Genomic DNA, 57671 nt, shown 5'->3' on the forward strand with positions numbered 1-57671 from the left:
TAGAACCGAAATTAACTCGACTCAATTTACATTGGCACAATTCGAACTGTAAAAAGTGGCACAGTTTGAACTGAAATTACTGGCACTATAGCTCCGAAATCAGTGGCACAAATCAAACCGAATTATCCAACAATCGAACAGCTTAAAAATAAAGAAAAGCAAGTTCTAAACAAACAATCCTTATTCAAAGTATATGGAGGAGGAGGAGCAAAAAGACCAATTTTTGATCTTCCTGGTCCTTCACCTGTATAATAAAAGAAAGATGTATTCTTTAATTAAAAAAGCCATTATACGACGTATAATGGCTTTTATCAGTTTTAAGGTTTTGATTATTATTTTTACATAAAACCATTTCCAAAACGATAACTTAATACAATTCCATGTGTATTATTTATGGGCGTACTTTTTAACGTCTGATTATAATTATATAATACTCTTAAATGATTAGAAACATAGAATCCAGCAAGAAAATTCATTGAAGAATTCGTTCTATATCCTGCTCCAACTTCAATTTTGTTTTTATAATTAACCTTAGTATTAAAATCTGCCTGAGTTGGTGCTCCAGAAACATACTTAATGAGTACACTAGGATTTATCATAACTTCTTCAAAACGGGTTGCAAAAAAACGATATCCGGCATAAGCATAATAGGGACTTTCTATATTTACATTATCTTCTGAGGATAATGAGTCTCCCAATAAATTAGGTGCTGAAACCCCCACGTAAATACGTTCTCTATTGTACAGTATCCCTATCCCTAAAGTGGGTATAATCGTATTAATGTTATTTGCAAAGTTTGGATCATTCTGAATACCTAGTTCTAACAGGTTTTCATCATAGATCATTACTCCTCCTGTTATTCCAAAAGATAATACGTTGGGATTATAAGACCACCATCTAGCACGATTATAATTATGATCAAAAAACAATTTATAAGAATATGCCCCAAAAAGGCTTGTAGCAGTCGTGACTCCAACCTGATCACTATACACACCAGCTCCAAGTCCAACATTTTCTGAACCTAATGGGGAGTTAAATGTTAATCCAATATTTCTTGGACTTCCTTCTATTTGATTTAAGTATCCCCTATTGGTAATTGTAACATCTGCATCTGGATAAAACCCTGCATGTGCTGGATTTATGATCACAGTATTGTAGTTATAGTTTGCAAAAACCGGAGTTTGTTGCCCAAATATTGGACATAAAATCCCTTTTGATAGCATTACAGCTATCAACATTATTATATATTTTGTTTTCATGAATTAACGTTTTAAAACAAGGAATCCTGTTTCTTTTTTCAAATTATGAGCTCCTTCTATTTTTATATCAAAGAAATATGTCCCTTCTGGTAATTTATCCCCTCCTAAACTTCTCTTTCGGTTTGCAATTCCCCTAAAAACTCTTGAAGTATTATTATAACCATCAACTTCAAAAACTAAATCTCCCCATCTATTATATATCAATACTTTGTTATTGGGGTAATTATCGATACCATTAATCTCCCAATATTCATTGATACCATCATCATCAGGAGAAAATCCATATCTTGTTTGGTCCTCTTCTAATGGAGTTACAAATACGGTAACCATATCCTCTGCGGTACACCCATCACTACCAGTAAAAAGCAAAGTATATGTTGTAGTTTCTGTTGGATTAGCTATTGGGTCTGTGATATTTGTGTTACTCAGCCCTCTGGAAGGTGACCAAATCAACGTACCAGGATTTGAAACCATAGCATTTAATTGTATTTCTTGTCCTTCAACGATTTCCTGATCTTCTCCTGCTTCTATAGTACATATTGCAAGGTCATTATCTGTAATAACAACATCTTGGGTTGTAATCGTTCCAAGAGTAATACCTGATGATGGGGTACTAATCGTTAGTGTTGCCGTTTCTGTACCTTCTACAGCAGTATCATCTTCAATAGTAAAAGTTACTGTACCTGTAGTCATACCATCAGCAATAGTAATCGTAGTACCACTTAAAGTAAAATCTGTGCCTGTAATTCCTGTTCCGGTAACATCAAGATCAATAGTTTGATCACCTACTACAGCTACCGTAGAAGTAGCTGTTACCGTGATTACAGTACCCACATCTTCTGTACCCGTATTGGATGAAACCGAAAGGTTTACTGTAGGAATAGGTGCTGAATCATTATCAGTGATAGTAATATCCTGCGTTGTAATTGTTCCAAGGGTAATGCCTGATGAAGGATTGCTAATCGTTAATGTTGCCGTTTCTGTACCTTCTACAAGAGCATCATCTTCAATAGTAAAAGTTACTGTACCTGTAGTCATACCATCAAGAATAGTAATCGTAGTACCACTTAAGGTAAAATCTGTGGCTGTAATTCCGGTTCCCGTAGTAGCAAGATCAATAGTTTGATCACCCACTACAGCTGTCGAAGAAGTAGCTGTAACCGTAATTACTGTACCTGCAGCTTCTGTACCTGTATTTGGTGAAACCGAAAGATTTACTGAAGGGATATCATTATCTGTAATAACAACATCCTGGGTGGTAGTCCCTCCAAGAGTAATACCTGATGATGGGGTACTAATCGTTAGTGTTGCCGTTTCTGTACCTTCTACAACAGCATCATCTTCAATAGTAAAAGTTACTGTACCTGTAGTCATACCATTAGCAATAGTAATCCTAGTACCACTTAAAGTAAAATCTGTGGCTGTAATTCCGGTTCCTGTAGTAGCAAGATCAATAGTTTGATCACCCACTACAGCTGTCGAAGAAGTAGCTGTTACCGTGATTACAGTACCCGCATCTTCTGTACCTGTATTGGATGAAACCGAAAGATTTACTGTAGGAATAGGTGCTGAATCATTATCTGTGATATCAACATCCTGAGTGGTAGTCCCTCCAAGAGTAATACCTGATGAAGGATTGCTAATCGTGAGTGTGGCCGTTTCTGTGCTTTCTACAAGAGCATCATCCTCAATAGTAAAAGTTACTATACCTGTAGTCATACCATCAAGAATAGTAATCGTAGTATTACTTAAAGTAAAATCTGTGCCTGTAATTCCTGTTCCGGTAACAGCAAGATCAATAGTTTGATCACCCACTACAGCAGACGAAGAAGTAGCTGTTACCGTGATTACAGTACCCGCATCTTCTGTACCCGTATTGGATGAAATCGAAAGGTTTACTGTAGGAATAGGTACTGAATCATTATCTGTGATATCAACATCCTGGGTGGTAGTCCCTCCAAGAGTAATCCCTGAGGATGGATCACTAATCGTGAGTGTGGCCGTTTCTGTGCCTTCTACAGCAGTATCATCTTCAATAGTAAAAGTTACTGTACCTGTAGTCATACCATCAAGAATAGTAATCGTAGTATTACTTAAAGTAAAATCTGTGCCTGTAATTCCAGTTCCTGCCACAGCAAGATCAATAGTTTGATCACCCACTACAGCAGACGAAGAAGTAGCTGTTACCGTGATTACAGTACCCGCATCTTCTGTACCTGTATCTGATGAAACTGAAAGGTCTACTGTAGGCGTAGGTGTTCTAACTTCAAAAGTACATTGATCCTCTTTCCCACTATTATCAGTTACCGTAATGGTAACCGTAGTATTTGCTGTAAATCTAGTTCCTGCTTCTGGGCTTTGTGTAATCTCAAGATTGGTATCACAATCATCTGTAGCTCTAACAGAACTTGTATAATCAGGTAAGTTCGATCCAGAACTTAAAGTTTGATCACTTAGACAGTCGGTAATCTCTGGCGCATCGATATCTGGGATATCCTGACCAAAAATCACATATGCAAAACCTGGATCTGTATTCACTACGAAGTTAAAACTACTGCCTCTATATTGTCCAATAATAATATCATCAATACCATCATCATTAACATCTCCCGCATGTGATGCGGATCCATTAAAATTACTATTTCGTAAATTTATCCTTAATCTATTATCTGTTACTCCGGAACCTGTCGGAATTATATCTTCCTAAGTTTCTTTTCCATAGATAACGTAATAAGAACTAGAACGTCCAAAAATTAAATCATCATAACCATCGTTATTAAAATCACCGGCGTAATTAAGATTGGATACATTGCTAGAAAATGAAAAACCATTGGTTCCATCTAGGTTTACCAAATCAAATATTGATGGAAAGGCATTTCTCCCAAATAAAACATATCGTCCTCCAAAAGTAACATCATTAAATCCATCGTTATTGATATCCCCTGCTTTACTGACCTCTAGAGACAAGGATTCTAAAGAATGTTCGACTGCAAAACCATTGATGCCATCTAATTCATCAACATTAAGAGTCGCTGGAAAACTAGAACCTCTTGGTCTTCCAAAAACTACAAACTTTCGCGCTTTATTTCCTCCAATGGTTATATCATCTATAGCATCTCCATTTATATCCCCCAAACCAGCTACATAATAACCTATTTTACCTGAAGTCCCAACATCTCCAACAATAGTAAAGCCATTACTACCATCAATTTCATTAACTCTAATAATTGCTGGAAAACCCGAACTATTACCATATAAAATATGACATTTTCCAGTTAAACTACTTCCACTGCCTGATCCTTCTGACAGGGCAATATCATCAATCCCATCATTATTGATATCACCAACTGTATCAAGAGCATATCCAGGTCTTTCAAAAGGATCAGCTCCTATTACTGTAAATCCATTAGAACCATTAAGTGTGGAAAGATTAAATTCTAAAGGAAAACCAGTAGCCCTTCCAAAAATTATATAGTTATATCCAAGTTCTGATCCTAAACTAGTTTTTCGAAAAGGATCACTAACCATAATATCATTAATACCATCGTTATTGATATCTCCTGCACTGCTCGCCGCAAAAGCTGTATTAGGCTGGCTACTATAGGCTGTATCATCTCTAATAATAAATCCATTTGAACCATTAAGCATTTTTAAATTTATATTTGGTGGAAAACCCGAAGCTGTTCCAAAAACAACATATCCACCTCCTATAATATCTATAAAATCTGTACCATAAGGGCCTGCAAAAGAAAGGTCTTCACCTCTTGCTGCTACTATAAAATCATCTATCCCATCTCCGTTAACGTCTCCTAAAGAATTTACATCGGTTCCTGTTCTACTTAGTGCTTTCTCTCCATATAAAATAAGACCATTTGTTCCATTTAAATCATTTACAGAAAAACTTGTAGTATTACAATCTATTTCAGCAGTTGTAGTTTTTAAGCTTACTAAAAATGTACAAGTCTCCATATTACCAGATCTATCAGTTACCGTGATAGTGACATTTGTATCTGAAATGAAAGGTGTTCCTTCGGGAGGATTTTGACTATAAGTCATGTCTGTATTATAAGTACAGTTATCACTCACAGATGGTAAAAAATGAATATAATTAGGCAACACAGCATTTGCATATAGTTCTTGATTGGAAGGGCAACTAATTGTAGGAAGTTCTGAATCATCAAGATCAAAAGTTTCACCATAAAAAACATAAGCTTTTCCATTATTTCTAAATGAAGTTGCCGATCTAATTGCGCCCACAATAAAATCGTTTATTCCATCTGCATTGAAATCCCCGATAGAACTAACTGATTGTCCAAAACGTTGCCTACTAAACCTTTCATCTTCAAAAACCTGATAACCCACATTACCAAAGACCTCCCCAGCATTAATTATATCAGGATTGGAAGAAGAACCAAAAATAACATATGCACCTCCTTGATTACCTGCTCCTCCTCCTGTTGCTGAAACTATTATATCACTTATTCCATCATCATTTATGTCATGCAATCCATCTACTGCATATCCTAAATTATTAAATCCCGAATTTCTTATATAATCAGGTCTTTGGATTCCTCTAATAGTCATACTATTTGCCCCATTCAGATCCGAAGAGTTAAAAGTAGAAGGAAAAGAACCTCTTCCATAAATAACGTAAGCCTCTCCAATATCTCTAATAGTGTTAACATCTTTTCTTGGAGCCCCTACAATAAAATCATTTATTCCATCATTATTAAAATCTTCTGCAGCACCTACAGAAAAACCTAATGCTGTATTAGCCTCTTCACCAAGAATTGAAAAACCATTGCTTCCATCTAATGACAACAAATTTAGAGACGCTGAAAAACCAATACTATTGCCATAAATAACACAAACTCGTCCCGTAGATAGGTTACTCCCCTCATCATATCCCGGAAACCCCAAAATAATATCATCAATTCCATCGTTATCAATATCTCCGGCATCGCTTACTTTTGATTGACTCCCTGAATCATTCTGAGGAAAACCATTTATTACAAAGCCATTATTACCGTCCAGTGCAGATACGTCTATATTAGTAATTGTTGAACTCCCAAAAATCACATAAGTCCTTCCATTATTTCTAAAACCAGAACCATCATATAGCGGAGCGTTTATGGTAACATCGTCCACCCCATCATCATTAACATCTCCAGCAAAACTAACTGATTCACCAAAATTATCACTACCTTCTCCGCTAATAATAATGCCGTTTCCAGCATTAATATCTGAAATTGTATATAATGAAGAAAAAACCGTATTAGTTCCAAAAATCACTATGGTATTCCCCACATTAGGAAAAGAACTACTTCCAATAATAATATCATCAACCCCATCATCATTAAAATCCCCTGCTGTACTTACTGACGTTCCTAATCTATCATTTTGATTTGTTCCTCTTATTATAAAACCATTTGTCCCATTTAATGATGTAATGTCAAAAGAAGTTGAAGATACTCCTGACCCTCCAAATATAACATATGCTTCTCCTACATCCTCTATGCTTCCAGAATCTACAAATGGAGCTCCAATAATAATATCTGAAATTCCATCTCCATTAACATCTCCAGCATCTTTAACGGAATACCCCAAATCATCTTGTTCATTCTCTCCTTCTACGACAAAACTATTTGTTTCATCTATTCCTGATATTGGAACCTCTGGGCATCCTTGTCCAAAAGATATGGACGCATTAAAAATTAGTATTAAACCGACTAAATTAAGTTTCAATTTTGTTGTAAACACGTTTTTACTAGTATTTCCCATAACCAATTTTGGTGTTTTTAGTTTTACACAACAAAATTATTTATGATCCAATACATACCAATCACCATAAATGGGGTTTTACCATAATATACACCCCCCTGTTTTCAGGGGTTTTTTAATTTCAAAACAAAACACCTCTTCAATTCTTACATTAATTACTACTTTCTTTTATAGATCATACTCAAAATCATTTAATACTTAAAAAAACAATTTATTTAGAATAAAACTATTCATGATTATCAGTATTAGTAGAATTTAAAATTAGATACCTATTCAACATACCCCCCTGTTTTCAGGGTATTGTTTTTCACTAGAAAAGGTGTTTTCCTCACCATGCTTCTATCTCATCTTTGTACTGTGATTTTTTAGTCTCTATATCACATCTTGATATATACAGATAATAGATATAGAGGCATTTTAAAAAACATATAAAGTAAAAAACAAGTACTAACCCTTAAAAACTAAAATTATGACTTGGGGAATCACTTTAATTCTATTGAGTATTATAGCAGTACCATCATTATTGCTATCTAAAAAACCAAATGCAAAAGAGCTATTAGAAAAAATCGAACCTTATCAAGGCTGGATCGGACTTGTATTCTGTTTCTGGGGAGTGTGGGGAATTATCTCTGCAGTTCTTAACCTGGGATGGCTTACAACATATCCTATCTGGTGGATAACGCTATTAGCTGGAAACATTATCGAAGCTATTTTAGGATTCATGTTAGGTTTTGGTCTAATCAATAAACTCTTTTTATCCAAAAACGAGGCAGCTAAAGAAAAAGCTAATCAGCTTAGAGAAAAATTAGCTCCAAAACAAGGTAAACTAGGAATCTTAGGAATCATAGTTGGTTGTTGGATGATCGTTGCTTCTTTCTTATTCTTTATATAATTGAAAGTAACCAAAATTAAAATTCTAGAATAACAAGTATCTAAACCTATAAAGTAATACATCATGATCATATTCGGAACAGGTTCTTCTACAATACAACCTAAACAATTAGAAGGAGGAAGTTGCCCGCATTGTAATACACAAAATAATATGTGGATACAAGGGTATAAAAAATACTTCCACGTATTTTGGATACCATTCTTTCCTATCGGAAAAAAAGTATACACCGTCTGTGGTCATTGTAAAGGTGCTTTTGAAAAAAGAGAAATTCAAAACCAAGAGTTGATAACAAGTTTTACTGATTTCAAAAATAACCACATCAAAACTCCTTGGTATCACTTTATAGGCTTGATCATTTTTGCAGCAGCCGTTATGCTAATTGCCATACTACCTCTACTGGGTAAATAAAAATAAGTGTATCAAAATCTTTTTATCATGAAAAAACTCGTTTTTATACTACTATTAGCTATTACACCAAGTATAGCACAAGAAAATGGTAAAACATTAACCGTAGTTGGAGAAGCTAATAAGCAAGTAGAAGTTAGCAGTTATTTTCTCACTATTTCATTAAAACAAATCGTTGCAGATGGGTACCAGCAGCTAGAACCCAAAAGTTTGGCAGAGGTACAACAAATGTATAGTGACAAATTAAAAGCTATAGGTGTTGATTTTAGCAAATACAGCAAAAATATTCTTTATCAATTGTATGCATCTTACTCAGAAGTAAATGATGTTGCATACTACAATTACACCTCAACTTCTGAAGAAGAGATAATGAAAATTATCAAACAGAAAATGAACGGTTTAACTGTAGTACAAGTACAAGCAGATGCAAAGGAAAAAACAAATAAAGAATGGGCTAACTTAACCCTTACTGCTGTAGAAGATGCTAAAACAAAGGCGCAAAAAGCAGCCGAAGGACTTGGTAAAAAATTAGGTGAAATCACAAAGGTTGTGAATTCTGACACCAAAGCACAATACATAAACATGTACAAACCAGACGAAATTCAAAAACATCTTGTAACGGTAACCTTTACTATAGAGTAAAAAACTTTTAAACACATTTAATAAATCATAAAAACCAAAAAATGAAAACAAAAATTCTAATTGTAGCAGCAATACTAGCTTTTGGAAGCACTTTTAACGCTAATGCACAAAAACTAAAGAAATTTGGTAGTTCTATTGAAAAAAAGATTGGTCCTAAAACTATAAAAGTACCATATACAGATGTCGTATCCTATATGGGATATGCTGCTCCTGGAAATGAAGATGAAGTAAAAGACGGAAAGAAATTTTATTACATCTATGTTTGGATACCTGCTGTTGCTCCAGAACTAGGAGTAAGAATGATGTCTCCTGTTGGTAAAACCAAAATCAAAAAGGCTACAAAATCTGCAGCATATACAGAAAATGCTGGTTCTAGTGATTATTTTGATACTTACATTACTCTAGAACGTTCTGATATTATAAGTAAAGATAACATTAGCGAAGAGGCTGCAAAAGCTGCTAACTGGGTAACCCTGGAACGTAATGACGATAGTGGTGAAATGCCTAAGCAACCAAGCGGAAGAGGATACAACTCATTATTAAGATATAAAAGTGAAGTAAGCGATCCTCTTAAAGCATTAACTGTTGGATTATACCGTATTGGTTTTACAACCTATAAGACTGGTGAAGTAAAAGGTACATTCTTAGCTGAAGTTGCAGCTCCGATAAAACTTCCTGGAGTAGTTATGGCAAAGACTATTGCAGACTTAAAAAAAGGGTTATAATATAAAATTGGAATATTAATCCCAATGGTTATTCCTATATTTTTTAATACAAAAATATGGGGATAACCACTTTTGTCAAATTCTTTTTTTTCTAAAACCCACGATTCGAAATGCAAGAAAACGATAACGAAAAACCAAAAAAAGAAAAAAATCTTTTGGATGATATTCTAGCCAATGCAATCTCTTCTACCAAAAAATATGAAGAAACAAATGCTGGTCTGGAAACTAAGAAATGTAAAGGTTGCGGAGCAGCCAGGCCTGATGATACAGATCTTCAGTATTGTGATTTCTGCGGAGGTCAATTCTATTAAAATACAACTAACAACTCCTTACAACTATGTCTTTCATTGAAACACAAAATAGATGGGATGGTTTTCTCAAAAAAATTAAAGAACGATTTCAAGAAGTACTAGAAAAAACCGAAGCTGCATTACCTGTATTATTCGAAGCTACAGATTTTGAGACCACTACTTTTAGTAATGCCTGGCAAGGAATTTATTCTCAAGCTAGTGATTTGATTTATAAAATAGATGATACCTGGGATGAAAAAGTTGAAGAAGCTTTTGAAAATGCAGGTGTCGATTTTGGTTCAGATCAATTTAATAAAGAAAGAGACAAAGGGTTCAACACCAGATTTGATTTGGAACAAAAACTAAAATCATACGAAGTTAAAATTTTTGCAGATGCAGCAAAAAAATTAGTTCAGGAAGTAAAAGATACATTATCCAAAGATTTTTGTTGTACACAATGTCAGGCAAAACTTCCTGTAAAAGATAATTTTTTCAGATCCTATTACAGTACATGCGAGTATTGTCAGACTGTAAACACTTTTGAACCTGGAACCAAAGCTAGAAATATAGAACATTTTGCTGTTCATGCTTTAGGTGAAGAAGCTGCACTAGAACATTATCTACACCACGAGGAGCTTAAGTTTCAAAATTATCTTAAAAGTAAAGAGATCTACAAAAAAGAAGAATTAGATGCTATATATCAAAAATATGTAGAGACTTATCTTAAAAAAAGAATTGAAATTATCCCAGATTATAAAGATCGCTACGAAAAAGATTTTAAAGCTAAAACAGCATTTTTAACTAACTATTAGTAATTCTAAAAAGGAACAGCTATGTCAAATTCATTTAGTAATCAATTACGTTCGGTAATCGAATGGCAAGATCCAAAACCTGAAACTCTTTTTGAAAAATGGACAGAAGACGGAGATGAAATAAAAAACGCATCAAAGTTGATTGTAGGTCCAGGGCAAGGGTGTCTTTTTGTATACGAAGGAAAAGTGGAAGGCTTTTTTGAAGAAGAGGGCCTATATGACCTTAAAACAGGAAATATTCCTTTTTGGACAACGATCAAAAACATTATGTACAAGTTTGAATCTGCTCATAAAGTAGGTATCTTCTTTTACAGAAAGGCTGAAATGCAAAATATACGTTGGGGAACTCCTTCTCCAATTACATATAAAGATCCTGTTTATAATTTTCCTGTGGGACTTGGCGCCTTTGGAAATTTCTCTTTTAAAATCACAAAACCTGTTGATTTTTTTAGAAATGTGATTGCTGGTGATGATTATTATCCTGTAAAGGCCATACAAAAAGTTATCTTATCCAGAATTACTCAGCCAATAAGTGATTTTCTTGCCAATGCTTCTTTTAGTTATACAGAAATTGATAAACATCGTAATGAAATTGCATCATTTTCTAAGAATTCATGCACTCAGATTTTTGACGAGCTTGGATTTGAATTGCTTGATTTTAGAATAGAAGGCACCAGTTTTGACGAAGAAACCAAAACGAGAATAGGAAGAATTGCAGATATGAGTGCAGAAGCTCAAGCAATGAAAGAGCTAGGCGTTAGTTATCAAGATTATCAACAACTTGAAGCCTTAAAAAATATGGCAAAAAATGAAGGAGGAGGTAACATTGGTATGCAAATGGGAGCTGGATTAGGAATGGGGCAAATGTTAGGGAACATGATGAATAATCAGAATAACCAAAACCAAGGGGGGCAGCAGGCTTCGCAACAACAATCTCCACAACAACAAAACACTCCTCCACAAAATGATGATCCAATGCAAAAATTAGAAAAATTAAAAAAAATGTTTGATGCTGGATTTATCGATGAGCAGGAGTACAAACAAAAAAAACAAGAAATATTATCTCAATTTTAATACAAAATCAATCTTAAAAATTAAAGACTATGAGCACTATAAATGAATTATATCAAAATGTTTCAGGAAAAAACAAAGATGAATATAGAGACTATTTATTAGTACTAGATCGCATGGATTGGCATAGTTATGATTATACTACATGGCCATGTGCAGATCTTTCTTTTCAGGACCTTGATACTAACGAGAACTATGATGTCTGGCCATTTAAACCAAATTTAAACGAGCCTCATTGGGTTGACCTTAATAATCAATTTCCTTCTGGCATAAGAAGGTACGGATATGTAAATAAATTTGTAATGCCTGAGCAAGTTCGTGAACTTTCTCATGATGATGCTACAGATATACTAAACGATATTAAAGACCTCAAAGACAATAATGCAGAAGAGTTTAATGATCAAATCAATGAATATGGATTCTCTGATGAAAAACATTTTTTATGGGGAATAGCTTTATTAGATGATGCAGAAGAGAAAGCATATGATGCTGCAGATGATTTCTTAAAAGAACAAAAAGCTAAATTAGATGCTCAAATGGATGCTCATGTAGAAGCGGCAGAAGCAGGTGGTTTATTAGATCCCATTTCGGGAATTGATATGGAAACCTGGGCTGCTGCTAATGCGAAGATTGCAGGAGGTATGGATCTAGAAGAAGTACTAAAAGTAGTTGGAACCGAAAAACCAATCTGGGATGAAGTCTCTGCAGAGTGGACGGCAAGAATGTCCCAAGATACTACATTTGCAATATCAAAGGTGTATGGTGATGCATTTATGAATTCAAATATTGGAAAATTTGCAAGTGAAGAAACTAATCAAGGTTCAGCATCAAGCAGCTCTAATGGTAGTGGTGGTTTAAATGAAGTAATGGAAGATTTTGAGCTATATATCAAAATTATGTGTCATCAAAACATGGGAGCTACACAAGGAAAAGATGCTGCTTCAATTTTACAAGAATATGGGCTTACAGTTACCGATTGGAGTTCTGTAGGGGCGCACTGGTCTCCAAAAATGGCTACAGATACACGTATGGCACTCCAAATGGGTGAACTTATGGAGAAATACAATGCAGAATTTGCATCGGCAAAAGCAGGTGATGATATAGATTTCTAAAATCAATTTAAAAGATGACCCGGGGTTTGTTGAATCCCCATAACACTACACTACGAATACTGTGAAACCGGGTCATCTTGTTCTATACATCAAAAACAAATTACAAACACACATTAAACTTTTGAGAAACATCGATGCAAATCACTGAAAATCAAAATCTTAAATTGATTAAAAATATAATATTTCATTATGAGTATCATTCTCGTTAGAAAAGTTCATATTTGCGTAAATAATTATTTCAATATATTTAACAAAATATTAAATAGAAATAATGCGTGTGTCTAACCAACTAATCATTAATAACTATAACTAAATCAATTATTATGAAAACAAAAATCTTAATTCTACTAGCCATCTTTGCTTTGGGAACATCTGTCGAAACTCAAGCTCAAAAACTTGGTAAATTTGGTGGTTTAACTGAAAAAAAAATAGGTCCTAAAACTATAAAAGTACCATATACTGATATTGTATCTTACATGGGATATGCAGCTCCTGGTAACGAAGATGAAGTAAAAGATGGGAAGAAATTTTATTATATCTATGTATGGATACCTGCTGTAGCACCAGAACTAGGAGTAAGAATGATGTCTCCTGTAGGTAAAACTAAAGTAAAGGGAGCTACTTCATCTGCTGCGTATACAGAAAATGCTGGATCTAAAGATTTCTTTGATACATATATTACATTAGAGCGTTCTGATATTATTAGTAAAGATAATATTACAGAAGAAGGTGCAAAAAATGCAAATTGGACTATCTTAGAACGTAATGATGATAGTAGTGAAATGCCAAAACAACCTAGTGGAAGTAAATACAACTCACTATTAAGATATAAAAGTGAAGTAAGTGATCCTCTTAAAGCATTAACTGTTGGGTTATACCGTATTGGTTTTACTACATACAAAACTGGTGAAGTAAAAGGTACATTTTTAGCACAAGTTGCAGCTCCAATAAAATTACCTGGAGTAGTAATGGCTAAAACTATTGAAGATTTAAAAAAAGGACTATAATAAGTTCTAAATAACAGACACACGATAAATACAATCTCCCTATGTTTTCTATAAAAGAAAATATAGGGAGATTTGTTTTGTAATAATATTTACAAAGGTAACCTGGCTTTCATCTTTTCGACAATATTAAATGCTGCAGGACATATAGCCACATTCTTTAGTGTTAAATTGGATATTTGCTGAAATTTTTTACGATCTGTATGAGGATATTCACGGCAAGCTTTTGGCCTTACTTCATAAATACTACAATAATTATCTGCTCCAAGAAAAGTACAAGGCGTTCCTTGTAAAATCAAATCTCCATCCTCATCTATTTGCAAGTATTGTTCTTCAAATTGCCTGGGTTTCATCTTTAAGAATTTTGCAATTCGTTCTACATCTTTATCTGTAAACAATGGCCCGGTAGTTTTACAACAATTTCCGCAAGATAAACAGTCGGTAACACTAAACTCTTCGTCGTGCAAATCCTGCATGATATGATCCAACTTTTTGGGCGGTTTTTTTTTAAGTTTAGCAAAGAACTTTTTATTCTCGTTATGTTTATCTTTGGCCAGTCGTGGTAATTGATCTATAAATTCTTGCATACTGCAAAAATAAGATTTTTAAGTACTAATCATAACCACCAAAATTATAAACCCAAAAAGGATGAATACAGATGTCTTTGGAAAAGCTATCAAAGATTTTTATAATAAGGAATATACAGAAGATATTGTCGTGAAAGCTGATGATTTTGATGATGATCATATACCTATACCCTATCTTTTCAGATCTTATCCAGAAATGCCTAAAATAGAACAAAAAGCATTAGATATTTCTTACGGAAAAGTACTTGATGTCGGATGCGGTGCAGGTAGTCATAGTCTATTTCTTCAGGACAAAAAAAAACTCGATGTGACTGCAATTGATATTTCGGAAGGTGCCATAGAAATCTGTAAAAAAAGAGGGATCCAAAATGCGCTGACTCAGGATATTTTTCAATATAATCACACATCATTTGACACTATACTATTCTTAATGAATGGGAGTGGCATTATAGGTACTTTGAGTAATATTGATATGTTCTTCACACATATAAAAAGACTCTTAATTCCTGGTGGGCAAATTCTTATGGATTCTTCAGACATTTCATATCTTTTTCAAGATGATGATGGGGGTTTTTGGGTAGATGCATCTGCTGGATATTATGGCGAAATGAGGTACTCATTACAATATAAAAATCAAGAATCAGAAAAATTTGACTGGTTATATATTGACTATAATACATTACAAAATGCAGCTAATACTAATGGTTTTTTAACCGAATTGTTATTTGAAGGAGAAAACAACGACTACTTAGCCAGACTTACTTTAGCAATTTAAAAAAATACTTCTTATACTAAAATTGATGGTACAATCTTTGTGGCACAGAAGTACATACAAAAACAATGTTAAAGTAAAAATAAGATACTGTGTAAATTCGTTTATTTACCAACACTAACTAATCCTTAAAAATACTCCTGTGCAAATAACAAAATTTTTAACCTACTTATTGATCTCTTCATTTATTCTCATTGGGTGTTCTAATGATGATGATAATACTCCTTCAACTAATGCCTTACAGGTAAACAATAAACAACCACTTGGTAGCTCTGCGAATGACCTTCTAAGCGCTACAAATTTTACCAGTATCACTATAGAAATGGTATCTGTACAAGGGTTTGAACCATCAGCTACTGCTGTAAATGGATTTAGAGATTTTTTGCAGGAAAGATTATTTAAGCCCGATGGAATTACCATTACTCAACGTTCTGTTCCTTCTTCTGGTAAAGCTCCTTTTACTATCGAAGAAATTGCAGAAATAGAAAATGATACCAGAACACTATTCAATGAAGATGGTAATATCACTGTATATGTATATTTTGCAGATGGAAGTAGAGAAGATGACACAACTGAACAAGTAACTTTGGGTTCTGCTTATCTCAACACTTCTATGGTTATTTATCAAGGTACATTGCTGGCATTAAACGCAAGGCCTAACTCCCCTGCTCTTAGCACAGTAGAAATTGCTACACTTAATCATGAATTTGCTCACCTAATGGGATTAGTCGACCTAGGAAGTCCTTTACAATCCCAACATGAAGATGAAGAAGCTGAAGGTCACTGTAATGTTTCTAATTGTCTAATGGAAGCGGCTATACAATTTGGCAGTGGTATGATGGGTATGGGAGATGTAATTCCAGAACTGGACCCTCAATGCATTGCAGATTTACAAGCTAACGGTGGAAGATAAAATGAATATAACTAAATCATTCGTATACACCTTTTGTACAGACAATTAAGAACCACTTAAAAATGACAACAAAGTATTTCTATAGGTTAAACTTATAGGAATATGCGTTTTTTTAATTTCTACATACTCTTTTGTATATGTTTTTATTTTTCTGGTATTTACGATATAGGATTTATGTATACGCATAAAAGATTGTGATGGTAACCTTAATATAAGATCGCTCATTTTTTCATACACAACCAATGTATCTTCTATAGTATGAATTTTTACATAGTTACTTAAACCTTCGATATAAAGTAATTCTGAAAAATTGACTTTTACCATTTTTTTATCAGCTTTGATAAAAATATGATCTACAACAGGAGGAATAACAATATTAGAAAATTGAGGTGTCATTTTCTGAATCGCTTTTAGAAAACGGTCAAAAGAAAAAGGTTTTAATAAATAATCAACAGCACTAAGATCAAATCCCTCTAAAGCAAATTCTCGATGTGCAGTAGTAAAAACTATTTTGACTTTATTTTCTATAATTTTTGCTAGGTTCAAACCAGAAAGTTTAGGCATTTCTATATCCAGAAAAACCAGGTCTACTGGATTATTCTGAAGATAATTAAGAACCTCCAGGGCATTCTTAAATTCTGCAATTAGTTCTAAGTTTGAAACATCACCGATATACTTTTTTAAAATATTTCTAGCAGTCTGCTCGTCATCTACTATAATACATTGAAGTTTCATCTGTTTATTTTATTAGTCTGAGCCATTTCACAGTTATTTTTCAAACACAATCACATCTTTACACATTAATTTTCAATACAATAGAGTATGATTCATCCTCATCTTCAATTTGCAATTTGTATTGATCATCGTACAAAATATTTAATCTTTTCTTGATATTTTCTAATCCGATACCTCTGGGAGAAGAATCCTCAATAGTTTGATCCGGTTTAGAATTTTTAACCTCATAGATCAATTGACCATCGACAACTTCTAATTTAACAAATATATGGGCAATTCTTGTTTCATTTTTTAAACTATGTTTGAAAGCATTTTCAACAAATGGCACCAAAATCAAAGGAGGTATAGATATCTGATTGATATTTTCTGGGATGGATACTTCTACCGCTACTCTATCGTCGAATCGAGATTTCTCAAGGTCAATAAAATCATTCAATAAATTGATTTCCTTCTCTAAAAGAATAAATTTTTGAGTACTCTCATACAGAGAGAAACTAAGAAAATCAGATAATTTGAGAATTAATTCGGGAGTCTTTTTCGAATTTTCCAGTGACAATCCATAAATGTTATTTAATGTATTAAAAAGAAAATGAGGATTGATCTGCGATTTCAGGTATTTTAACTCTGATTGTAATTTTTCGTTTTCAAGGGTTTTAGCTCGCTTTTGTAGTTCTGCTACCTTCCATATCACAGAAATTCCAATAATGAGAATTAAAGGGGACGCAATAATCATAGAAGTCTGCAGAAATTTATATGGTAGCCACACTCCAAAATCATACAAATCAGAGTAAAATATGGATAGTATCTTGTAATTGGCTAGTCGTTGGATAAACCCTGCAACAATTAATGTTAATAGTGTATATGTAAAATATTTTGCTGTTTTTCCTTGCAATAAAAATCTAGGAAGTAAAACAAAGTAATTAAAATAAACAACAATAAGCCGCATGGGCATATTCATAAGCTCAAAAGCTAATGCTTCTGTATATTTTCCTTTATAACTAGCTTCAACTACAGTAAATATAGCAGTATATATAATCCAAAATCCTATATGAAACCAGATGCTTTTAATTTTCATTGATAACAAAGCTATAGGATTTTAGGATTTGACACTCACTTAAACCTATAATTTATGTAAACCCATAATTTATTTATGTGTAATGAATTTACATAAGTAAAGAGTAAGCACACATCAAAAAAGTGAAGATTTATATAAAATTAATCTTTTCGATTTCTTTATGAAATACATTAGTTATGCTGGAAAACACTTTATGTAATTCGCATTTTTAAAAGAACACCAATGAAGAAGGTTATTTACATCTTATTTTTTGCTGGATTTAGTTTTTCAGGAATCGCTCAAGAACCAATAGAACAATTTAATAAAAGTTTTATAGCTTTTACAATTCCTGAAAAAGATCTGCTACCCGAAAATGTTGCATATGACAGCAATGATGGAACTTTTTATATTGGAAGTACCCGAAAAGGAAAAATTATAAAACGAACAAAAGATGGACTATATCAGGACTTTATACAACCTAAACAAGATGGTTTACATATGATTATTGGGATGAAAGTTGATCCGGTAAGAAAACATCTATGGGTATGTAGTTCTGGAGGAAATAACCTTATTGGATATACCAAAAATGACACGATAGAAGGTCGCCCTTCTGGAATTTTTAAGTACGACCTGACAACCGGGAAACTTATTAAAAAATATTGGGTAGATATCCCTGGAGAAGTTCATTTCTTTAATGATATTACTTTGGATACATCTGGAAATATATATGCTACCCATATGTTTTCTAAACCTAAACTATATACTATACAAAAAGATGAAGGTCGATTAAAAGTCTTATCTGACCTCTCTGAATTAAGATATCCTAATGGAATAACGATTTCTAATGATAATACATATTTGTTTATTGCTTGTACTGAAGGAATTGTCCGTGTACATATCAAAACTGGTAAAAAAGAAATATTACAATGTTTTGAAGGTATTAAAGTAACAGGAGAAAAAAGTGTTGATGGGCTATATTTTTATAAAAACTCTCTAATTGGTATTCAACCTGATGAGAATTCGGTTAGAAAATTAGTACTTAATACAGAACAGAATACAATCATTAAAACGATACTAATAGAATATAATCATCCAATGATGAATAATCCATCAACTGGTGTTTTGATAGAAGATGAGTTGTACTATATCGCAAATGCTCAGTTTGGAAGTTTCAATAAAGATGGATCTCTTTTTCCTATGGAAAAATTATACGAACCTACAATCCTAAAAGTAAAATTGGATGATCAGAATTAATAAAAGAACACTTAAAACCGAAACATAGATAAAGAAAATTAAATAGGCCTCTTTCAAAAACAATCAAAAAACAATCAAAAATCGAACAGACAATCGAATGAGGTCTATTTTTTTTTAATATTTTATGTTGATCAGTATATTATGATTTGCACAACAAATTAATATACTTTCTCCCCTGCCAAATATGTAGTTTTTACTTTTATTTTTGGAATTTGATCTTCTTCGACTTCCATAATGTTATCTTCCAAGATTACAAAATCAGCAAATTTACCTACAGTGATGCTTCCTTTTTCTAGTTCTTCAAAATTACTATATGCCGCCCAAATAGTCATTCCTTTTAAGGTTTCTTCTCTTGTAAGAGCATTTTCTTTTTGAAAACCTCCTTCTGGATATTGTTTTAAATCTTTTCGTGCTACAGCAGCATAAAATGTATAGAAAGGACTTACATGTTCTACAGGGTAATCGGTTCCTAAAGCAACTTTACCCGTTTTTTCAAGTAATTTTTTATACGCATATGCTCCTTTAATACGATCTTCTCCTAATCGCTCATCAGCCCAATACATATCACTGGTAGCATGGGTGGGTTGCACACTCATTACCAAGTTATCATTAAGAATATCAAATTCTTCTGGAGCTACTACCTGAGCATGCTCTACACGCCATCTTCTATCTGATTTATTCTGTAATACTTCATAATATGTTTTCATCACTACTGCATTTGCAGAATCACCAATAGCATGTGTATTCATCTGAAATGGAGATCCTGCTAATCGTTTTGCTAACGTTTTAAAATCAGCATTCCCTATTACCATTGCTCCATGATGGTTTTCTTTATCTGAATATGGCTCTTTTAATGTAGCTCCTCGAGATCCTAATGCTCCATCTGCGTATACCTTAAAAGAAGAAACATTCAGTTTATCTGTTTTATACACTCCTTTTTCTAAATAATAATCTACGTATTCTGGCACATTACTCACCATAGTATACATTCTAATCTTCAACTCATCGTTTTTTTGCAAACTATCAATTAAAGCAATTACTTCTGGGCTTAATCCAGCATCATCTACTGTAGTCAATCCATAACTAAAGTTAATCGCTTCTGCATCCTTTAGTGCTTGTATCTGCTCCTTTATCGTTGGTTGAGGGATAACCGACCTAATCAATCCCATAGGGTTATCAATAAGTACCCCTGTGAGTTTTCCTTCTTTTTGAACAATTTCTCCACCTTCTATCTTTGTATCAATTGTAATTTTGGCAAGATCTAAGGCTTTCTGATTTACAATCATCGCATGACCATCAACCCTTGTAATAGCCACCGGGGTATCAGGAAACAAACTATCTAACTTTTCTTTTGTTGGAAATTCTTTTACCTCCCAATCATTTTGATCCCAACCTCTTCCGGTTATAAATGGCACATTTTTTTCCTTTTGAAATCCAACAATACGATCCAATACTTCCTTATAACTTTTAGTGCCAACTAAGTCAACTTTTTGTTGTTGTAATCCAAGTCCATAAAAATGACAATGAGCATCAATCAATCCTGGCACAATTGTTTTTCCCTTAGCATCCAAAGTATCACCTGCGTCATATCCATTTAACAACTCATCATTACTACCTACATCTAAGAATTTACCATCTTTTATCACAAAGGCTTCAGCTTTTGGGTACGCATCATCTACTGTGTATACATTGGCATTTAGCACAAGTAAATCTACTTTCTCTTTGTGTTGTTGACATGAAACAACAGATAGTGCGATGATAAATAATAAAGGAAATTTTTTCATTCTAGTTGAGTTTAAAGGCCTAAATGTAAATATATCTTAGTAGTGAAGTGGTTAAGATTTTCTTAATATAAGAATTCAAACATCAAATAATTACATCTAGATTATTAAAAAAACTGTCACTTCTGCTTCATAGATTCTAATGTATTGGTAACAAAATTGAAACGAATTCGTCGTAAATATATCTTAACAAATACATTTTCTATGAAATTTAAAATTATAGTAATCGGCTTAACTTTCTTATCATTTTTCTCAAATGCACAAAGCAGTGATGTTACTAATCATAAATTAGAACAAGTCATCGAGGATTTTAGAACCTCAATTATAGAACACAATAATTTCGAAAAATTCTCTAATTTATTTTTACATGATTCTATTACTTGGGCTGCTATTTTTACCAATAAATCAAAAGAAATGGTAGCGAAGAAAATGCCTGATTTTGTTTTTACTTCTAGTGATTACAAAACATTTTATAACAATCTAGCAGATGGATCTGAAGAAAAATTCTATAATATCAAAATGGATGTAAGAGATCAGTTTGCAACGATATCTTTTGATTATACTTTGGCTGTTAATTCTACAATTCAAAACTGGGGTACAGAGTACTGGTCACTCATGCTAGTCAATAATTCCTGGAAAATAACAAGTGTAACCTGGTCTATGAATATAGAAAAAGTAGAAAAATGTCCTTTTGTATCTGAGCATTATTTTAAATTACAATAATACATTTTTGATTTCACCTCATTAAATTTTTATTCCTATCTGACCAATACCCAGCAGTAACAACGGGTATAATTCCAAAAAACACCCCTTAACAAAAAGGGAGGTTATCCCCTAATTTTCAAAAAATATTTGCTTTAGGTTTGTCACTCAATATTAGTATTGGCGCTATCATTTATATCACTATAGAAGAAGAAACTGTAGCGTGATCGTCATAGTGTCTACCCACTTTACTATAAAAACCGTCTTAAGGCGGTTTTTTGTATATCATAATATACTACTATGAATATAAAAAGCACAATTAAAATGTCATAGGTTTTCTTTATTTTGGTTGTCTAATTATCTTTTCAGAAAATAATGTATATCAAGAATAAAGTTGAGTTAGAAGAAATAGGGTATTCGGTTTTAACTAATCTGTATACTGAATCTGAAATTAATAAGATGTCAACATGTATTAAAAACTCTGAACAGAATGGGGATTCTTTCTTAAAAACAAAAGATGTATTTGCCATTAGACAACTTATAAATGTAATTCCTGAACTGAAAACAATTCTTTTCAACAAGAATTTGATTGATTTTTTGCCTGATTCTAGTTATTTTTCGACTAAAGCCATTTATTTTGATAAACCGAAAGAATCCAATTGGTTTGTAGGTTATCATCAAGATTTAAGTATAGCTGTTGATCAGAAAGCAAATCTAAAAGATTACATAAACTGGACTTTTAAAAAAGGGCAATTTGGAGTTCAACCACCAATTAAGATACTACAAGATACCATTACCATAAGAATTCATTTGGACAAAACTGATAAAAACAATGGAGCACTTAAAGTAATTCCTAAATCACATCTACAAGGAATTCATCGATCAAAATCAATTGATTGGAAAAATGAAACCGAACATATTTGCGAAATTGAGAAAGGAGGAGCAATGTTAATGAAACCATTGATATTGCATGCTTCAAATCGGACAACTAATAATAAACAAAGGAGAGTTATTCATTTAGAATTTTGCAATCACGAACTTACTAACCCTCTAAATTGGTTAGAACGCCAAGAAATAAATTTAGGACAATAAATCTTACAATTTTCACACCTTTTAGTAAAACTTTAAATCATGAAAAAACTACTCTTTTTACTATTAATTATTATCATGTATTCTTGTGATAGAGATCATCCTAAGATTGAAATAATAGAAAATGAAAACCTCACTCAACATCAGATTGATTCTATATTAACCAATTTTAAATTTGAATATGACAAACCTGTTTTTATAGATAGCACCTCTCAGGTTTTATTACCTATTACTACACAACATTCAGAAAGAAAAAAAACATTTAGCAGATATAGTGGTGATGAATATTCCTGGGCAGATTATCCAAGATATTGGAATATTCTTTTTTATGACAAAAACTCTAATCAGACTAGACTATTAACTGAATCTAAGATGAGAATTACTGATTATATAGTGAATATTAAAGAAACCGGGGCAATCTTATCTAAAAGTATTTTATATAAAATTGGAGATATTGATTACAATAATGATAAAAAACTTAATCATAATGATCCCGAACATTTATTTATATCAAGGACAGACGGCACTGAATTTAAAAGGTTATCTCCTAAAAACGAAGACTTAATATCATATACACTAATACCTAAAAGTGATCAAATTATGATAGAAACCATACGAGATACAAATTCTGATTTAGAATTTAAACCCGATGATGAAAAAATATGGTATTTGATAAATCTAAGTTCAGATGTAGAACCCATAGAAATTATAAACTCTGGACTGCGAAAGAAAATTGAGAATTTATATTTTGAACAATGGCTTAAAAAGAAATAAAAAAAAGAGGTTGTTTAAAAGCTTTTAAACAACCTCTTTTAACGATATAGAATAATAATTACTTGTTATTTGCAATCCAGGTATTGATTTTATCTTCCAGCAATGCTAGAGGTACACATCCAGTCTCTAATACTTGATTATGAAACTTACGGATATCGAATTTGTCTCCTAATTCTTTTTCTGCTTTAGCTCTTAACTCTCTTATTTTTAACTGACCAATCTTATATGACAGCGCTTGCCCGGGATTAGCCATATAACGTTCGATCTCTGAAGTAATTCCAGCTTCTGATTCAGCCTCATTATCCAACGAATATTGTATTGCTTGTTCGCGAGTCCATCCTTTTGAATGTAATCCAGTATCTACCACCAAACGTATAGCGCGATGCATTTCTGCACCTAACATTCCAAAATACTGATATGGATCTGTATACAACCCAAGTTCTTTACCTAAAGATTCACTATATAACGCCCATCCTTCTCCGTATCCACTATACCATAATGTTTTTCTAAATTTTGGTAATTCTTCACTTTCCTGGGTAAGTGAAATCTGATAATGATGTCCCGGAATAGCTTCATGTAAAAACAGAGACTCATCGCTATATGTATTATACTTTGTTACCTCGGGAATTGGTGTATAAAAAATACCTGGTCGTGTTCCATCCAAAGATCCTGGATTATACTCTGCGCTTGCAGAATTTTCACGAAATGCTTCTGTGCGACGTACTTCGAATGGTGTTTTTGGTTTTACATCAAATAATTTTTCAATTTGTGGTTTCATACGATCATGAATCGCATTAAAATTATCTATAACTTGTTGAGGTTCTGTAAATGGCATTAACTCTTTCTTATTACGTACATGATCAAAGAAAGATTTTAGATCACCTGTATATCCTACTTCTTCCTTGATTTTTTCCATTTCAGAAGAAATTCTTGCCACTTCAGCAAGCCCTAATTCATGAATTGCATCAGCCGTCATTGTTGTCGTGGTATACAACTTGATTTGATATTGATAAAATTCTTTTCCGTTGGGGATTTCAGAAATCCCAGAACTAGCTCTTCCTGCTTCCATATAAGTTGTACTCATAAATTGATGTAAACTTTTGTAAGCGGGAATGATTTTCTCAGATACCATTTTACTATATGCTTCAGTTAATTGTTTTTTATCCTCCTCTGTAAAACCTTCAGGGAAATTTTTAACGGGAGTATAAAAAAGATGTTTATCCAAATCTTCTACAGTCAATGCCTCTAATTGCGGAAGTACTTTTACAATTAGAGATTTTGGCAACACATATCCTGCTGTCATCCCCTCTTTCATTTTTGCTTCAGCCGAGGTCATCCATGCAATATATCCTTCAAGACGCTTTAACCAATTGTTATAATCTTCTACAGTTTTAAATGGCTGAGCACTAGAACCACTAGCTAACTGCCCAGCGACAAGGTTAATAGACCACATTTGATCTATTGGAAAATAGTCTTGTTTAAAATTAAACGCCTCTAAACTCATGTCACATTCCCAATTGAGAATTGCTTTGGTCATTTTTTCGCTTTCAGATAATGTAGCATCATCAAACTGTGCTAATTGTTCTTTATATTTTTGAAAATACGCTTTAGATTTATTTACGGTTTCGTCGGCCAAAGGATTTGGGAATTGATCGTTAAATCTATTATCTCCTGCAAAAGTTGCTTGCACAGGGTTGAGCTGTAAACCTTCTTCATAGTAGTTGTCCAGCATCTCATTAAATTTAGCGCTAACATTAATTTCTTCTGTGGGCTCTTTTGTCGTGGTTGTTTCATTTTTACAAGCTGTAAAAATCAAGGTGAGACAAACCATGGCAAGTGTCTTTTTAATCATGATGTGATGTGTTTTTGTTTTAGGAAGGAAAGATAGGAAAATTCACAAGAAAAGAAATGTTTCTTATAGAACCTATAATGAAGTTAATCACTCTTAATTTGTAAAAAATCAGATTTGTAGACACATCTAATATTCTAAACTTTTTTCTACTTTTTTATTAGTTATTACTTAGTCTTTCTCTTTTTTAAAAAAGTAAAGAAAAAAATGAGACGTTCTATTATTAATCCATATAATAAAATATTAAAAATAAGACGAATAATAAAAATGGAAAAACCTTGTCCTTTGACACTAATCAAATTAAACAATGTTTGTGTTGGATACATAAGCACCGTATACGTTTTTCTCAAAACTATAGATATTGCATTAGAACTTAGTGTACCTTCTTCACTGGCGTACTCAGCCATAACACTATAGGTCATTAAAACAGAAAGTACAATTACTGATAGACTAAAAATGTGGAAATTAATTCTTGTCATCAACTTAAATATTTATGATATGCTCTATATAATTCTAAAAAAGAAAGTCAGGTATCCTATATCAGTTTAGTTTCTGATCATGCTTTTAAATTGACTTACTTTTTAAACGCTTCAAACAAAAAGCAAAATGCTCGAATGCAAAAGAATATAACAATACATTAAAAACTAGTCTTCAATTATTTTTTCCTTACACTCTTTTACTAATTCAAAATTCAATCCATTAAACATAAAAACACATTGACATTTGAAAGTATTTGATTGATTCACATTTTGAAAATAGTCTTGGTCATTATTATTAGATTCACTTTCAATGTAATTTTTACAATTACAATCGGTTGTTAAGTCATCTGTTTTATAATCTACCGATATCATTCTTGTTTTAGGCTCATATTTAACACCTCCATCCCAATCCCTCAAAACAAGAGAGTATGAAAAGTCTTGTTGAAATATTCCATCATTGTAGGTTACCAACATCACACCGCTCAGAAAACAAAGCGAGCATCCTCTGACAAATTTTGTTAGCACGTATTTAGTTCCTTCTGTTGTTGGTATCGAAAAAATACCAGTAAAACCATCACCATCAAAAACTTCATAAACTTTTGATTTTTGGGTATTCATTGAATCTTCTTCTTTTTGTACACTATTGTTTAATTCTGTATAGTGCATCAATGAAACTCTACTTTTATATGTACCTCCTGTTTTTTCATCAATAGAAAAATTATAAAGTTTACCATCATCTGATTTTATGACATCTAATTCAGATGAATTAAGTAATTGAGTAATATCATTTTTACCAAACTCGGCATTAGTAACAACTCTATTTAGGTTATACATTATTTTTTTCTGTAAAAAGAGAATTAAATCATATTTACCAATGGAGTCTCTGACTACAAATTCATAGTCTTTTTTATTTTTAAGTATGCCTTTTTGATCTTTTTTAGATATCCCTATTTCATTAAACGAATATGAATTTTTTCCATAAATTGAAATCTCCCCGTAGAATTCGAGGTATTTATTGGTTTTGGAGATAAGTCTTTTAAATGAAATATTTTCTTGAGCAAAAGTAAAATTACTTAGTATCAAAAAAAATAAAATGAATTTTAATGTATTTGTATTTTTTTCAAGAGCACACAGCATCACACCAATGATTTGAACGATTCTAAGATAATGTTTTTGGTCAAGTTGGTAATCTATTTTTTGATTTTAAATCAATTTTCTTTTTAAACTTTTCAAACAAAAAACAAAACGTTCAAATGCAAACGAATATAACAGAACATTAAGAATTAGTCCTCCTATTAAACCATATATCCCTTTTACAACTCCAGAATATCCAATAGCATCTGTAGGTAATTTAAATATCGTATTTAGTTTCATTAAAAACTCTGTCGTGGGAGTAAAAACTAGTGTTCCCCTATCATTAGCATTCCCTAATATGCTGCAGATTGCTGCTAAAACAAAAAGTAAAATAAATGTTACAATGTACGTATGTATATTAATCTTTTTCATCTGTAGTTGCGTATTAAAAGTTAAAATGAATTATTCTTAATACTGTGCAAGATATAGTCGTTTGGAAGTATACCAAACACCATAAACAATGAAAATTAGTGCCCTGAAAACAGGGGATTATTAATAAGGAAAAAAGGGGTTGGAATTTCTTATATCCAATTTATAAAAGAGGTTCAATAAAAAAAGGAGTTAATAACCACGCGTGTACTTTTCTTTTTCGACAAGAGCAATTGCCTGTTTACCATTACCTGTAAGAAATTTTGTTTTTAGCGTTACTCTTTCTTTTAACCTTTGAAAAAATACAATAAAATGCAAATGTGGCCCGGTAGCCCAACCTACATCTCCACTATATCCTATAAACTGACCTATTTTTATTTGATCTCCAATCTTTACTTCTGCTCCATTCTTTTTGATATGAGTATATTCAGCAAAAGTACCATCACTATGATATATAAGAATAAAATTATTATATTTTGCACATTCTGATGTTGTACAACTTTTACTAAAACTTTCTTCTATATCTACTACAACTCCATCTCTAGCGGCATATATTTTAGTTCCTACAGGCATTTTAAAATCTAGCGCATTTTCATTTTTGTGGGAGACAGCGCCATTATATCCTTGGGATAACCAATATTCTTTTCCTTTTGGAAACGGTAAATAATACTTAAAGTTAGTATCATACTTCTTCAGGTTATGATTCCCATGATTATAGGTAGACTCATACCCTAATTTTATACGTTTTTTTCTATCAATTACGGTTAGATCTGTAATGATGTGTTTCTTGGTTTTTGCAGGCACAACAAACACCTTATTATTTCCATTAGTAGAGTTTAAATTCTCTAATCTGAAATCTATCTTAGCTGAAACCGGACTATACTCATCATTATCTGCAAGGATAGCAAAACCATTCTCAGTTTCTTCATAATAAAGTTTAAAGTTATCCTGAGAAAACAGAGATATCGAAAATAAACTTAAAATAAGAAGAGTACTGGTTTTCATATTTTTTTAGTTTTTAATGATTGTCTAGAGGTTTTATACTTTTATTTTAATTAGTACCAAAAACTATACCGAGTATATTTCCCTTTTATATTGGATACTATAACCTCTATAAGTTACAAAAAAAAATAAATCTAGTTTTTAAGAAACCTAGTCTAATAATTAAACTTATAAGTAACTCCTCCTAAAACCTGTATCCCTTGAACTGGGAAATTGACCCAGCGTTCATAATTTTCTCCAGCCAGATTATTTCCTTTTACAAAAAATGAAAGCTGATCACTTAAACGATACCCCAGATTAACATTAGCATCAAAATAGTTATCCAAAGTAACTATAGACTCTGGAAGTGAAGGAAGAGCAATAACTTGATTGTTTATATCCTTTCTTTCACCTACATAAAATAGTTGAGCTCCAAAATACCATTGTTTATTAATTTGATAATCCATAAGCACTGAAGCTTTGATTTCAGGTAAATTCCATGCTTCTTGTTCGTCTTCTGTACTATAATTAAAATATTCTGCAGAAGCTCCCAGTTTAAACTTCTTATTAATTTCAAAATTTAACTCCCCGTATCCTACTAGAGTATTGATATCATCATAACGATACGAAAATGAATTTCCATAATCAAAACCTTCTAGTTGTAATGTTGGTCTAGCATTGTTTACAAATAATGGTTTTTCATCTTCAGAAACATAACTTCCTCTAAAATTATAACTTACTACATCAGATATCTTTCCTTTTAATCCTATATATGCATCATATAAAGTATTTGTAGGTTCTATAATTAATGTAGGAGAAACAAAAGGGTTTTGTTGTACAGCATCTCTATAACTATTCTGTTCTAATTCTCCTTCTAAACCACCATACGCAATAACAGCTTCCTCTAGTAATCTATAAGAAGCAGTAACTTTTGGATAAATAAAGAAATCATTATCGCTATTTTCTGTATCAATACTGTAATATACAGCTGCTCCCAGATTTACCGTAAGATTATCCCTAAGAATCACCAGGCTTGGATTTACTCCCAAATTTAGAATACCATATTTATTGGGAGTTTGCGAAGCAAAGTCAAGATCTCTCTCAAAATTACCACTTAGATAATCAACAATAAAATTAGTGGTAATCAAATTATCTCCTATTTCAAACTCAAAAGTCGGTTTTGCAACGACATGATGTTCTACAGAGCTTAAAGCATCACCAAAAAATCTATAATTTAATGATGCTTTCTTAAAATATAAATCATCAAATTGAAGCTTCCCTCCAATTTTGGCACCAAAATAACTTTGTTGTGGATCGATGGCATCAATTTGTACTTGCGTTAGCTCAGGAATTTCTGGAAGTCCATACCAATTATACAACTGATGTTCTACTCCAACTTCTATTCCGTATGTATAATCTCTTGTTCGGGAAGTATAATTAAGATCCAGAAAAGTATTATAAAACTTATCATCCAGTTGTACATCTTCAATACCACCTTGTGAAGAATTATGATGCAAATACAATCCTATATTATCTGATCTATTGATCTGAAAGTTACTATAAAATTCTGCAAGAACCGATGTGAAATTTCCAAATCCTAATGTTGCATAATTATCATAGATCTCAATGGGTTTAGGTCTATCAATATTAGCTGCGCGACCTTTGGCTGGAGTATATGTTGATGCTACAGGTACCGAAAATATACTATATCGAATTTCTTTTTTTTGTTGTGTCACCGAATCATTAAGAATTGGCGTAGATTTAATTTTAAACGCATCACTAATTGTTGGTGTATATGCCTTAACAATAACTACCCTTTCAGTTTCAAGCGTTTCTTTTTCTTTTTCCTGTGAAAAAGTTACTGTACTTATAAAAGTACTTATAAGAAGTAATACTCCAGACCCAATTGGTTTTGAAAAACTACAAGGGCTATTCATTTTTTTAAAATATGTAAGCATATGATACAACTCGTTTAATAACTGATTATTATTGTTCGGTTTGGATAGATGAATTTGTTTTTGCCTCTTCGGCTTTGATTTTTTTAAGTTCGATAGTTGCCTCATCAATTACCTCTGGGTAATCTGTAAAGTTTTTAATCACACTTTCCAAAATATAGGTTGCCTGATATGCATCCTTAAGGCCATAGAAATTTTTTGCCATAAGTACTAATCCTTTAGACCCATACAATCGATATCCGGGGAAATCTTTAGATAGTTTTTGAACAGTTTCATTAGAGCTTTTATAATTTCCTTCTTGGTTCTTAAAGTAAGCTTCATAATATAAAGCCTCTGCAGCCAATTCTCCTGTTGCAATTTTCTGCACTTCGGCATATGCTCGTTTTGCCCTCTCCATATCGACAGTTTGGAAAGCTGCCCGTGCTGTAAAAATTTTAGCATCACTTTTTACATCGTTTTGGATTTTTGGATTAGCCAACACTTTATCCGCATATTCAATAGTCTTTTGATACTTTAGTAACTGATAATATGATTTCATCAAATTAGATTGTGCAAAGATTATGTTCTGAGGATAATCTGCATCACTTTCTAGACGTTCTAATACCGGAATTGCTTTTTCATAATTGCGGTTCTCCAGGTGTATCTGGGATAATCTTGCAAGAGATTGTTCTGTATACTCTGTGCGATCCTGTTGTAATACATATTCATAATGGGGTACAGCAGTTTCTTTTTGTCCTTTTTTGAAATATAATTGTGCCAGATGAAAATTACTTTTTAAAGCGTGTAATCCATTTGGAAATTCATTTAAATATTTTTCAAAACCATTAATTGCTGCATTATCATTATTCTCCAAAAATTGTTTCTCTGCAGCTTCAAACGAAGTGTTATCCAAATCTGCATCACTCACATCAACAAAACTCAGTCCTTTAACCCAAGTAGCGTATTCTTCTGTTCTACCCAGATCTACATAAATCAACCTAGCTGTATTTACTGCTTGAATAGCTTCATCGGTACCTGGATATTCTGCTACTACCTTTTTAAATTTTGATAATGCCTGATCTCCTTTATCTCCATTGTAATAGATCAAGCCTTGTTTTAATAGAGCTTTTGGCACATATGAACTTCTGGGTAAGTCACGGATAAGACGATCATAGGCATCAATCCCTCGTTGCACCTTATTTTCAGACACATACACATCACCTAGAGCAAACATAGCATCATCACGATACGTAGATCTAGGATATTTTTTTAAGAACATCTCAAGATCCTGAATCTTTTTATTATGTTTATTTACAAAACCATAACTAATTGCTTTCTGATAATGTGCATAATCAGAATCAGGTCCGTTTTTATCAATTGCCTGGTTATATGCTTCCATAGCCGGCCAATATTTACTAGATATAAAATGACTATCTCCTAGTCTTAAATAAGTATCAACCTGCCTTGCTTCATCTATATTATCCTTTTTAGAAAACGTATCAAAATACGTTGTAGCTTGAGGGTATTGTTTTAATTTAAAATACGTATATCCCAAATTATAATCAATCTGTTGATATTCATTCGTGGTAGAAGCTCCTGCACTACTTTGAAAATCTTTAAACCCAATTAACGCATCATCAAAATTAGTAAGTAAATAATCACTTTCTGCCTTCCAATACGTTGCCTTAGCCGTAAACTTAGGATCAACTTGCTCTTTTAAGGATTTATCAAAATATAAGATGGCTTCTGTATATTTATTTTCATTATACAATTCGATCCCTCTATAAAAAGCAACTTTTTGATATACTTCCTTATCTGCAAAGTTTCGACTACCTTCAAGCAAATCCATTGCTTCTTTATAATTTTTTGAGGTGATATACGAACTGATTAAAAGTTCCTTAATCTCTTCTTCAAATTCGGTATTAGGATATTGATCCAGATATGATAATAATACTTTTGGAGCACTCTCAAAAGAATTTCCTATCTCATAACTAAGTTTTGCATAATTATATGTAGCATCTTCTTTTATTTTAGCTTCAAAATCCATTTCTGAAGCATTCTTAAAAGCATTTAATGCTTGTTGTTTTTGGTCAGTTTTTAAATACGATTCTGCCAAGTGATAATATGCATTTTGAGCAGTAGCATTGCGGCCGTCTACAATTTTATTGAATTGAGAAATTGCATTTTGATACTCACCTTGCTTATAATATGCATATCCTAAGAAATAATGATCTGTATTATTCCATTTTCCTTTTCGACCTCTATATTCTTTAAGATACGGAATCGCTTTTTGATATTCGCCAAGGTTGAAATAACTCTCTCCAATAATCTTATTTAATTCAGATTTTTCTGAAGGTTTTGATTTTGGTATCTGAGTCAAGCCTTCGTTAATAGCTTCTTGAAAATTACCCGACTTAAAATTCATGTCACTTTGAAAATAAGATAGGTTCTTATTATATTGATCTAAATCCTTAACTTCATCAAATAATTTATCTGCTTCCTTATAATTATCTCCTTCATATGCAATAAAGCCCAAATAGTATTTTGCCTTTGCTCCATACTCTGGTGAATCTTCTACCTGATTAAGGAATTTTTTAGCTTCGTTAAATCGTTGGATTTTGAAATAAGCATACCCATTATTAAAGTCATACTTTTCTTTTTCTGTTCGGCTTAAATTTCCTTCATCTACCTTATCGTACCATTTACGGGCATATGCATATTTCCCATTATCAAAATAATATGTAGCTGCATCAAGATAAGCAGCATTACGCTTAATACTTGTTGGATATTGTACTACAAATTCTTCTAAAAGTTGATCTGCATCTTTTTGATTTAACCAGACAGCACAATTAGCAATATAATAACTACAATTGGCGTCAATATTTTCATCTCCTGAAGCTTCACGCACTTTATCAAAAAGAGTTTGAGCTGCCAGAAACTGCTTATTGTTATACAATTCTAGTGCCTGATTATATTGCACTAATTCATTGGTATAAATTGCGGATTGCTGTGCAGATATATGTGCAGACAGGCAAATCACAAAAAGCATCGAGGTGATGTATTTGTTCATTTAACTAAGTATTACAATAAAAAAGTAAATATCGTTTCCCGTGGATAAATTTTATGTTAAAGATAGCCTAATCTTCATTTTAATAACGAAAGATTTTCGAGATAATTACATTCTTAATTTATAATTATGAATTCTTTATGAATGTCATCTACTGAAAACACTGCATTTAGAAAGCTTTTATTAAGAAAACACAGTCTTCGCACTTAGCAAAAAAATATTAAATCACTACAGAGTTTACCTTATGATCATCTATAAGTATTCATTCCTTTCTTGTTTTACTCTGAGAAATCTAAAATATTTATTCTAAATTTTGGTTAATTATATAAGTTGGTTGAAAACTATTAGTATACCTAATTTTTTTTAACAGAAAACTTTTTACTTTTACCAAATACTATTAATTCTGAATCATAAACTATGTCCAATACGGTATTAAGCCTTAAAAATGCTTCAATCTATCAACGTGAAAGCTTAATTCTATCTGATGTCAATGTAGAAGTAAACAAAGGTGATTTTGTATACCTTATTGGTAAAACCGGTACAGGAAAAAGTAGTTTTATGAAAACCTTATATGGTGACCTTCCATTATTAGAAGGCGAAGGAAGTATTGTTGACTTTGATCTTCCTTCATTACAAGAAAATCAAATTCCTTTTCTGAGAAGAAAACTGGGTATTGTATTTCAAGATTTCAAATTATTAAATGACCGAACTGTAAAAGGTAATCTTGTATTTGTGCTTAAGGCTACTGGATGGACAGATGAAAAAGCAATGGATAGTAAAATTGATGATGTTTTGGATAAGGTAGGAATGAAAACTAAAGATTTTAAATTTCCTTATCAATTATCTGGTGGAGAACAACAACGCATTGCGATTGCAAGAGCACTATTAAACGATCCAGAATTAATATTAGCAGATGAGCCTACTGGGAATCTTGATCCACAAACCTCTGTTGAAGTTATGGAAGTATTACAAGATATTAATAAAAATGGTAATACCATTCTTATGGCTACTCATGATTATGCTTTACTTCTTAAATACCCTTCTAAAACCTTAAAGTGCGATGGAAATAAAGTTTTTGAAGTTGTACAAAGAAAAGGATAGCATAAAACATCAACTTTAATCAATTCGAAAACATTTAAGTTTAAAAACTTCCCGAAAACGAGTACTAAAACTGATGAAATACAGTAATTTGTGTTTTTTGTCGTAAAAAAAATGTGTTTTACCGAATATTTAACGTTTTTTACAAGTTCCACTCCGGTTTTTCTTATTACATTTGTAATGTCAAAAAATAAAGAAATTAAATACGGCAATTCGCCCCAAATATCGAATAAGCCCCCAAACATTTAATTCGCCCCAAACCAAAACCCCAAAATATCGAAAGAAAAACCCGAGTCAGCTCGGGTTTTTTCGTTTTTATAGTATTGATGTTTTTAGTGCACTCTCCAAATTCTTAAAGTTTTTATAAAAATCTAAACATTAATTAGTTTGGCCCAATTCCTGTAATCTATCCTATAAAAGAGTACTCTATTATCTCTTTTTAAAAATTTTTGTATCACATAAAAAGTAAGGTTATGAAATTATTCTATGGGATTATGATTATTGATATCAAAGCATTAAAGAATTTTTTGAAACAATTACCCGGGGCTAGTAGGTATGCTATGAGAAAGTAAAGTTTTTCAGGTTGTATTTAAAAAAAGATCAAGAATATCTGTTTTTGATTTGGTATAAAAAAACCCCAGACAAAAATCTGGGGTTTTTATTTTAAACTTCATTATACCGTTTACACAATCTTATTTCTTTTACGTTCAACCTCTGTAAGGAAGATTTTTCGTAATCTTAAATGATTCGGAGTTACCTCAACATACTCATCTTTTTGAATATATTCTAAGGCTTCTTCTAAAGAAAATTTAATTGCAGGTACGATCTTAGCTTTATCATCAGCACCAGAAGAACGTACATTTGATAATTTTTTAGTCTTCGTAATATTCACGGTCATATCATCTCCACGAGAATTTTCACCAATTACTTGTCCTTCATAGATATCTTCTCCCGGATCTACAAAAAACTTACCTCTATCCTGAAGCTTATCAATAGAATAAGGAATTGCTGATCCTTTTTCCATAGATACTAATGATCCATTAATACGTCCCGGAATATCTCCTTTTAGGGGTTGATACTCTTTAAAACGGTGTGCCATAATTGCCTCTCCTGCTGTAGCAGTCAATAATTGGTTACGCAAACCAATAATCCCTCTTGATGGTATCATAAATTCACAAACCATACGATCTCCTTTGGCTTCCATGCTAAGCATCTCGCCTTTACGCAATGTCACCATTTCCACAGCTTTTCCAGAAACATTTTCTGGTAAATCAATGGTTAATTCTTCTATAGGTTCACATTTTGTACCATCAATTTCTTTGATAATTACTTGTGGTTGTCCTATCTGTAACTCATAACCTTCACGTCTCATCGTTTCGATCAATACAGATAAGTGCAATACTCCTCGACCAAATACTAAAAATTTATCAGCACTATCGGTATCATTAACTCGTAATGCAAGGTTCTTCTCTAATTCTTTAGCTAGTCTCTCCTTAATATGTCTTGAGGTTACAAACTTTCCATCCTTACCAAAGAAAGGTGAATCATTGATGGTAAACAACATACTCATTGTTGGTTCATCAATAGCAATTGTTTTTAACCCTTCGGGGTTTTCTATATCTGCTACTGTATCTCCAATCTCAAAACCTTCTAGTCCAACCAATGCACAGATATCACCAGCTTCTACTTTATCTACTTTCATTCTCCCTAAACCTTCAAAAGTATGGAGTTCTTTGATTTTTGATTTTTTAATAGTTCCATCACGTTTTACCAAAGAAACCTGCATCCCTTCTGTCAACGTTCCTCTTTGTAAACGCCCGATAGCAATACGTCCTGTAAATGAAGAGAAATCCAAAGATGTAATTAACATCTGTGTAGTACCTTCCTCAATTTTTGGTGCAGGAATATGCTCTATAACCATATCTAATAATGGTTCGATATTATCAGTTTCATTCTTCCAGTCCTCACTCATCCAGTTATTCTTAGCAGAACCATATACTGTTGGAAAATCCAACTGCCATTCTTCTGCGCCAAGTTCAAACATCAAATCAAAAACTTTTTCATGAACTTCGTCAGGAGTACAATTTTCTTTGTCAACTTTATTAACAACTACACAAGGTTTTAATCCCAGATCAATTGCTTTTTGCAACACAAAACGTGTCTGAGGCATTGGCCCTTCAAAAGCATCAACAAGAAGTAATACTCCATCTGCCATATTTAAAACACGCTCTACCTCACCACCAAAATCGGCGTGACCAGGAGTATCTATAATATTAATTTTGGTTCCTTTATAAATAACTGAAACATTTTTTGAAGTAATCGTTATTCCTCTTTCACGTTCCAGGTCGTTATTATCCAAAATCAAATCGCCCGTATTCTCATTTTCACGAAATAATTGACAATGGTACATAATCTTATCTACCAACGTAGTCTTACCGTGATCTACGTGAGCAATTATTGCAATGTTCTTTATAGCTGTCATAAACGCCTCATTTTTAAGGCTGCAAAGGTACGAGTTATTTTGACAGGTTGTATATGAAAACTCAATTATTAAAAAAGCTTTAAAATCTAGCTTACAAAACCTTCATATAAAGCTTGTTTAATATTAAGAAATGGTATATAATTTAATAAAATCAATTATTTCCCAAATGCCCAACCTAATCTAAAGTTGACAATTGGAGCCATAGATTGATCATTATCATTAAAAGCATACCCTACTCCAAGTTCCAAACCTAGGTTAAATCCCGAATTATAGGTGCGCTGAAATCCCCAAACTGGCCCTACTTGTCCTACATAATCTATATCTGTATCTAAATCTCCTAGTATAGGATCTCCATGTGCAATATAGGTAGTCATAGCCAAATAATTTGCAGAATTGCCTGAAGTATTCTTTCCTTTATTCGCTCGTTTTTCAAAATTATAGTAATACCTGTAAGCCCCTTCAAACGTAAGAAACACCCCATAATCCTCATCATTATTCGATTTCACATAGGCCAATCCGGTTCCTAACCTAAAATCTAAGGTAGCATTCTCACTTACCCCGACTTCATACTCTACCCCTGGAGTAATCAATAAGCTGGCTTTAAACATTTGTTTTTCTACTTTATTTGTCTGGTTTTGTGCTGATAATAATAATGTACTAAAAAGGAAAATTGCTGTGAGTATTTTCTTCATGATTTTGCGTGTTTAATGTAAATGGTTTGGTTTTAATCAAACTTCTTGCCATGATTACTTTTATTAATAATTCTTTCCCTTCAAATTCTAAAAGGATTATCTTTACTGCCTCAAAAAAAGTAAAATGGATCTTTCTGAAATCAAAAACATAAAAAATCTAGATGCAAACAATTTTTTTCTTTTGGCTGGACCATGTGCCATCGAAGGAGAAGAAATGGCATTACGCATTGCAGAAAAAGTAGTTGGTATTACTTCAAAACTTAAAATACCATATGTTTTCAAAGGGTCTTTTAAAAAAGCTAACCGCAGTAGAATTGATAGTTTTACAGGGATAGGTAATGAAAAAGCCTTAAAAATCTTACGTAAAGTAGGTGAAACATTTGAAGTCCCAACGGTTACTGATATTCATGAAAATGAAGATGCTGCACTTGCAGCAGAATATGTTGACATTTTACAAATCCCTGCATTTTTAGTACGCCAGACAGATCTTGTAGTAGCTGCCGCTAATACAGGAAAAACGGTTAACTTAAAGAAAGGGCAATTTATGAGTCCTGAAGCCATGCAGCATGCAGTAAGAAAGGTTAAAGATAGTGGTAACAATAAAGCTATGATTACAGATCGTGGAACCATGTTTGGTTACCAGGATATGATTGTAGATTTTAGAGGAATACCTACTATGAAACAATATGGAACTACTGTTCTTGATGTTACACATTCTCTACAACAACCTAATCAATCCAGTGGCGTTACGGGAGGAAGACCAGACATGATAGAAACCATAGCTCGTGCCGGAATTGTTACAGGTGTTGACGGTTTATTTATGGAAACTCATTTTGATCCTGCTAATGCCAAAAGTGATGGAGCAAATATGCTTCACTTAGATTATTTAGAAAAGCTATTAAGCAATTTGGTTGCTATAAGACAAACGGTAAACAGTTTATAAGTAAACTTCATTCTATTTGTAGAACTTTTTATCTTTAACGAGATAAGCATTTTGTAAAACTTCAATTAAAACAGTTTCATTGATCTCATCTATGCTTTTATAGCGCAGTGATTTCATTACTTTACGTCCCGCAGTAGTCATATGCTCAAGATGTACTGTGATATGGCCTGCATTCCAAAACCCTACATCCACATAGCCTTTGTTAGCATTTAGATAACAAAAGGGTCTATTGCTTATGTAATAAAAAGGGATTTTATATTTATATAATAATTCTACAGATGGAATAGTACTCTCAATCAACATCTGAAGGTGTAATAAAATCGTTTTAAAAGGTTCTGACTGATTTAGAATATAGTGTTCTGCCGGTTTCATACATCAAACATATTTTAAAGTTTAAATACTATATAACTACCATTCATGAATTGTTAAATCCTAAAGCATTGTTAATCTTTAATTTGTCTTTTTCCTAAAAAAAATTAACTTCGACAAGGACTAACAAAAAAACTTTATCAACCTAACTGTATTTAAACCACCCCAATAATACGATAATCTACAATTATTTATGGAAAATCTTTACGAAAAAACCTCTGCCGAGGTTCCAGAAAATTTAACAAAACCCACCTCTTCTTTTAGAAGACATGTTTGGCTTGCTATGGGAGGGTTAATACTATTTGTTGCAGCTTATACTACTTTAACATGGTGGTTTGGGCATACGGCGTACCGATTATTTTCTGATTCATTTTCTGGAGGCAAAGATGCATTTATGGATTTTGTAATTGCATTACCAAATCTATTCCTTTTTATTTTCATGATCAAAGCATTATTCTTTATAAAAAGAGGTGGTGACCCAAATCAAAAAGAAATTACTGAAAAAGAAGAACCTACATTATTTAGTTATTTATATCAACTTGCAGATGATGCAGGCGCTCCACGCCCTCATAAAGTGTTTTTATCCAGCCGAGTAAATGCCAGTGTATCTTATGACCTATCGGTGCTTAATTTTTTCTTTCCATCAAAGAAAAATTTAGAAATTGGTATCGGCCTTATTAATGTACTTAACTTGGGTGAATTTAAAGCCGTACTTGCTCATGAATTTGGTCATTTTGCACAACGATCTATGTTGGTTGGTAGATGGGTATATATGTCCCATCAGATCGCAGCTCATATTATCGGAAAGCGAGATGCTCTTGATAAATTCCTTCAAACCATCTCATATCTAGATCTAAGAATAGCATGGATAGGATGGATTCTATCTCTAATCGTTTGGTCAATTAGAGCTCTTGTAGAAATATGCTTTAAAATAGTAGTTATTGCGCACAGAGCACTTTCTAGAGAAATGGAATTTCATGCAGATCTTATTGCTGTATCCTTAACAGGAAGTGATGCTCTTATACATGCATTACATAGGTTACAAGCTGCAGATGATGCCTATGACAAATCATTAAACATGGTTAATCACGCTCTTAATAAAGAAAAAGCAGTAGTCGATATGTTTGCTCTACAAACTAATGCTATCGAGCGAATGGCTTATATTCTTAACGAAAAAGAATATGGCGTTTCACCTATTATCCCAAAAGAATCTCCTGAAAAAAATAGAATTTTTACCTCAAAATTGGCAAACCCACCAAAAATGTGGGCAACCCATCCGGCCGACCATGATAGAGAAAACAATGCAAAAAAAATATATGTAAGTGCTCCTATTGATAATCGACCAGCCTGGGTTCTATTTAAAAACCCTGAAGAGATAAAAAGAAGTATTACTGCAGCATTAGTTGAAACCGCAAAAATAAAAACCACTCCCCTTTCTACCGAGGAAAGTATTGCAGAACAAAATAAAATATTTGATAAAGTATACTATGATCCAAAATATAGAGGTGTTTATCTAGATCGTGATTTTTTTAGAACGTATGAAAATGCTTCCGAAATTTATTTAAAAGACACTTCTTTTGCTGACTTAAAAAAAGAAATCACATCCCTATATCCAGAATCACTAAATGAAGATTTAGAAATTCTTAAAACTATAAATGAAGAACATGTATTACTTACAGCCTTAAAAGAAAAAATACTTACGGCACCGGGAGGAGTAATTATGTATCGAGGAGAACAAATCTCAAGAAAAGATCTTCCTGCGGTAATTAAAAATGTAGATAAAGAGTTAGTCGAAGCTCAAAATAAAGTTCGATCTCATGATCAATTAAGTCGTTCTGTTTCTCTAGCCTCGGCTAAACAAATTGGCAATGGGTGGGAAAAGTATTTAAACAATTTATCTTGTATTCTACATTATGCAGAACATAGTCGCGCAAATATAGAAGATGCCGAAAATGTACTGTATAACGTACTTAATGTAGTCATGGCAGATGGAAAGGTTACCTCTTCAGAACTAGACAGATTACTTAGAGTAGCTAATGATCTTCACGGAGTTTTACAAAAAGTATATGTAAATGGTGAAAGTATACAACTTACCAAAGAACTTCTCGATCAACTAGACACCAAAAGCTGGCAAGAATATACAGGTAAATTTGATTTGGTATATGCCAATCGAGACAATATTAATAAATGGATGGAAGTTATTGAGAGTTGGACTAATACAATTAAATCTGCCCTATCAAAACTTCGTTCTATTGCACTCGAAAGCCTTCTTAAAAGCGAAGAATATGTAAACAATCTGGTTCTTAATGAACAAGTTTCAGAGCAACCAGCTCCCATGCCATCATCTTTACCAGAAAAATATAATTTACTTATCCCTGGTTCAGAAAGACCTATTCAGAAAAAACTTGGATGGTGGGATCGTTTCCAAACCTCGGACGGAGTACTACCTTCTATAGCAAAATTAGCTGTTGCTGCTGCTATTATAAGTATTACTGTTTTTGCCGGAAGTTATGTCGGCACTTCCTCCCTTGCTATTTACAATGGGCTCGGAAAACAAGTTATTGTTCAAATTGATGGAAAAGAACTCGAATTAGATCCTTATACTTCAAAGAAAATAGCCTTAAGTACTACTGATGGAATTTCTGTAAGAACAATTTCTGCTGATGATCAAACAGAAATTGAATCTTTTACTCCAGAAACAGAATCTACTTCTGAGATGTATATTTATAATATTGGAAATGCTGCCGCCTTATTAAAATGGACTATTTTCTATGGAGGCACACCTTACAATAACGATAAATATCTTGGAGCAGCACGTTGGAGTACTACTAATGCAGATTATGTCATGGAAGAGCCTCCTTCTTCTATGTCAACAAGTGGATCATCTACCACCAGAGATGTTCTGGACGCTTATGCCAATATTGCTCCGGGAAATTTATTAAGTATGGTAGAGTCTAAAGAAGATATGACAGCAATGGTCCTTTCTCATGCCAAATGGGATAGTCGTGAGTCTCCACATATTATGACTTGGTTAAGTGTTGCACAAAATTTTGAAGGTTTTAACGACATTCTTAAAGATCGATTAGGTAAAACCCCGGATGATCCACTTTTTCTAAGAATGCAACAAGAAAGTGCTGCAGGAGATGCTAAATCCAAAGTATGTGAAGAACATAGTAAACTAGCAGCTTCTCATCCGGACAACGGAAATTATTTTTACCTCAAAACGCGTTGTATGGGGGATGGGCCAGCACAAGACAACGCCTTTAAACAAGGAAATAAGAAATGGCCCGATAACCCATGGCTAGCTTTTGCTGCTGGATATACATACGCCAACTCTCAAAACTGGAGAAATGCAGAAAAATGCATGAAAACGGCTATAAAAAACGAACCTGCATTGAGTTATTATATAAGTATTGATTTAAAAAGAATTCAAAATGTACTTGGGAAAAATGACAAAGGAGCATTTAGATCAGATATCAAAATAGAGTATTTGGATTATATAGAAAATCTGGAGAAAAATGAATTTAAAATTAAAGATTCTCCAGATTATGCGTATACTTTATTAAATAAAGGAGATATTAAAGCGGCTATTGAACAAGTAAAAAATGACGACTTACAATATGTTATCCTAAGACAAGCCGCTGTTTCTGATGGAGCAGAACCAAAAGTTATAGAATCTGCATTATCATTAAGTCTTCAAAAAGGAATAAATGATTATACGATTTGGTCTGCAATTGGTCTTGCTGTTAGAGAAGGACAAAACCTTCAGCCCTATAAAACTAAAATTAAAGAACTCTATCCCGAAAGAGAAACCATAATATTTGATTTTGTTGACTTAGTTAAAAACAATAACATGGCAGCTGCAGAGGCAATAATAAAAGACATGAGACCCCTAGAAATAGGATCTTTTTATTCTTTAGGTACTATCATTTTAAGAGATAAAGCTCCAAAACGATGGAGAGCTAATGCAAAAGGACTCTTATTTTTAAATGAACGACCATATTTCGAGTAAATTCAAAAGAAATATAATCTTGTCATAAAACCACAACAAGATCCAATTTTATACTAAGACATACTCTAACATATTACTGAAAGAACCCAATTAGATTGGGTTCTTTTTTTACATCCCTCAATCGCTATTTTCATTCAGTATTATGAAATCATTTAAAAGCTATTCTTACAAATGCAAGAACATCCTGAATAACTTAATTCATACTAAAACTTGCATAATTCAATATTTTAAATTTACTTTGTATTTCAAAGTACTTTTAATATGAGCACAGAAGACTACTTAAAAGACATTACAGAGATTAAAGACATGATGAACAAATCATCTCGTTTTTTCTCTCTTAGCGGTTTATCAGGGATAATGGCAGGAATCTACGCACTTATTGGCGCTGCAGTAGCTTTTTATTTGGACAGCATCATTGGTAGAGGATATCTGATTTTAAACAGTAAACTTTTTTATTATATCCTGATTGATTTAGTTATCATAGCATTACTTAGTATTCTAACTGCTATTATTTTAAGCGTTAGAAAAGCTAAAAAAAATAATGAAACCTTATGGAATAGTGCTTCCAAAAGATTGCTTACTGCATTTCTGATCCCGTTAATTACAGGCGGAATATACATTATCATAAAAATTTCTAGTCACCATTATGGACTTACCGGTTCACTAATGCTAATTTTCTATGGTCTTGCTCTTGTCAACGCATCAAAGTACACAATTGGGAATGTAAAATATTTGGGATATATAGAAATTGTATTAGGTTTGATCTGTGCAATATATCCAGGATATGGTTTTTGGTTTTGGGTACTTGGTTTTGGAGTTATGCATATTATATACGGAAGTTTGATATATTTTAATGAAAATTCAAAATCTTCATGACAGAAAATTAAATGGGTGTATTTGAATTAACTCTGATGTTATTAAATTATATATTAAACTAGCCAGAATGTAATCTGAAAAGATTCTTGCCTTTGTAAGAATGAAAAATGGGAAGTATAATTAACAATATAAACAAAGCTTTTGATCATCGAATTCGATTAGGGATTATGTCGGTTTTAATGGTGAATGAATATGCTGATTTCAAAATGCTGAAAGAACTTCTCGGTGCTACTGATGGTAATTTAGCGAGTCATACTAAAGCTTTGGAAAAAGAAGACTATATAAAAGTGGAGAAATCCTTTATTGGAAGAAAACCTAACACAAGATACAATGCAACAAAGAAAGGTCGTGAAGCTTTTAAAAAACATGTAGAAGCTATTGAAAAGTTATTAAAGCAATAGCTATATTTTTTTATCAATTAACTTTGAATTTCAAAGTACTTTAAAATATTATAATGAGAGCATTTATTTTAGAAACAATATACGAGTGGAGTAAAAAACCGTATCAAAAATGGTTTAAAAACCAACCTTCATGGGATATTCCTATAAAAGCTTTAATCCAATATCCTAAAGAAAGCCTGGGGTTTCATCTGGGTTGTTTTATGCTGCAACATGATTTTAGTCCACAACCAAAATTAGAGAATCATGATGTTTTTCATGTATTAACCAATACAGGAGTGTCTGTCCCAGAAGAGATTTCAATGCAATATTATCTTTTAGGAAATGGGAAAAGGAGCATATATCTTATTTCTGTAATTTTTCTTGGTACTCTACTCTATCCAGATAAATTCCAATTGTTTAGTAAAGCATATAAAAAAGGGAAAGTTGCATATACTTTTTACCAACTTGATTATAAAAAACTTTTACATCAACCTATACAAAACTTACAAACCACGTTTTTAATATCGAAAGTATGAAAATAGCACAGCGTATTAATAAAATTGCAATCATCATAGCTATTACAAGCTTTATTTTAGGAACCATACTCTTATTATACTATAGTATCACTCAACATCGTGAAACCATAGAAATAGGCATGCTCTATGTTCAGATCACATTTGTCATAAACGCAATAGTACTCATCACACTTATTTTAAATGCTATAATCAACTACAAACGCTATAAAGAAAACCTAATAACAATATTATTAATCTCTTTAAACATTCCGATTGTATATGTATATATAATGATTGCAGAGGTTATCTATTTTGGCTAACAATCACATCAACATATTCAAAATTTATAAATCACATTTTAATATCAGTACTATGAGAATTATACAACCTATTAATAAAAAAGCATTGGCAATAGCAACGATAAGTTTTCTTTTAGGGACTATCTTATTACTATTCTACCTGATTTCACAATCCAGCATAGTTGCAGACATAGGATTCTTCTATGTTATCATAGCAACCATCTTAAACAGCATCACTTTTATAGGGCTAATTACCAATGCTATGATTAATTATCAATATTATAGAGAGAACCTGACCACAATCCTTTTAGTCATTCTCAATATCCCAGTCACGTTGGGATATATCACTATTGCTATCAATAATCCTTTACAAAACTTTTTTGCATCATGAATACTATTTATAAAGAACTACCTTTTATTAAAGGTTTTATAACTGCAGTAACCTTCAGCTTTGTACTCTTACTTACCAGAATTATAAAAACCGATTCTTCGTTCTATCTTTTCCTGGTTTGGAATCTCTTTTTGGCTTGTATCCCTTATGGTATCACAATCCTCATTAGTTTAGGCAAAACAAACCGTTTTGTGTTCTGGTTAGGTTTTATAATCTGGTTACTCTTTTTGCCTAATTCACCATATATACTTACCGATCTACAGCACATTAGATTAAGCACTTTGCAATCAGTATGGTTCGATGTTTTATTGATACTTTCTTTTGCCATTAACGGGTTAATTATTGGTTTCGCTTCATTATGGATGATGCAGACATTACTTAGGGAAAAGTTTTCAAAAACAACTACCAATATTATTACCTATTTGATTTTACTGCTTTGCGGTTTCGGAATTTACCTGGGAAGAGTTTTAAGATGGAATAGCTGGGATGTATTACAGGATCCTACCGGAATTTTATCTGATGTTTTAAAACGAATTATATTCCCATCTCAACATATTAATACCTGGGCATTTACAATTGGTTTTGGCGGTTTTTTAATCATCACATATCGATGTATACAATACTATCAAGAAAAAAATAATTAAAAACAAACACTATAAATTTTATACTTATGGAAAATCAAAAACAAAAAAAGTCTTTTGGGCAATGGCTCAAAACTTCAATAACGGTTAGAATGTTAATGGTTGGAATACTAATACTAGTATTATTAATTCCACTATCCTACATCAAAAACTTAATTCAGGAACGAGCCTATAGACAAGAAGAAGTGGTTAGAGAAATTAATCAAAAATGGGGAAATGAGGTGTTATTATATGGCCCGGTACTTAAAGTACCATATCAAATACACACCCTTAAAAAAACCTGGGATGATAAAACTAAATCGTATTCAGAAGAAGATATCATCACTATACAGCATGCATTTTTTTTCCCAAACACATTAAATATAGAAAGTAATATAGAGTCGGAAACTCTTGGAAGAAGCATTTATGAATCTGTTGTATATACTGCTGATATGAAAATAAAAGGCTCTTTTACCACTCCTAATTTTGAAACACAAGATATTGCTGAATCTGATATCCTCTGGAATAAAACTACAGTGATTATTAACTCTACAAATCTAAAAGGAATTAAAAGTAACCTGGAATTAAAACTAGGAGTTGAAAGCTATCCTTTAAGATCCAGATATACCCAAAATTCATACACCAATACTTTAGAAACTAAATTCTTAAAAGAAAATTCATTACCAAAAGAAAATGCAATTGACTTTAGTCTCGATCTAATCATTAATGGTAGTGAACAATTACGATTTATTCCTGTTGGTAGAGAAACTAATGTTTCTATGACTTCAAATTGGGCTTCTCCAAGTTTTAACGGTAACTATTTGCCAAATCCAAAAACCAAAGAAATTTCACAGAGCGGGTTTAATGCAAATTGGAAAGTACTACAAATTAATCGGGAGTTTGAACAAGAGTTTTTTGGAGAATTACCACAGATTAATTCATCTGCTTTTGGAGTAAAATTACTTATCCCTGTCGATGAATATCAAAAAAGTGAGCGCGCTACCAAATATGGATACCTGGTTATTGCACTAACCTTTTTAGTATTTTTTCTAATTCAGACGATAAGTAAAATCCATATACATCCTTTTCAATACCTTATGATTGGATTAGCGTTATCTATGTTCTACACGCTATTAATTTCGATTTCAGAACATTCGAGTTTTCTACAAGCATATGCGATAGGAGGCGTTTCTGTAATCCTCCTTATTTCTATGTATTCTAAGGCAATACTCAAAAGTTTTAAGTTTATGGGATTCATAGCCGCTTCATTAATCGCATTGTATACTTTCATATTTGTTATCATACAATTAGAAAACTATGCTCTACTTGTAGGAAGTATTGGGTTATTCCTGATTTTGGGGACAATAATGATGGTATCTCGAAAAATCGATTGGGGTAATGATTAGTAATTAAAATATGAATACCCGATTTTAGTTAGTTGTAAAAAGTCGTACTTCAAATTTTTGAGGTGCGGCTTTTTTATCTACTTTTAGCTCTTGTAAAAGAATCGTTCCAAAAACAATCAGTATCCAATTTATGAATGAACTTAGTTTTAGAACGCATTTGACTTTTTAAACACAAATTCAAAACAGATGAGAAAAAGCATTTATATTCTAAGTTTCGCATGTACTGCACTAAGTATATTTTCGTGCAAAACAGATACTGAAAATAATCAAAATCTTGTTAAAGAAATCCCTTTTACTAAAGAAGGAGAACTTTCTTTATTTGACCTCAAAGATTCTATCCCAAGCCCTATTGTAAAATTAGACATCGAATTTGCAGAAAATGAATACCAAATTCAAACGGGGTTGATGTATCGTAAATCTATGGAAGACAAACAAGGAATGCTATTTATATTTCCTGAAGAAGCTCCAAGATCTTTCTATATGAAAAACACTAAATTTTCGTTGGATATTATTTTTATCGATAGCAACAACAAAGTAGTGAGTATTCAAAAAAATGCACAACCATTGAATGAATCTTCATTACCTTCTGAAGGTCCTGCACAATACGTACTTGAAGTAAATGCAAAACTAACCGATACCTGGAATCTTAAAAAAGGAGACTCTATTTCTTTTCAAAAATTCTAAAAACATAATCTTTTTTATTATCCTATGTTTAAAATAGCTCTCAAAATAATCATTATTCTATGTATTGTTATGCACACTCGTGCTCAAGAAAAAAAGACAAATACAGAAACCTTAATTAGAGAAAATATTGAGAGGCTTACAAAGAATCAAAGCTACTATTATGATAAAGGAGAATATGAACGATTTAAGCTATATACAGATTCAATTTTACATATTGCAAAGAAAAACAATTTACAAGAAATTGAAATCGATGCTATTACAAGGTTAGGAATTTACCATAAAAAGAAAGCTGAATATGACAAGGCATTACTATACTACTTAGAATCCCTAAAACTAGTTAATTTAATACCAGAAAGCTACAAAAGACGCACTGTTATTTTGATTAATTTAGGTAATACCTATAACGAAATAGGAAACCGCGAAAAGGCAAAAAAAGCATTTAAAGAAGCTCTTGACTATGTCAATAATCATGGAGGCCCTAGTATATATAGAATGGCAATTTATGTAGGTCTGGGAGAGTTATCTGCAGCAAACAACAACTATAAAAAGTCATTAGAATATTTTGAAAAATCCAAAAAAATTGGAGAAGAACTTAAACGTAATGATATCATCATTTCTGCTCTTAATAGCATAGCAGATAATTATTACCAACTAAAAGAATATGAACTATCACTAAAAAATAGTCAAGACGCACTAGCGCTTAATGACAACAATATATCCAAGGAACTTATAGCATCAACTCACTATAATATAGGTAGTGCCCTAATAAAACTTAATCGTTTAGAGGACGCAGAACAACCTCTCCAAATCGCCTTAGGGTTAGCTTTTACTTATGAATACAGAAAAACCGAAATGTATGTTCATCAAAAATTAGCATACATTTATACTAAGTTAGGAAAACTTGAAAAGGCAATTAATCATCAAAAAGGTTATGATCATAAAAAAGGATTATATCTATCATCATTATCTGAAGCAAAACAGTTAGAATTAGAAATAGAACTTAAGAAGTTAGAAGAAGATTTAGCTGGTCTATCAGAAGAAAAGAATTTCTTCATCATATCAGGTATTATTGTCTTTCTGCTATTATCCGGAGTCTTGTTTTACTATTTAAAAAAGAGTAGAAAATTTAAACAAGAAACACGAGAATTAAAGGAAGACAGAATGCTTTTGAAAAATGAAAACGAAACTCTTAAGATCAAAATCTATAAACTGGCACAACAAAACATTTCTTCTTTAGTCCAAAAAAACACTAACACACACGCATATCAAAACTCTTCTTTAACTCAAGAAGATCGAGAGAAATATCTACAGAAAATTCTGGATTATATGGAAAAAGAAAAACCATATCTTAATTTTGAGATTAAGCAATCCGATTTAGCAAAAGAGCTTTCAATGAGTGTTCATCAATTTTCTGAGGTATTGAACGTTTGTCTAAAAAAGAACTTTAATAACTTTATTAATCTATATCGAATTAATGAAGCAAAAAGCTTAATGAAGAAAAATAAATATGAAAACTATAAAATCCTTGCAATCGCATACGATGCAGGCTTTAATAGTAAGACATCATTTAACAGAGCTTTTAAACAATTAGTTGGCAAAACTCCATCAGAATATCGCGAGAAATCCTTAAAAGATCTTACATTATAAAGAATTCCCCTTCTTTTAAAAATAAAAAATCCGTTCTGATTACTCAAAACGGATTTTTTAAATTATAATAACAAAAGATTACTTTTTCTTTTCTTCTTCTTTTGGTTCTTTTGTTTTTAAACCAACTTTACTTACCGTATCAAACATTATTGGTGTTGCTATAAATAAAGAGGAATACGTACCAACTAGTACCCCAATAATAAGAGAGAACATAAACCCTCTTAATGGTACTGCAAATATAAAGATTGCCACAAGTACTAATAAAGTCGTTAACGATGTATTAAGCGTACGACTCAATGTACTATTCAAAGCTCCGTTTACATTTTTATTTAATGGCCAGGTAGTATGTTCATTGAAGAATTCTCTAATTCTATCAAACACAACCACCGTATCATTTAATGAATACCCAATTACTGTTAGTATAGCTGCAATAAATGCTTGGTCAATTTCCATATTAAACGGCATAAACTTATACGTAAGCGAGAAGATACCAAGTACGATTAATACATCATGGAATACTGCTGCTACGGCACCTAAACTAAACTGCCATCTTCTAAATCTTAATAAGATATATAAGAATACTACGATCAATGATCCTAAAACAGACCAAAAAGCAGCTTGCTTAATATCATCAGCAATAGTAGGTCCAACTTTCATAGAAGACATTATACCTACTTGTTTATCCTTATCTCCATTAGCAAATTGATCATACGTCAAACCATCTGTTAAATATGGCTTTAAAGATTCGTAAAGCTTATTTGCAATTTCGGCGTCTATTTCTTCACCGGTTTCATCTACTTTATATTTTGTTGTGATTTTCAATTGGTTGTTTGATCCGTATGTTTTTGCTTGTGCACTTTCGAATGTTGCTACAAGATCTTTCTCTACATCTGTAGGAACTACATCATTAGCAAAACGAACTGTATACGTTCTTCCTCCTACAAAATCAACTCCGTAATCCAAACTTTGAGTCACTAAAGACCCAATACCTACTAAAATCATAATTCCTGATATTACATAAGCAATCTTACGTTTCTTCAAGAAATCGATATTAATATTTTTAAATAGGTTCTTTGTAGCCCCTGTAGAGAACGCTAATTCTTTACCATTTTTACCGTATCCATTAATAAATAATCGAGTTACAAAAATTGCAGTAAACAAAGAGGTTAAAATACCTATTAGTAAGGTGGTAGCAAATCCTTTTATTGGCCCTGTACCTATTACTAATAAAATCAAACCTGTAAGACCAGTAGTAATATTAGCATCTAGTATTGATGATAATGCATTACTAAAACCATCTTTTATGGCATCTGCCTGAGATTTTCCTTTAGCTAATTCTTCCCTGATTCTTTCGAATATAAGTACGTTTGCATCAACCGACATACCAATAGTTAATACAATACCAGCGATACCAGGAAGTGTTAACACTGCTTTTAATCCTGCAAGAACTCCGAAGATAAATAAGATATTTACGACTAACGCCACATCTGCAAAAGCACCTGCTTTACCATAATAGAATATCATCCAGATCAGAATAAGCACTAATGCAATTGCAAAAGACATGATCCCACTATCAATAGCTTCCTGTCCAAGAGAAGGTCCAACTATTTCTGACTGAATAATATCTGCAGAAGCTGGTAATTTACCAGCTCTTAGCACATTGGCTAAATCCTGACCTTCTTCGATAGAGAAATCACCTGTAATCTCACTTCTACCTCCGCTAATTGCTCCAGAAGTTACTCCCGGCGCAGAATATACAACATCATCAAGTACAACGGCAATCTGACTTTGTTGACTAAATGCCCGACCAGTCATTTCTTCCCACTTCTTAGCACCTTTACCATCCATCTGCATAGTTACCGTTACTGCTCCAAGTTGGTTATATTCTTGTCTTGCATCTGTAATAACACCACCGCTTAACTCAGGATCATTATCACGATTTCCTTTAATTACATATAAATCTAAAAGTTCTGAATCTTTAGAAGGCTTTCCCCATGCAAATTTTGCATAACGTTGTTCTACAGGCAATAACGCTCTAACTTTTGAATCGTTAAGATAGGCCATAAATTGATCAGCATTCTTTTGCTCTACTGATACGATAACCGGACCACCTTGTCTTCCTTGTACCGCAATTAAATCAAATAATGGGTTAACCTGTGCTGCAATGTCAGTCGAATCCTCTGCATCCTCTAATAATTCATCAATAGCTGCATCTGCATCTGTTTTTGTAGAATCTACCTGAGTAGTATCTACTTCTGTAGTATCAGCAACTACTTCGTTTGTTTCTTCAACTCCAGCTTTTGCTTTTTCTACTTTATCTGCTTCTTCCTTTAAAAGGTTATTGGCAGAAAATAAGAAAGGAAATATTTCTTCTGACTTATATACATCCCAAAACTCAAGTTGAGCAGTACTTGTCACTAAACTTCTAACTCTATCAATATCTCTGGCACCGGGAAGCTCAACTAAGATACGACCAGACTCTCCTAAACGTTGAATATTAGGTTGTGTTACCCCAAATTTATCAATACGTTTACGTAATACTTCGAAAGCAGATGCTACAGATTCATCTATTTTTTTTCTTAAAACCGGCTTAACCTGATCATTGGTCATGTCATAAGTGATATCATCACTTAGGTTTTTATTCGCAAAAATATCAGGAGATGCTAATTTAGCATCTGGGATTTTTTCAAACTCTGAAAAGAAATCCTCTATGTATGTATTCTGACTATTTTTTTGCAATTCATCTGTAGCCAGTAATGCCTGATTAAATGATGGATCTTTAGTTTTATTAGCAAGTCCACTTAAAATATCTTTTACAGAAATTTGAAGGATAACATTTATACCTCCCTCAAGGTCAAGCCCTTTATTAAGTTCTTTATCCTTTGCATCATTATACGTAATACCAGCAAAAATTTCTTCTTTACCAATAGAATCTAAATAATTACGTTCTGCAGCTTCTCTTAACTCAGAATAGCCTTCTCCATCATCGGGATACTTTTGCTGTGCATAAACCTCAGCTTCTTTTTCTTTTGTGTAGCTCAAATACGTATACGATAATTGGTATACACATACCAATCCGAATAAAATTGCAAATGCTCTAACAAGTCCTTTATTTTGCATTATTTATTTATTTAGGTCAAACCTTTTAAAATTAGGTAATTATAAAATTCACCTTCTGCGATCTGACAATTGTTTTTAATGATTTAAAATATGATGTGATTAAGCTTTATCACAATAGTGATAAGCTATACTTAAAAATTAAAATAACTTCTAAGAGCTATGAATTACTCTTCGTTTTTAACTTTTAAAAATACGGGTAGTCTTCAGGAGTTTTTAAAATGCTAAACTCCAATTAAGAAATTGGTCCAGCTCTTACTTCAGGAGTATTACGAGAAGTATTATCTATTGCTATTGCAATATTTGTATTGACCTTTTGGGCTACTTTTACAAGCCTATTGATATGATCAATATCAATTATTGCAATAAAACTATATGTATTATCGCCAGAATATCCATCACGTTCATGTTTTATTTCTAAAACATATTTACCATTAAAGTCAGCATTAGAATCTGTACTTTTTTGGATTTCATAAACATCGAGGTTATAGTCTTTTGAATTTTGATCTAAAGGAAATTGCTTATCATTTTTATTTTCATTTTGACCATAAAAAACATGATCCAACGCTACATTTTGTTCTTCTGAAAGTATTCTCTTTATATACTCTACATCTGCATCGCTATAATATGCGATTTTGAGCTTACCATCTTTTAGTCCCTTAGAAATTCTGGTATTTTTCACTCCAATGGATTGCAATTGTTTCTTTACAATTGTTATCGCATTTTGAGCTTCTTTAGAAGTAACCTCAATATCAACAAATTCTAATACAATTTCCTGATTAGGTACTACGGTTTGCTGCTGAATAACAACAAGTGTTGCCAATGCAGTGATTAAAATCGCGAAGTACCATTTTTTCTTCATTCGGCAAATATAAAAAAATTAAAACTTCATTTCTTAAGTCTTTAAATAAATATCTATTTTAATTTTTCTACATCCATATTAACTACTGTCATCATAGGAATGGATCCTGACTCTAAAACAGCAGCAAAATCCTGTGCTTCTTCAACCGTAAAGTTTCCTGTAATTTGCGACATACCCCCTATTATTGGTCCTGACATAACCCCTGGAGCACTATATACCAAATCATTAATAACTATGGCTATCTGAAACCTTTCCTGAAAGGCTCTACCGGTTAGATCTTCCCATACTCTAGCCCCTTCTTCGTTCATTACTATAGTAACCGTTGGTCTTGCTAATTGATCAAATTCCTGACGTGCCTGATTAATAACCTTTCCGGTTAAAGCAGGTTTAACTTGCTTATTTAACTTCAGGGCATAAAGAGGCAATTCTTCTATACCTTTTTCTTTTCTTCCCCATAAAAATTTAACAAATCGTCTTTGCGCGGGAAGAGAAGATTCTGCTCCTTTTACAGATAAATAGGTTCGTACTAAAGCCGTATCTTTTTCTGACACATTAAAGAGTACTGAACCTCCTTCATAGCCTTGACTTTTAACTAGATCAAACAATGGGTTTTCATCTTCTTTATCTTTTTTCAATATATCATTTACATTCATCATAAAACTCATCATTTCTTCCATCTGATACGTTTCATAAAAATCCAGCCTACCCTGGTTGGTTACTAAATTCTTAATTCGTTCTGAATCATGATGAGTTTTCAAATTAATAGCAATCTGATGGCCATTAGTCACTTTCTCTACATTAAAATCTCTAGAAACCTTACTAATTCTTTTCTTTAGCACTTCGACAATAGCATTAGTTTCTATATCAGATTGCTGATTACTATCAAATTCTAAGGTTATCTTAATCACTTTATCTGGTTGTGGTCCAAAATTACAAGAGCTCACACTTATAGATAAAAGACTCACAAGTATTCCTTTTAAAAATGTCATATACATAAGTACTATTATATTAAACAATAAGAGCTGCATAAAGCAGCTCTTATCAAATTTTATATTACATGGGTTATTAAAGTTCTAACAATCCATTAGTCTTCTTAACACCTTCTGCACTTTCTACCATTTTGCTTTTTTCTGCATCACTCAAATCGATCTCTACGATATTTTCTATACCATTTCTACCTAATACTACAGGTACACCAATACAAAGATCATTTAATCCATACTCTCCTTCTAACAAGGTTGAGCAAGGGAAAATTTTCTTTTGATCACAAGCAATTGCTTGAACTAGTCCTGATACAGCAGCTCCAGGAGCATACCATGCAGATGTGCCTAATAATTTAGTAAGTGTTGCTCCACCAACTTTAGTATCTGCTGCTACTTGCTCTAATCTATCTTCTGCAATAAACTCTGAAACTGGAACACTATTTCTAGTTGCCAATCTTGTTAATGGCACCATTCCTTTATCACTATGTCCGCCAATTACCATTCCATCAACATCAGAGATAGGAGCACCAAGTGCTTCTGCTAATCTATATTTGAAACGAGCACTATCCAATGCCCCACCCATTCCTATAATTCTACTTTTAGGAAGATTAGTAGTTTTATGCACTAAATATGTCATCGTATCCATTGGGTTACTTACAACGATAATAATTGTATTTGGAGAGTGTTCTATTAAGCTAGAAGATACTGATTTAACAATTCCTGCATTAATACCAATTAATTCTTCACGAGTCATTCCCGGTTTACGTGGGATTCCTGAAGTTATCACAACAATATCACTTCCTGCAGTTTTAGAATAATCTCCTGTAGTACCTGTGATTTTAGTATCAAATCCGTTTAAAGATGCGGTTTGCATAAGATCCATTGCTTTACCTTCTGCATATCCTTCTTTAATATCTAACAATACTACTTCTGAAGCAAAATCTTTAATTGCTATATATTCGGCACAACTTGCACCCACTGCACCAGCACCTACTACTGTAACTTTCATGGTATTTTTTTTTGATTGTAATTAAACATATTTGTTTCGCGAAAATACGAATTCTTTAACGAATTCATTAACAAATAGTATGTTAATTACCAGCCAAAATTAAGCCCTAGAGAAAGGTTATTATAGTTCTGTAATGTGTAATCTAAATTAGCCTTAAAAACACCATATTGGACTTTTGCACCAATAGTTGCTTTAATTCCGTTTGTTCTACTTTTAACACTTATAGGATCCGTAACGGTTTCAGAAGCTAAGGGGCCATTTTGTATCTGGTATGTCCCTAATAAATCGGCATCACTGGAGCCAAAATAATACCCTAAACCACCATAAAAATTTAAAACAGGTAATTTGGTAGAAACAATACTTGTAAGTAACCAAGAATTTGTATTTAACCGAACTTCCTGATCTACTCCGTCAATACCACTATCCACTATATCATAAAAGCCTTTAATATTTGTATACCCCAATAAAGCCGAAAGTCGCACAGGCCATCTTTTTAATGGATAAACCCAATCAGTAAATTCATGTTGAAAACCAACTCCATATAACTGTATCTCTGCGTCTTCTACCGCTTTTATTCTTGGTAAAAACCGCAATTTAATTTCTGTACTTTTTATTAACCCCAAAGATCCTTGAATAAAACCACTTGGTAAAGAATTAATTTCTGCATTCCCAATACCATCAGGCAAAACCACTTCTAAAGCAGAAGCCTGACCAGGGTTTACTATGACGACAATATCTTCTTGATTTGTTCCCAACGCATTAGCCACTACCTGACTTACTTGTCCTGAACTAAAGGCCAGATTCTCATAATCCAATACATTTAAAATAAAAGATTGTTTCTCTTCTCTGACAAAAGACAGATTACCTACTATACCTACTTCAAAATGCCATAATTTTTTGACTTTTGCAGTATTATACCATCCATTCGATGTTGCATTTATGAGTGACTCTCCTGCCGAAGCAAAATAATCATCACTAAAGCGTTGTGCATTCTCTATTCCTATCTCGAGAATTTGATCAATATCTGTTTGTGAAGTAGCTGTATGACCGAGAAGTAATGCTAGTAGTAAAGCACATTTTTTCATAAGATTTGGGTTTAATAGGCTCTGCAATATAGAAAAAACGTTAATAAATCCATAAAAAAAACCGCCATACAAATATATGGCGGTTTTTTAATATCATATCAAAACACTAATTATGCATCAATATTTGCATAAACAGCGTTCTTTTCTATAAACTCTCTACGCGGTGGAACCTCATCTCCCATAAGCATAGAGAAAATTCTATCTGCTTCTGTAAGATTATCAATGGTTACTTGTCTCATAGTTCTATATTCTGGGTTCATCGTCGTATCCCATAACTGTTCTGCATTCATCTCCCCAAGACCTTTATAACGTTGTATTTTTGAATTTTCTCCAAATTCTTTTACAATCATATCACGCTGATCATCATTCCAGGCATATTGCTTTTTGGCTCCTTTTTTCACCAAGTATAAAGGTGGCGCAGCAATATAAATATGTCCTGCTTCAATTAATTCTTTCATATAACGGAAAAAGAATGTCAAAATTAATGTAGAGATATGACTACCATCGACATCTGCATCACACATAATCACGATCTTATGATAACGTAATTTTGAAAGATTTAATGCTTTACTATCTTCTTCTGTACCTATCGTTACTCCTAATGCTGTAAATATATTTTTGATTTCTTCATTTTCAAAAACTTTATGGTGCATTGCTTTTTCTACATTCAATATTTTTCCACGTAACGGAAGAATAGCCTGAAACATACGATCACGTCCTTGTTTTGCCGTTCC

The 57671-nt window shown here is 32.5% G+C and carries 51 protein-coding genes (1 of these 51 running past the window's edge); 28 read left to right on the forward strand and 23 right to left on the reverse strand.

What is annotated here, in order from left to right:
- The first annotated feature begins 102 nt into the window (after positions 1–102).
- On the forward strand, positions 103–252 hold the full coding sequence (locus FOF46_RS31470) for a hypothetical protein (RefSeq protein ID WP_167571790.1): 150 nt from the start codon (positions 103–105) through the stop codon (positions 250–252).
- Positions 253–338: 86 nt separating this feature from the next.
- Here FOF46_RS31470 and FOF46_RS10360 read toward each other — a convergent pair whose 3' ends face one another.
- From FOF46_RS10360 to FOF46_RS10370, 3 genes are all read right to left on the reverse strand, one after another.
- Entirely contained in the window at positions 339–1259 is a 921-nt protein-coding gene (locus tag FOF46_RS10360; protein ID WP_143916413.1) for a PorP/SprF family type IX secretion system membrane protein, read from the reverse strand.
- Positions 1260–1262: 3 nt separating this feature from the next.
- Positions 1263–3797 carry a T9SS type B sorting domain-containing protein gene (locus tag FOF46_RS10365; protein WP_143916414.1) on the reverse strand — a complete coding sequence of 845 codons (2535 nt, stop codon included), beginning with the start codon at positions 3795–3797 and terminating at the stop codon, positions 1263–1265.
- 165 nt (positions 3798–3962) lie between these two features.
- Positions 3963–7040, reverse strand: a complete 3078-nt coding sequence (locus tag FOF46_RS10370; RefSeq protein WP_143916415.1) for an HYR domain-containing protein — start codon at positions 7038–7040, stop codon at positions 3963–3965.
- Positions 7041–7509: 469 nt separating this feature from the next.
- Between FOF46_RS10370 and FOF46_RS10375 the strand changes: the two genes are divergently transcribed.
- The 9 genes from FOF46_RS10375 (at position 7510) to FOF46_RS10415 (ending at position 13996) form a co-directional block, all read left to right on the forward strand.
- Positions 7510–7932 (forward strand): hypothetical protein, encoded by a 423-nt coding sequence (locus tag FOF46_RS10375; RefSeq protein WP_109434842.1) that lies wholly within the window; start codon positions 7510–7512, stop codon positions 7930–7932.
- 63 nt (positions 7933–7995) lie between these two features.
- Positions 7996–8340 (forward strand): zinc-ribbon domain-containing protein, encoded by a 345-nt coding sequence (locus FOF46_RS10380; protein ID WP_109434841.1) that lies wholly within the window; start codon positions 7996–7998, stop codon positions 8338–8340.
- A gap of 27 nt (positions 8341–8367) precedes the next feature.
- The gene (locus tag FOF46_RS10385) at positions 8368–8979 is read left to right on the forward strand and encodes an SIMPL domain-containing protein (RefSeq protein ID WP_143916416.1); all 612 of its coding nucleotides are present in this window, start codon (positions 8368–8370) and stop codon (positions 8977–8979) included.
- A 41-nt stretch (positions 8980–9020) separates the two neighbouring features.
- The gene (locus tag FOF46_RS10390) at positions 9021–9704 is read left to right on the forward strand and encodes a Lipl32 family lipoprotein (RefSeq protein WP_109434839.1); all 684 of its coding nucleotides are present in this window, start codon (positions 9021–9023) and stop codon (positions 9702–9704) included.
- A 110-nt stretch (positions 9705–9814) separates the two neighbouring features.
- Complete coding sequence (locus tag FOF46_RS10395) at positions 9815–10015, forward strand: hypothetical protein (RefSeq protein ID WP_109434838.1); 201 nt, start codon at positions 9815–9817, stop codon at positions 10013–10015.
- 26 nt (positions 10016–10041) lie between these two features.
- Complete coding sequence (locus FOF46_RS10400; protein WP_143916417.1) at positions 10042–10806, forward strand: hypothetical protein; 765 nt, start codon at positions 10042–10044, stop codon at positions 10804–10806.
- 21 nt (positions 10807–10827) lie between these two features.
- Complete coding sequence (locus FOF46_RS10405; RefSeq protein WP_143916418.1) at positions 10828–11880, forward strand: SPFH domain-containing protein; 1053 nt, start codon at positions 10828–10830, stop codon at positions 11878–11880.
- 29 nt (positions 11881–11909) lie between these two features.
- A complete protein-coding gene (locus FOF46_RS10410) occupies positions 11910–12989 on the forward strand; it encodes a DUF6620 family protein (RefSeq protein WP_109434835.1) in 1080 nt (359 codons plus the stop codon).
- A 323-nt stretch (positions 12990–13312) separates the two neighbouring features.
- The gene (locus FOF46_RS10415; protein WP_143916419.1) at positions 13313–13996 is read left to right on the forward strand and encodes a Lipl32 family lipoprotein; all 684 of its coding nucleotides are present in this window, start codon (positions 13313–13315) and stop codon (positions 13994–13996) included.
- Positions 13997–14085: 89 nt separating this feature from the next.
- Here the strand turns inward: FOF46_RS10415 and FOF46_RS10420 are convergent, their stop codons facing one another.
- Positions 14086–14580 (reverse strand): YkgJ family cysteine cluster protein, encoded by a 495-nt coding sequence (locus FOF46_RS10420; protein WP_109434833.1) that lies wholly within the window; start codon positions 14578–14580, stop codon positions 14086–14088.
- Between the two features lie 61 nt (positions 14581–14641).
- Here FOF46_RS10420 and FOF46_RS10425 point away from each other — a divergent pair, with 61 nt between their 5' ends.
- Positions 14642–15355: a class I SAM-dependent methyltransferase gene (locus FOF46_RS10425; protein WP_143916420.1), complete on the forward strand. Its 714-nt coding sequence runs from the start codon at positions 14642–14644 to the stop codon at positions 15353–15355.
- A 139-nt stretch (positions 15356–15494) separates the two neighbouring features.
- A complete protein-coding gene (locus tag FOF46_RS10430) occupies positions 15495–16265 on the forward strand; it encodes a hypothetical protein (RefSeq protein ID WP_235010910.1) in 771 nt (256 codons plus the stop codon).
- Positions 16266–16310: 45 nt separating this feature from the next.
- Here the strand turns inward: FOF46_RS10430 and FOF46_RS10435 are convergent, their stop codons facing one another.
- Both FOF46_RS10435 and FOF46_RS10440 read right to left on the reverse strand, forming a co-directional pair.
- Entirely contained in the window at positions 16311–17000 is a 690-nt protein-coding gene (locus FOF46_RS10435; protein WP_143916421.1) for a LytR/AlgR family response regulator transcription factor, read from the reverse strand.
- Positions 17001–17058: 58 nt separating this feature from the next.
- Positions 17059–18075: a sensor histidine kinase gene (locus FOF46_RS10440; RefSeq protein WP_143916422.1), complete on the reverse strand. Its 1017-nt coding sequence runs from the start codon at positions 18073–18075 to the stop codon at positions 17059–17061.
- 222 nt (positions 18076–18297) lie between these two features.
- Here FOF46_RS10440 and FOF46_RS10445 point away from each other — a divergent pair, with 222 nt between their 5' ends.
- A complete protein-coding gene (locus FOF46_RS10445; RefSeq protein ID WP_143916423.1) occupies positions 18298–19308 on the forward strand; it encodes an SMP-30/gluconolactonase/LRE family protein in 1011 nt (336 codons plus the stop codon).
- A gap of 158 nt (positions 19309–19466) precedes the next feature.
- Here the strand turns inward: FOF46_RS10445 and FOF46_RS10450 are convergent, their stop codons facing one another.
- The gene (locus FOF46_RS10450; protein ID WP_143916424.1) at positions 19467–21092 is read right to left on the reverse strand and encodes an amidohydrolase; all 1626 of its coding nucleotides are present in this window, start codon (positions 21090–21092) and stop codon (positions 19467–19469) included.
- Between the two features lie 201 nt (positions 21093–21293).
- On the opposite strand from FOF46_RS10450, the gene FOF46_RS10455 reads away from it, so the two are divergent.
- From FOF46_RS10455 to FOF46_RS10465, 3 genes are all read left to right on the forward strand, one after another.
- Positions 21294–21812, forward strand: a complete 519-nt coding sequence (locus FOF46_RS10455; RefSeq protein ID WP_143916425.1) for a hypothetical protein — start codon at positions 21294–21296, stop codon at positions 21810–21812.
- A gap of 354 nt (positions 21813–22166) precedes the next feature.
- On the forward strand, positions 22167–22883 hold the full coding sequence (locus tag FOF46_RS10460; RefSeq protein ID WP_167571791.1) for a phytanoyl-CoA dioxygenase family protein: 717 nt from the start codon (positions 22167–22169) through the stop codon (positions 22881–22883).
- Positions 22884–22922: 39 nt separating this feature from the next.
- Positions 22923–23654 carry a hypothetical protein gene (locus FOF46_RS10465; protein WP_143916427.1) on the forward strand — a complete coding sequence of 244 codons (732 nt, stop codon included), beginning with the start codon at positions 22923–22925 and terminating at the stop codon, positions 23652–23654.
- Positions 23655–23712: 58 nt separating this feature from the next.
- On the opposite strand, the gene FOF46_RS10470 is transcribed toward FOF46_RS10465, so the two are convergent.
- The 7 genes from FOF46_RS10470 to FOF46_RS10500 all read right to left on the reverse strand — a co-directional run bounded on the left by FOF46_RS10470 (position 23713) and on the right by FOF46_RS10500 (position 33470).
- Positions 23713–25506 carry a DUF885 domain-containing protein gene (locus FOF46_RS10470; RefSeq protein ID WP_143916428.1) on the reverse strand — a complete coding sequence of 598 codons (1794 nt, stop codon included), beginning with the start codon at positions 25504–25506 and terminating at the stop codon, positions 23713–23715.
- A 164-nt stretch (positions 25507–25670) separates the two neighbouring features.
- Entirely contained in the window at positions 25671–25982 is a 312-nt protein-coding gene (locus FOF46_RS10475) for a hypothetical protein (protein WP_143916429.1), read from the reverse strand.
- 165 nt (positions 25983–26147) lie between these two features.
- Positions 26148–27119 carry a hypothetical protein gene (locus FOF46_RS10480; protein ID WP_208746768.1) on the reverse strand — a complete coding sequence of 324 codons (972 nt, stop codon included), beginning with the start codon at positions 27117–27119 and terminating at the stop codon, positions 26148–26150.
- A 66-nt stretch (positions 27120–27185) separates the two neighbouring features.
- Positions 27186–27488, reverse strand: coding sequence for a hypothetical protein (locus FOF46_RS10485; protein WP_109434821.1), 303 nt, complete (start codon positions 27486–27488; stop codon positions 27186–27188).
- A 189-nt stretch (positions 27489–27677) separates the two neighbouring features.
- A complete protein-coding gene (locus FOF46_RS10490) occupies positions 27678–28490 on the reverse strand; it encodes a M23 family metallopeptidase (protein ID WP_143916431.1) in 813 nt (270 codons plus the stop codon).
- A 152-nt stretch (positions 28491–28642) separates the two neighbouring features.
- Positions 28643–30403 (reverse strand): TonB-dependent receptor, encoded by a 1761-nt coding sequence (locus FOF46_RS10495; RefSeq protein ID WP_143916432.1) that lies wholly within the window; start codon positions 30401–30403, stop codon positions 28643–28645.
- 49 nt (positions 30404–30452) lie between these two features.
- On the reverse strand, positions 30453–33470 hold the full coding sequence (locus FOF46_RS10500) for a tetratricopeptide repeat protein (RefSeq protein ID WP_143916433.1): 3018 nt from the start codon (positions 33468–33470) through the stop codon (positions 30453–30455).
- A gap of 414 nt (positions 33471–33884) precedes the next feature.
- Between FOF46_RS10500 and FOF46_RS10505 the strand changes: the two genes are divergently transcribed.
- Positions 33885–34568 carry a cell division ATP-binding protein FtsE gene (locus FOF46_RS10505; protein ID WP_109434817.1) on the forward strand — a complete coding sequence of 228 codons (684 nt, stop codon included), beginning with the start codon at positions 33885–33887 and terminating at the stop codon, positions 34566–34568.
- A 679-nt stretch (positions 34569–35247) separates the two neighbouring features.
- Here the strand turns inward: FOF46_RS10505 and typA are convergent.
- Both typA and FOF46_RS10515 read right to left on the reverse strand, forming a co-directional pair.
- A complete protein-coding gene (gene typA, locus FOF46_RS10510) occupies positions 35248–37047 on the reverse strand; it encodes a translational GTPase TypA (protein ID WP_143916434.1) in 1800 nt (599 codons plus the stop codon).
- A 155-nt stretch (positions 37048–37202) separates the two neighbouring features.
- Positions 37203–37739 carry a DUF3575 domain-containing protein gene (locus FOF46_RS10515; protein WP_143916435.1) on the reverse strand — a complete coding sequence of 179 codons (537 nt, stop codon included), beginning with the start codon at positions 37737–37739 and terminating at the stop codon, positions 37203–37205.
- Between the two features lie 124 nt (positions 37740–37863).
- Between FOF46_RS10515 and kdsA the strand changes: the two genes are divergently transcribed.
- On the forward strand, positions 37864–38682 hold the full coding sequence (kdsA, locus tag FOF46_RS10520; RefSeq protein ID WP_143916436.1) for a 3-deoxy-8-phosphooctulonate synthase: 819 nt from the start codon (positions 37864–37866) through the stop codon (positions 38680–38682).
- A gap of 12 nt (positions 38683–38694) precedes the next feature.
- Here the strand turns inward: kdsA and FOF46_RS10525 are convergent, their stop codons facing one another.
- Entirely contained in the window at positions 38695–39054 is a 360-nt protein-coding gene (locus tag FOF46_RS10525; protein WP_109434813.1) for a DUF1801 domain-containing protein, read from the reverse strand.
- A gap of 190 nt (positions 39055–39244) precedes the next feature.
- Between FOF46_RS10525 and FOF46_RS10530 the strand changes: the two genes are divergently transcribed.
- The 10 genes from FOF46_RS10530 (at position 39245) to FOF46_RS10575 (ending at position 49881) form a co-directional block, all read left to right on the forward strand.
- Entirely contained in the window at positions 39245–43063 is a 3819-nt protein-coding gene (locus FOF46_RS10530) for a M48 family metallopeptidase (RefSeq protein WP_143916437.1), read from the forward strand.
- A gap of 261 nt (positions 43064–43324) precedes the next feature.
- A complete protein-coding gene (locus tag FOF46_RS10535; protein WP_143916438.1) occupies positions 43325–43939 on the forward strand; it encodes a hypothetical protein in 615 nt (204 codons plus the stop codon).
- A 107-nt stretch (positions 43940–44046) separates the two neighbouring features.
- Positions 44047–44340, forward strand: coding sequence for a winged helix-turn-helix domain-containing protein (locus tag FOF46_RS10540; RefSeq protein WP_109434810.1), 294 nt, complete (start codon positions 44047–44049; stop codon positions 44338–44340).
- Positions 44341–44393: 53 nt separating this feature from the next.
- On the forward strand, positions 44394–44855 hold the full coding sequence (locus FOF46_RS10545) for a Coq4 family protein (RefSeq protein ID WP_143916439.1): 462 nt from the start codon (positions 44394–44396) through the stop codon (positions 44853–44855).
- Positions 44852–45154, forward strand: coding sequence for a hypothetical protein (locus tag FOF46_RS10550; protein ID WP_109434808.1), 303 nt, complete (start codon positions 44852–44854; stop codon positions 45152–45154). Before FOF46_RS10545 ends, FOF46_RS10550 begins: the two co-directional genes overlap by 4 nt.
- A gap of 52 nt (positions 45155–45206) precedes the next feature.
- Positions 45207–45524 carry a hypothetical protein gene (locus FOF46_RS10555; RefSeq protein WP_143916440.1) on the forward strand — a complete coding sequence of 106 codons (318 nt, stop codon included), beginning with the start codon at positions 45207–45209 and terminating at the stop codon, positions 45522–45524.
- The gene (locus tag FOF46_RS10560; RefSeq protein ID WP_109434806.1) at positions 45521–46168 is read left to right on the forward strand and encodes a DUF1361 domain-containing protein; all 648 of its coding nucleotides are present in this window, start codon (positions 45521–45523) and stop codon (positions 46166–46168) included. The genes FOF46_RS10555 and FOF46_RS10560 overlap by 4 nt, the downstream gene beginning before the upstream one ends.
- A gap of 26 nt (positions 46169–46194) precedes the next feature.
- The gene (creD, locus tag FOF46_RS10565) at positions 46195–47550 is read left to right on the forward strand and encodes a cell envelope integrity protein CreD (RefSeq protein ID WP_143916441.1); all 1356 of its coding nucleotides are present in this window, start codon (positions 46195–46197) and stop codon (positions 47548–47550) included.
- A gap of 186 nt (positions 47551–47736) precedes the next feature.
- Positions 47737–48234, forward strand: coding sequence for a DUF192 domain-containing protein (locus tag FOF46_RS10570; protein ID WP_143916442.1), 498 nt, complete (start codon positions 47737–47739; stop codon positions 48232–48234).
- Between the two features lie 69 nt (positions 48235–48303).
- Positions 48304–49881 (forward strand): tetratricopeptide repeat protein, encoded by a 1578-nt coding sequence (locus FOF46_RS10575; protein WP_208746769.1) that lies wholly within the window; start codon positions 48304–48306, stop codon positions 49879–49881.
- Positions 49882–49959: 78 nt separating this feature from the next.
- On the opposite strand, the gene secDF is transcribed toward FOF46_RS10575, so the two are convergent.
- The 6 genes from secDF to gyrB form a co-directional block, all read right to left on the reverse strand.
- A complete protein-coding gene (secDF, locus tag FOF46_RS10580) occupies positions 49960–53001 on the reverse strand; it encodes a protein translocase subunit SecDF (RefSeq protein WP_109434802.1) in 3042 nt (1013 codons plus the stop codon).
- 232 nt (positions 53002–53233) lie between these two features.
- Complete coding sequence (locus FOF46_RS10585; RefSeq protein WP_143916444.1) at positions 53234–53860, reverse strand: hypothetical protein; 627 nt, start codon at positions 53858–53860, stop codon at positions 53234–53236.
- Between the two features lie 53 nt (positions 53861–53913).
- The gene (locus FOF46_RS10590) at positions 53914–54849 is read right to left on the reverse strand and encodes a SecDF P1 head subdomain-containing protein (protein ID WP_143916445.1); all 936 of its coding nucleotides are present in this window, start codon (positions 54847–54849) and stop codon (positions 53914–53916) included.
- Positions 54850–54925: 76 nt separating this feature from the next.
- Positions 54926–55852 carry a malate dehydrogenase gene (gene mdh, locus FOF46_RS10595; protein ID WP_109434799.1) on the reverse strand — a complete coding sequence of 309 codons (927 nt, stop codon included), beginning with the start codon at positions 55850–55852 and terminating at the stop codon, positions 54926–54928.
- A gap of 86 nt (positions 55853–55938) precedes the next feature.
- On the reverse strand, positions 55939–56937 hold the full coding sequence (locus FOF46_RS10600; RefSeq protein ID WP_109434798.1) for a DUF6588 family protein: 999 nt from the start codon (positions 56935–56937) through the stop codon (positions 55939–55941).
- Between the two features lie 110 nt (positions 56938–57047).
- A protein-coding gene (gyrB, locus tag FOF46_RS10605) for a DNA topoisomerase (ATP-hydrolyzing) subunit B (protein ID WP_143916446.1) crosses the window boundary here: on the reverse strand, positions 57048–57671 show its final stretch. The gene runs 1317 nt beyond the window's last position; only the last 624 of its 1941 coding nucleotides appear in the window; its start codon lies beyond the right edge, outside the window; its stop codon occupies positions 57048–57050.

This window comes from Aquimarina algiphila (assembly GCF_007489275.1).
Classification (GTDB): domain Bacteria; phylum Bacteroidota; class Bacteroidia; order Flavobacteriales; family Flavobacteriaceae; genus Aquimarina; species Aquimarina algiphila.

Excerpts from the sequence above, each read along its gene's own strand:
- FOF46_RS10360 (WP_143916413.1), bottom strand. The coding sequence starts at position 1,259 with ATGAAAACAAAATATATAATAATGTTGATAGCTGTAATGCTATCAAAA.
- FOF46_RS10370 (WP_143916415.1), bottom strand. The coding sequence starts at position 7,040 with ATGGGAAATACTAGTAAAAACGTGTTTACAACAAAATTGAAACTTAAT.
- FOF46_RS10375 (WP_109434842.1), top strand. The coding sequence starts at position 7,510 with ATGACTTGGGGAATCACTTTAATTCTATTGAGTATTATAGCAGTACCA.
- FOF46_RS10380 (WP_109434841.1), top strand. The coding sequence starts at position 7,996 with ATGATCATATTCGGAACAGGTTCTTCTACAATACAACCTAAACAATTA.
- FOF46_RS10385 (WP_143916416.1), top strand. The coding sequence starts at position 8,368 with ATGAAAAAACTCGTTTTTATACTACTATTAGCTATTACACCAAGTATA.
- FOF46_RS10390 (WP_109434839.1), top strand. The coding sequence starts at position 9,021 with ATGAAAACAAAAATTCTAATTGTAGCAGCAATACTAGCTTTTGGAAGC.
- FOF46_RS10395 (WP_109434838.1), top strand. The coding sequence starts at position 9,815 with ATGCAAGAAAACGATAACGAAAAACCAAAAAAAGAAAAAAATCTTTTG.
- FOF46_RS10400 (WP_143916417.1), top strand. The coding sequence starts at position 10,042 with ATGTCTTTCATTGAAACACAAAATAGATGGGATGGTTTTCTCAAAAAA.
- FOF46_RS10405 (WP_143916418.1), top strand. The coding sequence starts at position 10,828 with ATGTCAAATTCATTTAGTAATCAATTACGTTCGGTAATCGAATGGCAA.
- FOF46_RS10410 (WP_109434835.1), top strand. The coding sequence starts at position 11,910 with ATGAGCACTATAAATGAATTATATCAAAATGTTTCAGGAAAAAACAAA.
- FOF46_RS10415 (WP_143916419.1), top strand. The coding sequence starts at position 13,313 with ATGAAAACAAAAATCTTAATTCTACTAGCCATCTTTGCTTTGGGAACA.
- FOF46_RS10420 (WP_109434833.1), bottom strand. The coding sequence starts at position 14,580 with ATGCAAGAATTTATAGATCAATTACCACGACTGGCCAAAGATAAACAT.
- FOF46_RS10425 (WP_143916420.1), top strand. The coding sequence starts at position 14,642 with ATGAATACAGATGTCTTTGGAAAAGCTATCAAAGATTTTTATAATAAG.
- FOF46_RS10435 (WP_143916421.1), bottom strand. The coding sequence starts at position 17,000 with ATGAAACTTCAATGTATTATAGTAGATGACGAGCAGACTGCTAGAAAT.
- FOF46_RS10440 (WP_143916422.1), bottom strand. The coding sequence starts at position 18,075 with ATGAAAATTAAAAGCATCTGGTTTCATATAGGATTTTGGATTATATAT.
- FOF46_RS10445 (WP_143916423.1), top strand. The coding sequence starts at position 18,298 with ATGAAGAAGGTTATTTACATCTTATTTTTTGCTGGATTTAGTTTTTCA.
- FOF46_RS10450 (WP_143916424.1), bottom strand. The coding sequence starts at position 21,092 with ATGAAAAAATTTCCTTTATTATTTATCATCGCACTATCTGTTGTTTCA.
- FOF46_RS10455 (WP_143916425.1), top strand. The coding sequence starts at position 21,294 with ATGAAATTTAAAATTATAGTAATCGGCTTAACTTTCTTATCATTTTTC.
- FOF46_RS10460 (WP_167571791.1), top strand. The coding sequence starts at position 22,167 with ATGTATATCAAGAATAAAGTTGAGTTAGAAGAAATAGGGTATTCGGTT.
- FOF46_RS10465 (WP_143916427.1), top strand. The coding sequence starts at position 22,923 with ATGAAAAAACTACTCTTTTTACTATTAATTATTATCATGTATTCTTGT.
- FOF46_RS10470 (WP_143916428.1), bottom strand. The coding sequence starts at position 25,506 with ATGATTAAAAAGACACTTGCCATGGTTTGTCTCACCTTGATTTTTACA.
- FOF46_RS10475 (WP_143916429.1), bottom strand. The coding sequence starts at position 25,982 with ATGACAAGAATTAATTTCCACATTTTTAGTCTATCAGTAATTGTACTT.
- FOF46_RS10480 (WP_208746768.1), bottom strand. The coding sequence starts at position 27,119 with ATGCTGTGTGCTCTTGAAAAAAATACAAATACATTAAAATTCATTTTA.
- FOF46_RS10485 (WP_109434821.1), bottom strand. The coding sequence starts at position 27,488 with ATGAAAAAGATTAATATACATACGTACATTGTAACATTTATTTTACTT.
- FOF46_RS10490 (WP_143916431.1), bottom strand. The coding sequence starts at position 28,490 with ATGAAAACCAGTACTCTTCTTATTTTAAGTTTATTTTCGATATCTCTG.
- FOF46_RS10495 (WP_143916432.1), bottom strand. The coding sequence starts at position 30,403 with ATGAATAGCCCTTGTAGTTTTTCAAAACCAATTGGGTCTGGAGTATTA.
- FOF46_RS10500 (WP_143916433.1), bottom strand. The coding sequence starts at position 33,470 with ATGAACAAATACATCACCTCGATGCTTTTTGTGATTTGCCTGTCTGCA.
- FOF46_RS10505 (WP_109434817.1), top strand. The coding sequence starts at position 33,885 with ATGTCCAATACGGTATTAAGCCTTAAAAATGCTTCAATCTATCAACGT.
- typA (WP_143916434.1), bottom strand. The coding sequence starts at position 37,047 with ATGACAGCTATAAAGAACATTGCAATAATTGCTCACGTAGATCACGGT.
- FOF46_RS10515 (WP_143916435.1), bottom strand. The coding sequence starts at position 37,739 with ATGAAGAAAATACTCACAGCAATTTTCCTTTTTAGTACATTATTATTA.
- kdsA (WP_143916436.1), top strand. The coding sequence starts at position 37,864 with ATGGATCTTTCTGAAATCAAAAACATAAAAAATCTAGATGCAAACAAT.
- FOF46_RS10525 (WP_109434813.1), bottom strand. The coding sequence starts at position 39,054 with ATGAAACCGGCAGAACACTATATTCTAAATCAGTCAGAACCTTTTAAA.
- FOF46_RS10530 (WP_143916437.1), top strand. The coding sequence starts at position 39,245 with ATGGAAAATCTTTACGAAAAAACCTCTGCCGAGGTTCCAGAAAATTTA.
- FOF46_RS10535 (WP_143916438.1), top strand. The coding sequence starts at position 43,325 with ATGAGCACAGAAGACTACTTAAAAGACATTACAGAGATTAAAGACATG.
- FOF46_RS10540 (WP_109434810.1), top strand. The coding sequence starts at position 44,047 with ATGGGAAGTATAATTAACAATATAAACAAAGCTTTTGATCATCGAATT.
- FOF46_RS10545 (WP_143916439.1), top strand. The coding sequence starts at position 44,394 with ATGAGAGCATTTATTTTAGAAACAATATACGAGTGGAGTAAAAAACCG.
- FOF46_RS10550 (WP_109434808.1), top strand. The coding sequence starts at position 44,852 with ATGAAAATAGCACAGCGTATTAATAAAATTGCAATCATCATAGCTATT.
- FOF46_RS10555 (WP_143916440.1), top strand. The coding sequence starts at position 45,207 with ATGAGAATTATACAACCTATTAATAAAAAAGCATTGGCAATAGCAACG.
- FOF46_RS10560 (WP_109434806.1), top strand. The coding sequence starts at position 45,521 with ATGAATACTATTTATAAAGAACTACCTTTTATTAAAGGTTTTATAACT.
- creD (WP_143916441.1), top strand. The coding sequence starts at position 46,195 with ATGGAAAATCAAAAACAAAAAAAGTCTTTTGGGCAATGGCTCAAAACT.
- FOF46_RS10570 (WP_143916442.1), top strand. The coding sequence starts at position 47,737 with ATGAGAAAAAGCATTTATATTCTAAGTTTCGCATGTACTGCACTAAGT.
- FOF46_RS10575 (WP_208746769.1), top strand. The coding sequence starts at position 48,304 with ATGCACACTCGTGCTCAAGAAAAAAAGACAAATACAGAAACCTTAATT.
- secDF (WP_109434802.1), bottom strand. The coding sequence starts at position 53,001 with ATGCAAAATAAAGGACTTGTTAGAGCATTTGCAATTTTATTCGGATTG.
- FOF46_RS10585 (WP_143916444.1), bottom strand. The coding sequence starts at position 53,860 with ATGAAGAAAAAATGGTACTTCGCGATTTTAATCACTGCATTGGCAACA.
- FOF46_RS10590 (WP_143916445.1), bottom strand. The coding sequence starts at position 54,849 with ATGACATTTTTAAAAGGAATACTTGTGAGTCTTTTATCTATAAGTGTG.
- mdh (WP_109434799.1), bottom strand. The coding sequence starts at position 55,852 with ATGAAAGTTACAGTAGTAGGTGCTGGTGCAGTGGGTGCAAGTTGTGCC.
- FOF46_RS10600 (WP_109434798.1), bottom strand. The coding sequence starts at position 56,937 with ATGAAAAAATGTGCTTTACTACTAGCATTACTTCTCGGTCATACAGCT.